Raw genomic sequence first — 49004 nt, forward strand, 5'->3', positions numbered from 1 at the left:
GTTGGCGCTGTTCAAGCAAGGCATGTTTCTGGTGGTGATTCTCACCGCGCCTCCTCTTGCCGTGGCGGTGTTGGTGGGGACGATCACCTCGCTGCTGCAAGCCCTGATGCAGGTTCAGGACCAGACACTGCCATTTGGCATCAAACTGGGCGCGGTCGGGCTGACGCTGGCCATGACCGGCCGCTGGATCGGTGTCGAGCTCATCCAGTTCATCAACATGGCCTTCGACCTGATTGCACGGTCCGGGGTCAGTCACTAGATGCCCTTCGACGCGCAGTACATTTATGAACTCTTGCAGGGCATGGCGCTGGCGATGGCACGTCTGTTGCCTTGCATGATGCTGGTACCGGCCTTCTGCTTCAAATACCTCAAAGGTCCCTTGCGCTACGCAGTACTGGCATCGATCTCGATGGTCCCTGCACCCGCCATCAGCCGTGCGCTGGCCTCTATGGACGGTAACTGGTTCGAGATCGGCGGCCTGATCATCAAGGAATCGGTGTTGGGGACCTTGATGGGGCTGCTGCTGTATGCCCCGTTCTGGATGTTCGCTTCGGTCGGCGCGCTGCTCGACAGCCAACGTGGCGCATTGAGCGGCGGGCAGATAAACCCCGGCCTGGGTCCGGATGCGACACCGCTGGGCGAGTTGTTCCAGGAAACCATGATCATGCTGGTGATCCTTACCGGTGGACTGTCGTTGATCACCCAGGTTATCTGGGACAGCTATACCATCTGGCCACCCACGGCCTGGCTCCCGGGCATGACAGCCGAAGGCCTGGATGTCTTCCTTGAGCAACTGAACCAGACGATGCAACACATGATGCTGTACGCCGCGCCCTTCATTGCGCTGCTACTGTTGATCGAGGCTGCGTTTGCCATCGTCGGTCTTTACGCGCAGCAGTTGAATGTGTCCATCCTGTCGATGCCGGCCAAGAGCATGGCTGGCCTTGCCTTTTTGCTGGTTTATCTACCGACGCTGCTGGAGTTGGGCAATGGTCAGTTGCTGAAACTGGCCGATCTGAAGTCTGTGTTCGGCCTGCTGGTGCAAGTGCCGTGAGTGAAAAAACGGAAAAGGCCACGCCCAAGCAACTACGTGATGCACGGGAAAAAGGCCAGGTCGGTCAGAGTCAGGACTTGGGCAAACTGATGATCCTGATGGCCGTGAGCGAAGTGACGCTCGGCCTGGCCGACGAAAGCGTCAATCGCCTGCAGGGCTTGCTGGTACTTTCGTTCAAGGGCATCGACCGCTCTTTCTTTTCGGCGGTCGAGCTTCTTGCCAGTGAAGGTCTGTCGGTGCTGATCAGCTTCGCCTTGTGCAGCGTCGGCCTGGCAATGCTCATGCGCCTGGTCAGCAGTTGGGTGCAGATCGGCTTTCTGTTTGCGCCCAAGGCATTGAAGATCGACATCAACAAAATCAATCCTTTCTCTCACGCCAAGCAGATGTTTTCGGGGCAGAACATTACTACGCTGCTGCTCAGTATTCTCAAGGCGGTTGCCATTGCGGCAACGCTGTACAGTCAGGTAAAGCCGGCGCTGGGTAGCTTGATCATAATGGCCAACAGCGATCTGGTGACTTACTGGCATGCACTGGTCGAGCTGTTCAGGCACATTCTTCGAGTGATTCTGGGCCTGCTGCTGGCAATCGCGCTGGTCGACTTCGCGATGCAGAAATACTTTCATGCCAAAAAACTGCGCATGAGCCACGAAGACATCAAGAAAGAATACAAACAGTCAGAGGGCGATCCACACGTCAAAGGCCATCGTCGGCAACTGGCCCATGAAATTCTCAACCAGGAACCCTCTGCGGCGCCCAATCCGGTGGAGGATGCCGACATGCTGCTGGTCAACCCCACTCATTACGCTGTAGCGCTGTACTATCGACCGGGTGAAACGCCTCTGCCGCTGATTCATTGCAAAGGTGAAGACGAAGAGGCACTGGCGCTGATCGCCAGAGCCAAGAAGGCCGGCATTCCCGTGGTGCAAAGCATCTGGCTGGCACGCACGCTGTACCGGGTCAAAGTAGGTAAATATATCCCCCGCCCTACCCTTCAGGCCGTGGGACACATCTACAAAGTGGTTCGTCAACTGGACGAAGTCACCGACGAAGTGATCCAGGTCGAAGTCGAGCTGTAGGTCAGCCCCCGTTCTCCTCAACCACACTCGCATCCCACAGCCTGTATATCCGATGCAACCCAGGATCTGCTGCGCAGCCCATCGCCACCTCCGAAAGCTCCCACGCCCTGCGGGCAGGCGTAGGCTCGAAACCGTGGGAGCTGACTTGTCCGCGAAAGGGCTGTCCATCCCCGCTTAATAGCGCTGTTGCGCCACGGCATTCGCGGACGCTCACATGGGTCGTCCCTCACGTCAGCGGAAGGACCGCCAACCGAAGCCATTGCAGCGAACGCCAAGGCAAAAAAAACCGCCTCCACATTGCGGAAGCGGTCATCTTTCAGTCTGGCAAAGCGTTGTGAAAGGACTAGGCCAGATGATCCAGTCCGGCCAGGATCAGCTCATGACGCCGGATCTCGTCCAGGTTGGTCACCGAGTCCGGTGCATCACTCACCGCGTGCCACACAACGAAATCCCGCTGGATATCCAGGAACAGAAAGTAGTTGTTGAACCGTTCTGCTTCGGAAAACCTCAGTTGCAATGCTTCACGCAGTTGCTCGGGACGCAGTGCCCGACCTTCGATGTGCAGCGCGATACCCCAATCGTGATACTCACGACGGCTGACGAACGCAACCCCGTTGGCCACGGGCCATACGGCAGGGTTTTGAGCGGCGACCTGTGTATAGAACGCCACTTTTTCCGTTACCTCTATCATTTCTAATCCTTTAACTGCACAACGGTATAGTCCTGTTCGTGATCACTATCATCCACACCTTGACGCATGTCTGGCGGCCACCAGATCACCAGCTCACGGTTGCTGGAGTCAGGTCGTTTGCAGGCATATCCCTTGCAGCCATTGGTCGTGCACCCTGCCAGGGTTGCGAGCAGAACGAGCAATATGACAATGCTACGGCTCTTCATGGTGCGGCTCTCCTAAGCAGCGAAGGTCTACTTTCCTTGGCCATTTTCGATATCTGAGGCTGGCGCACAGCGATGTACACCTCGCTCTCTTCGCCCGGCTGTACCCACGCGTGAGGCCAGGCTGTCACGCCGATCACCCAGCGACCGCCGCATCGGCTTTCATCGATACGTACCGGCTTGTCGGTGTTGTTGTGTGCTACGACCACTGCAACCCCCCAACCTTTCTGGACGAACCACTGCGAGCGCGTCTGATCTAGCGTCAGCCCCTCGCCAGGATCGCACAGGCTGTCGGTTTCGAACGGCATCGCTTCGCCCGTACGCATGCCGGCCGGCGCAACGCCGTCGACCATTTGAGTGAAGACATTCTGCACATCGTTACGGGTGGGCAGGTCGCCACCGTCACGACGCTCCTTAATGGTTTTCATCTGGGCATCGATATCGTGCGGATTTCCGTTTTGCACATAGCGCGCCGGGTTTACCTGATCGCCGATCAATCGCGGCGTAAGGATGAATAAACGCTCACGGTGATTGATTTCACGGCTGCGCGACTGGAAAAGCAGCTTGCCGATGTAGGGAATGTCGCCCAGCAGCGGGATCTTGTGAACCTTATCGTTGGCCTCAAGCCCATGAAATCCGCCGACGACCAATGAACCATGCTCGGCAATCACCGCTTGGGTACTGACGTTGCCTTTGCGAACGCTAGGCTGGTCGGCGTTGATGTCTGACACGTCGATCTGACCGTCCTCGATGTCGACAATCAGTTGCACCTGAGGTTTGCCGTCGTGATCCAGTGAACGCGGGATGACCTGCAGACTGGTCCCGGCCGTGATGGGCTCGATATTGGCCACACGCTCGGACGTCGCGGTAATGTATTCCGTACGACTGAAGTCGATCACGGCAGGCTGGTTCTCGAGCGTCAGAATCGAGGGGTTCCCGATCACCGAAGCCGAACCGTTACCTTCCAGGGCATGCAGTTCGGCAGAAAACTTGCCGGCATTCTGGATAAACAGTGTCGACGTCGTGCCTGCGTCAAACATATTGAAGCCGCCTGATTTGAAGTTCCAGCGGCTTGCCAGCTCCGCCAGCTCATTACGGTCGATATCCAGAATCACCGCATCGATTTCGATCAGGTTGCGTGGAACGTCCAGCTCTTTGATCAGCTTTTCATACATCGCCTTGCGATCGGGCAAGTCGTAGATCAAAACGGCGTTGTTACGAACGTCGGCACTGACACGAATGTTCGAACGGCCTCCAGACTTGCCTTTTCCAGGCTTCTTGCTGCCGTAGCTCAAGACCCGGTCCAGGCCTTGCTGCAGAGCGCCGGTGTCGATGCCGTTGGCATTCAGGTTGTAAGGCACACTCGGTTCACTCGAGCCGCCACCCTCTTCAAATCCGCCGTTCGAGCGACTGTGACCCAACAGGTTGATCCCGCTGAGGGAGTCGCCACGAGAGCGGGTATCCAGAAGCTCCTGAAGGATGCTGGCAACACCGGCGACTGACAGTTCCTGATCGCGATACCGAATCGTGCGATCCGCCGCGTTGGCGTACTTGAGGGGAAATACGACAACGTCCTGCTTTTCGCCTTTATCCGGTGAGTCGACTTTCTTGCTGTAGTCGCGAACAAAGTCGACATACTTCGCCGGACCGCGAACCAGCACGACGCCTTCGTTGGGCAACGCGCCCCATCCAAAGCGTTTGTCCAGAAGCCCCACATCGGTCAACGCTGTCTGCAAGTCGTCCACGGCATCGGAGGACACTTCGATGCGTGCCGAGGTGTGCTCACTGGCCGGGCTTACATACAGGGTGTCGTTATAGACGAACCACTGAAAGTGATACTCCTGAGCCAGTCGATCGAGAAACTCTTCGGGGTTCTGGGCACGGATACGGCCGTCGAGCTTTCCCGAGATGGGCGCCATGTCCAGTGCCATCCCGAACTCTTTGGCGAAATCGCTGAGCGCCGTACTCAGTTCAGTCTCCCGGGCATCATAGGCGTAGGCCGTGTGCTTCCAGGATTCAGGCGTGACCGCCCATGTCGCAGGAATCACCCCGATCAACAATAAAGGCAACCACATCAAAGCCTTGCGCATTTCACACTCCCGGTTGCCGGTAATTGAGGGTCGTGCGTCCGGAGAAACCGGGCGCGGTATCGACGATGGTGACGTGCATCAGGCTGAGCAAGGCCGCACGCTGATTGGCCAGACTTTCCAGACGTTCGAGCAGATCGTTGACGTTGCAGGGGTTGGGGATCCAGCTGACCAGGACCATGCAACGGGTCTGTGGATCAATGGCAAACGCGCCATCACAGGCGCACGCCAGACTCGCACCGCCGTGGCTGAGCAACGCCTCCATACGCTGGGGGTCGTTGGCATCGAATGGATCGAGCAACTCGATGCTGCAACGTACGCCGTCGCCAACCACTTCAAGACGTGCGTTGGCGTCGTCGACCCAGCAGTCCAGCGGCGTCACCGGCCGTTGGTCACACCATTGGCCAACGACCTGCGCGAAATCACTGAAATCCATCGATGACATTTTTGGTCAGCTTATAGCCGGCTTGCTGGCACTGGTCAGCGACGTTGGAAGCGACAGCGGCCTGTTGGCTCGCCTCACTGAAGGCGTCGATATCGTCTGCGGAAATAGGACCGTTACCGCTGCCCAGAGCGTCGTCCACGTCGGATAGTGCGTTCGTCAGCGTGTTGTCGAGGTTATTTTGCAGGGATTTGAAATTTATCATGTCCAGATGCTCCAGAAAGGTTCAGACCTTGAGTGGAGCAAACGACTGGAGCGGTTCCATCATTGCCGCAAGAGTGTCTTCAGGTAGACGCATTGCAGCCCGTCAGACCATTGCGCAACGTCACCCAGTCAATATCGAAGGCGCCATTGGCGTCACTCAGGCGCAGGCTTTCACGGGGCATCGAAGCATCACGCTTGAGCTGCCAGTGCTCGACGAAGCGGCTTTTTGTCAGCCATTCGGCGACGCTGTCGGCGATGTCCGGATGGACACTCAGCGTGGCGCCCACTTCGTTGAGCTGGCTTGCGGCCAGGTTGCGGCTAAGCGCCCGCGCACGCTCGGCGAGCGAAGTCTCGTCCAACAGCTGTTTCAGGGCGTCGGTCAACAGATGCTCCAGGCTTTCCATCACCTGTTGCTGCAATACTTGACGCTGCGCCTGCAGCTCGGCCAGAAAAGCGTTGGCGGACGTCCAGAATTCAGCCAGCGCCTGCTGCTGACGGCGATCCGCTTCTTCCTGCTGTTGAGACAGCATCTGACGGGCCTGTACGTGTGCGTTGGCCAGGATGTCCTGAGCCAACAGGCTGTCAGCAATCGCCTCACGGCGCATGATCGGTTCAGGCAGCAGCGCAGCGTTCGTCAGAGCAATACTGCGTTTGGCGAGCATGGGAAACTCCGGCGCGGATGATGTTTAGGGACGGGATGGTTTTCAAGTCGCCGTGACACGCCAAAGGATGGCTTGCCACAACGTCTGGAGCTTGTTGTCGGGCGCTTCGCAAGGCTGGTCATCGACCTCGCCTGGCGGCCATGCCAGACGCAACCGCGACCAATACTCACGGCCCAGCCAGGCGCCTAGCAGCAAACGCACATCCACCACCTCCGGCGCCAGCCAGACCCCAGGCCTCAGCGCTTTGGTCAACGCCCGACACCACTGCCCGTCGGGGCCTTCGGTTTCGGTTTGCGAAAAGCAGATCAATGTTGCCAGAACCAGCGCTTTGTCACGCTGCGAAGGCGTCAGTGCGATCCAGCTTGCCAATGGCTCGAACGGCTCAGGCGGCTGGCTGGGCTGGATGCCAAGGCTACGCACGAACATGTTGTGGCGGCTGTTCATGATCGAGTGACACGCCTGAATCGCCAGGCCGTGCTGCTCGGCGAACCTGAGCTGCCAGGCCGGATGCGCCCACTGCCAGGGATTGCACCACCAACGCGTCCAAACCTCTTCGATGGCAGAACCGGTCATGTGCGTGCCGGCAGGTTCGAACGGTTACGGCCGCCCCCAAGCCCGATGGCGTTCAACGCGGTGGCTCGCCAGTCGGCACGCAGCAGCAGGACCACGACCAAGAGCACCAGTGCAGCGACCAGGGGAACCAGCCAAAGCATCAGGTTCCAGAACGGCAGATTGACGCTGTCGAGCTTGAATGGACCGAAACTCACCCACTGCGTGGTTTCCTGAAATTCCGAGGCGGGTACGAAGACGATAGAGAATTTCTTCGATTCGGCAGACTGCGAGGACATCCCGGGGATGCTGCTGGCCACCATCTGTTGAATCCGCCCACGTACGCTGTCAGGGTCAAGCGCCGAGGAATGCTTGATGAATACCGCTGCTGACGCGGGCTGGACCGGTTCGCCAGGCGCAATGCGTTCGGGAAGAACCACATGGACTCTGGCAACGATCACCCCGTCGATCTGCGACAGCGTGGCTTCGAGTTCCTGAGAAAGCGCATAGATGTAACGTGCACGCTCCTCAAGCGGCGTCGAAATGACGCCCTCCTTTTTAAAAATTTCGCCCAGACTGGTACGCGACTGACGTGGCAGACCGGCGGCATTGAGCACCCGCACCGCTCGGTTCATGTCACGCGTCGCGACCGTTACGACAACACCGGCTTTCTCCAGACGTTTACGCGCATCGATGTGCTGATCGGCGAGGCGCGCAACCACCTCGTTGGAATCCTGCTCGGACAGGCCGGTGAACAGATCGGTGTCATCACTGCACCCTCCGAGCGCCAGCATGCACAACAGCAACAACCCTGCGCTGAGAAATCTCACGGAAAAACCTCTATTGCAGGTTGGTCAGCTTATCGACCGCCTGCGCGGTCTTGCTTACGACCTTGGTGGCGAACGCGGTCTGAAGTGAACACTGCGACAGCGTTCGGGTCATCGCCGCGATGTCCATGGCGTCGGCACTGTCTGCGGCCTTTTTCATAGAACGCATGGCGTGCTGCGACATCTTCTCGGTTTCACCCAGACTGCCGGAGATGGCGCTGGCAATATGCTCGGACAGCGGCGCACCCTTGGAAACTTTCTCCGGTTGCATGGCAGCGGTAAAGAGATCGACATCCGCCTGAGCAGGCTCCAATACGAGACCTTGTGGCGAATCCTGCCCGAATTCAGGCGAGATGTTTTTAACGTTACTGAGGTGGGAAATGGTCACGTGGACTCTCCTTCAGGCGGATGTTGTTCAGGCAACGGGCGAGTTCTGACGACTCTGCAACAGCGTCTGCACGATCATGTCTGCCACGCCTGAGGCACTGTTCTTCAAATCGCCGCTCGCATTGCCGTTAAGACCGCCCTGGAGCGAGACTTCCAGCCCTTTTTCGAACAGGCCACCCAACAGTTGCCCCAATTCGAAGTCGGTGATGCCGCCTGATGTGTTTCCGGGCTGCTGCAGTTTGTCGATGGACGTGCCCAGACCACCGCCGGACAACACCGACTCCAGGCCCAGATCGACCATTTCGCCGACCAGTTGCCCGAGGCTGCCGTTGCTGCCATTCAAGGTGCTGGTCGTCAGATCGCTGGCGGGATTTTCCGCAGGAACACTGCCCAATCCACCGTCACCGCCAAAACCGCTGGCTTCGCTTTGCTGATTGCCCAACTGCTGGCCGATGATGTCCAGAGCCGAACGAAACTGAGCGGTTTCCCGACCGTCAAGGAAGTTGTCTTCAGTGAGCTCCTTTGTCCAGGAGCCGGAGTCCGGAGGCGGGAAAAAAGCGGGATTGTCGTCCATGAATTGGGCGATCTTTTCTAGGATCGGCATGTCGTCCTGAGAGAAACTGGCCCCATTGCTCTGACCGGTCAAAAGGTCATTGAGGGCGGCCTTCGCCAGACCGTTCAGCACCTGCGCCATCAGGTCAGACTGTCCTTCACCCGAAGCCAGACTGTCGGCCGAGGCACCAAAGTTAGCGCCCAGCTTTTCATGGATCAGCTTGTCCAGCGCGGCCTTGACGTCTTCAAGCCCCCCACCGGAGAGACCATCCGCCGCCATCGCCTTGGCAAGCATTTTGCCCAGTGGCGAGCTTTGGTCCAACTGACCACTCTGCATCAGTTCTTCGGCCAGTTGCGCGATGACGTCCTGCAGCGCTTTGCTGGACGTACTCATGTTCGCTTCCGGACGTATCAGCACAAGCGCCATGCTCGGGCTCTGCAACGAACTGTTAAGACTGAGACTCTGCATCGCATTCCCCCTCAAGGTGGCAGCCCCTTCATCACGAAGGGGCACTCAAAAGTCAGAAGTTAACGAGGGCGTTTTTGATCTTGCTCCCGACGATCTGGTTTGAAAGGGCTTCTTTTTGTCCTTCAAAGCCTGCCTGGGCGCTCGTCTCACGCAACATGGCGTTTTCGCTGTCTGCGTATTTGTCCAGTTTGGCGCTCGTCGCATCACCGCTCGCGATACCCTCGCGAGTGGCATCGATGCTCTTGGTGCTGCCGGAGTTCTTTACCATGGAAACGCTGCTATCAATACGCGTTTTGCCGTTCTGGATGCCTTGCGCTGCGTCGCCGCCTGCACCGATCAATTTGTTAGCGATACCTGATACGTTCATAGCCTGACACCCCTTCGTTTAATGTGTACCAGCGTAATTGCTTGGTACAACTAGGTGGTGACAGCCAGCGAATCGGTTCCAGCGCCCACGCAAAAAAATCAGATTTGTAATTCCTTGAGGCGTCGGTACAGCGTACGGCGCGGCATATCCAGCTCCTGGCTCACCGCGTCAACGCAATTCTGGTGGCGCTTGAGGGCCTCCTGAATCAGTGCTTTTTCAATCGCACGCAGTTGCACCTTGAGCCCACACCCCTGGCGCTCCTGATCGGCGGGTCCGACGCCGAGCAACGGCAGCCCCAGCACGAAGCGTTTCGCCGCAGCCTTCAGCTCACGGACATTACCGGGCCATTCATGCTCCAGCAGCATTTGCTGTAATTGTGGACAAACCCTTGGAGCGACTACATCCAGCTCGTCTGCAAACGCCGCCACAAAACGCAAAAACAACGGGACAATGCGTTCGTGCTGGGCACGCAAGGGTGGCAGCTTCAGGGTCAGTACATTGAGACGAAAGTACAGATCGCGCCTAAAGTCGCCCTCTTCAACCGCATCGTCCAGCGATCGCTGGGCCGACGCCACCACGCAGACATCAAGCTTGATGGAGGCTGTCGAGCCCAATCGCTCGACAGCCCGGGTTTCAAGAACCCGCAGCAGCTTGGCCTGAAGACTGAGCGACATGCTATCGATCTCATCCAGATACAGCGTGCCGCCTTGGGCGGCTTCGATGTAACCGGCACGGGAACGATCAGCTCCGGTATAGGCACCGCTGACCACACCAAACAGCTCACTCTCCGCCAACGACTCGGGAATGGCTGCGCAGTTCATGGCTACGAACCGACCCTTGCGGCCGGACAGCTTGTGAATACGCCTGGCGACGGTGTCCTTGCCTGTCCCCGTCTCCCCGGAAAGCAGCACATCGATTCCCAACTGAGAAATGCTTTCAGCGACGATTCCCAGGTTTGGCACACGTTCGAAATCAAAATCATCATCGAGTCCATCTTGAACAATCATCCATAGCCTCTACACAGCAGTGATGCGCGAATACCAGAGAGCCGATCAAGGTGCTGCGGCGATTTGCGCCGGAACCCCTAGTTCTTTCATACGGTGATACAAGGTGCGCCGCGGCAGTTCGAGTTCCTGAAGCACGGCGTCGAGGTTGTGCCGATGCCGCTTGAAAGCGTCCTGAATGAGCCGTTTCTCGATCACGCGCAGTTGCATGCGCAGACCAGTGTCGGGATCGCGTGACTCGACCGGCTCGGCGCCGAGCAACGGAAATCCAAGGACAAATCGCTTGGCGGCGGACTTCAACTCGCGGATGTTGCCTGACCAGTTGTGGCTGAGCAGGATCTGAACGCGCCCGCTATCGAGTACGGGCACGGAGCGACCGAATTCGGCAGCGATGGTCTGGGTGAACTGGTCGAACAATGGCAATATCTGTTCGCGACGTGCGCGCAAGGCCGGCAAATGCAGCGTCAGCGCATTGAGCCTGAAAAACAGGTCGCGACGAAAAAGTCCTTGTTCCACCAGTTCATCCAGCGGCCGCTGGGCGGAAGCGATTACGCGCAAATCCACGGGAATGAATTCAGTCGAGCCAAGTCGCTCGACGCCCCGGTTCTCCAGCACATGTAGCAGCTTGGCCTGAAGGCTCAGCGGCATGCTGTCGATCTCATCCAGATACAGCGTTCCGCCGCTGGACGCTTCGATATAGCCCTCGCGAGAGCGACACACGCCAGTGAATGCTCCACTGGCAACGCCAAACAACTGGCTTTCGGCCAGCGACTCAGGTATCGCGGCGCAATTCATACCTACGAACGGGCCCGTGCGGCTGGACAGTGCGTGAATGCTGTTGGCCAAGGTGTCCTTGCCCGTACCAGTCTCCCCACACAGCAGCAGATCCATATCCAGAAAAGCGCTATTCATTGCAATTTGATGACCTGCGGACAACGCAGTAACGCCCCAACGCTCTTGAACCTCTGTAGTAGCTGTAGTGGTCATCGTTCACTCTCACTGTTGATGGCAAGCGGAATATTAATACCACGTCCTACAAGGCACACATATATTAATTTAGTTCCCCATCAAGTGAGAAAAAGATCACAAACTTGAGAATTAGCATCATAGTAGCATCATCATACTAAGCAGACGCCAACCATAGAAAATGACTATAGGAATGATTATCGTATCCAATAAGCCGCCTCATCTCCGCCGTCAAAACGGCCTGAAATCTAATAAAAATTTTTTATTATCAATGACTTATGATAAAAAAAACGCTGACAATCAGGACAATCTCCTGAATACGACTTTTTCCTAACGCCCCAAAAGCGAGCAACTTCTTTAACAGATTTACTTCCAGATAATTTAGTACACCTCTCCTGAAAGTTAAGCACCCTCCTAACAAACCTACTTCTGCCCTCTCCGGCATAATCATTAAATCCATTGATACACTGCTCACACTAAAAAACAACTAAGCGATTAGCGGACCACTGAAACCACAGACAGTAAAACCAATGGTAATTCTTTAGCCGTGACCACTAGCCCTTCGAATTTTTAATTAAAGGCTAACAACGTGACCCTATTCGGATTTCCGAACGGCTGAGGATCATTGGACGCATGCAAGCAGGTGCCCTGCACGATTTCCGGCGGTTTCCTTGTCATGCCTGGACGGGGTCGTCCATTCGGCAATCCGAACGCGGGTTCTATTGATGTCGAAATCGGTAAGAAAATGGGTGGTAAAAAATCAACGGAAATGATTCAGCGTCGGACAATCCGACCAGCCCGAGTGAAGGCAATATGATTTCTGGATCCATAAATACGGCTGATAGCCAGTCATCACCGAGAATGTTTCTAAATGTGTGTAACCGCTCACGTACACGTCGCTACAAAAGTTCAAAAAGTTAATGACCTGAATCAAAAATTTTTATGGCCTCCTGCCACCGATGCAGAATAAAAAACTGCTCATTTGAATGGAAATCTGTCGAATTGAAGTGAAAGGCGAGCGTCATGAAACGCGAAAAAGCACCAAAAAAGAGCATTTTTCAGGTCTTTTTCATTTTTTCCTGAGGCTATAGCAGAGGTTATTGACGTGGGTCACTCGCAAGCACTACCACCCTCGGCCCTGTGGGTAGCTCACGTGGGCCAGTGCGATATTCGCTATCGTCGCGCTTGCGAGGCGACGAATGGTCTTCGAATGTCTGAATGATTCGTGTCGGCTTTGTTACAGAAGGACGTGTAACCTCTGCCGCCGCAGTCAATACCTGCGCCTGAGCAGCAGTTTCTGTTGGCTGGCCTGCTTTGACTGGAGCAGGTGGCTGATCGACAGCAGCGTTGCTAGGCGAAGTTACTTGCTCTGCCATTTGTGGGGACGGAGCAGGTTCAGCTTCAGGCATCTTTTCAGCGATGGATGTGGGCTGAGCCACCTTGACCACAGGAGCCCGTTCGGCGACCTGAACAGGCAACTCAACCTTGTTTATTGGCGGGCGTTCCGCCACTTTGAGGTCCCTGCTGTCCTGCACAGCCGGAACGATTGGCGTCTCGCCGGTGATCCGGGTGATGCCCGCCGTCAGGACTTGCCTCTGCGCCTTGGGTATCAGCAACTGACCCGGGCCATCAGGCGTTTTCTTACGCACGAAAGCCGAGTTGAGTCGAAGCAGCTGCCCTTCACCCACCCCCGCCGTTGCCGCAAGCTGAGTAAGGTCGACTGAGCGCTTGAGCTCCACCACGTCAAAATAGGGTGTATTGGCGACCGGGGTCAGTTTCACGCCGTAGGCCTCCGGGTTGCGCACCAGCAACGACAGTGCCAACAGTCTCGGGACGTAATCCTGGGTTTCCCTGGGCAAGGACAGGTGCCAATAATCGGTAGGCAAACCGCGTCGGCGATTGGCCTCGATTGCGCGACCCACTGTCCCCTCCCCTGAGTTATAGGCCGCCAGTGCCAACAACCAGTCATTGTCGAACTGATCGTGCAGGCGCTTCAGGTAATCCATCGCCGCCCGGCTGGATGCGACCACATCCCTGCGCGCGTCGTAAAAAGCACTTTGATGAAGATTGAAGTCACGACCGGTGGACGGGATGAACTGCCACAACCCGGCCGCAGCCGCAGATGAATTGGCCATCGGGTTGTAAGCGCTTTCAATCATGGGCAGCAGCGCCAGCTCCATGGGCATCTGCCGCTCGTCCAGGCGCTCGACAATAAAATGCAGGTAAGGACTGGCTCGCTCGCTGGCCCCGCGCAGAAAACCACGATTGCTCAGCAACCAGTCACGTTGACGCGCAATACGCTCGTTGATCGCCTGGTTATTGAGCAACGTGCAGCGCTGCGCGACCCGCCGCCACACGTCGTCGCCCGTGTAAGGGGGCAGATCGCTGACCACCTCGCCATGTCGCGGCCTGGTTGTCGGCGCATCGGAATCGGATTCATAAGCCCATCCGGCGATCAGACGTGGCATGCGCTCGCCGCGAGGCTGCACGTAATTCACCGACTGACAGCCCGCACACACGACTCCCAACGCAAGGACAGCGATTTGAACCGAGCGAGCGAGCGAACAGCGTTTCGTGAGTGGATGAGGGGCTGGCATGAGCGGCGACGTCCTGATCGTGTTCCCCTACGTGGCGTGCAGGCGATTCCGGTTCCCTGAACCGTGGGAATAATCGCTGCCAAAGAACACCGCTGAATCCTTTCAGCGTTCAAAAGAGAGCATGGAACCCGTTACCTGTCACGGTCACTCAGATAGCTGACGACTATCAGGATTCGCCAACGCATGGGCGAGCCACCACATGGACAGGGAGATGTATATGCAGTCACCGTCGATCAACCGGACAACCGGAACTCAGGTGCAGTCACAGCCGACGGTTAACGCCGGCACCGCTACCGACCTGCGGCAGAAAACCGAAAAACCCAGCCAGCGCAGTTCCCATTCGCTGAGCAGCATCGGTAAGCGAATGGCCAAAAATGTCGGCAAGCTGTTTCAAAAGCAACAACCCTCCCCTCAAGCCTCTACAGGCGCTCCACTCAAATCCACTCTGAAGCGACCCACGGATGAACAGGTGGCCAAAAACGCGGCACGCGAATCACGCATGCCCGGCAGTCGTCTTCAGGGTTCGGATAGTCGGCGGCAGTCGACGTTGCGACCTGAGACCAACGAAGCTGGCAGCTCGGGCACCCAGGCGGCTGAATCCAGCGAACCGCCAGTAGAGTCGCCACATCGTCTGAGTCGAAGTAAAGCGGGGCATTTCGACATTCAGGACGATCAACTGGTGCGCACTACTCAATCGCAAAGCGCGATCAAGCTTGCTGCAGACGGTAAACCCGACTTCTCCTCGTTCACTACGCCTGGCATGGCATCGCTGCTGGGCGACATCCTCGCAAAACCGGAACAGACCTATCTGGCCGAAGACAGCCAGCCAGGCGCGCAGAATCACTTGCTGCTGGAGTCGAGCGGCCATCTGCTGCACATGACGCAGAATGACGTCTCACTGGCCGTGATCCGCAGCAGCCAACAGACGCTGCCCCTTCATGCAGGTGATCCGGTGGACATCGATCTGCAGCGCAATGACGGCCATGTACGTATCGGGATCGGGGACGAAATCACCACACAGGAACTGCCGGGCAAAGCCCATCTCGCTCATGTCACCGGCGTGCACCAGAACACCGATGGCGAGCAGCTGCGCGTGCATGAAGACCGGCTGTATCAGTTCGACACCACCAGCCTGCGCTGGAGAATCCCCGAAGGTAACGAGGACAACACCTTCAACAGCCTCACAACCGGCGGCAACGGTTTGATCTACGCGAAAAGCGATGACGTGGTCGTCGACCTCTCCAGCAAGGAAATGCCGCATGTGCAGGTCGACGACCTCGAATCATTTTCGGTCGCGCCAGACAACAACGTCGCTTTCCTGAGTGGCAAAGAAACCCAGACGATTCTACTGGCGGACATGAGCCCGGGCATTGGCGGCCCCCGCCATCAAAAGACGCTGAACCTCGATGATGGCAAGGCGCAGGCCGCAGCAATCGGTTTGGGCGCTGACCGGTTATTCATCGCCGACACCCAGGGCAGGCTCTATAGCGCACCACGCAATGCCCTGCAGGATGAGGCGCCGCAGATCAGCCTCCAGCCTGAACGGGAAAACTATCAACTGCAGAGTGAGCCGCTGGGTGGACATCACACCGTCACCGGTTTCATCAGTGGTGACGACGGCCGCGTTCACGCATTGATCAAGAATCGACAGGGCGATGTCCACTCCCATGGACTTGACCCGCGCCATTCGCAAATGGAAAGCGGCTGGAATCTGACCGAAGCACTGGCGCTGGAAAATACCAGCGGCTTGCCAACCGCGCCGGCACCTGCTCCGGCCAATCGACTCAACCTGGACCGCTCAGGGCTTGTGGGGGTCAGCGCCGGTCGAATCCTGCGTTGGGATGCAACACCTCAATGCTGGAAAGACGCAGGCATCAAGGATGTCGATCAGCTACAACGCGGCGCCGACAGCAACGCGTATGCCCTCAAAGGCGGAAAACTGCACAGGCTGAACGTCACACCCGAACATCCCAACGTGGTCTTTGGCGCACACACCTCGCTGGCCCAGACGGCACGCTCAACCAAGGTAGGAATGGGCAAGGAGATCGAAGGGCTCGAGGGTCGGGTCATCAAGGCGTTCGCCATGGTTAACGACAAACAGTTCGTCGCCCTGGACGATCAGAATCACCTGACCGCCCACCGCAAGGACGGCAAGCCCATTGATCTGGAATTCGACGGGCTGCAGGGCGATATCAAAACCTTGGCGCTGGACGAAAAGCACAACCTCTATGCGCTCACCAACACCGGCGGACTGTTCTGTCTGCCGAAACAAGCCTGGCAAACGACCAAAATGGCCGACCCTCTGCAAGTCGAATGGAGCGCGGTACCCGCTCCTGACGGTCAGCCGGTCAAAGCCTTGTTCAGCAACGATGACAATTCATTGAGCGTTCAGGTCGAAGACGCGCCACCCGACAAGAGCCTGAAGCGATTTTCAGAAGGGCAATGGAAGCCATTCACCCAGCGCCCCGTAGAAGAAAACGGACTCAACGATGTGCATGCCCGAATCAAGCGTTCACACAAGAACTGGCGCATTCCCGGCACCGGCCTGACTGCAAAGCTGGATGTGAACATAGGGGGGCGCGGCGGCATGGAGAAAAGTCATCGTGCCAGCAACCGCGAGTTCATACGTGCCAATCTCTGGAAGAGCACGCTGGAAGCGCCGCGCTGGATGAAGAACACCGGCAACCACCTCCAGCACCGTTACCACGGCCGCGAAGGGCTTAAAGAGCTGTATGGCAAAGAGTCGATCGTGTTCAAACAACTTGAGCTGATCCATGAGGTGGCAGGTACGGCTCCTGCGCAAGGCAGAGATCTGAAGACGCGCATTGATCAGCTGAAAAAACTTGGCCCCAACGGCGAGACACTGGTCAAGGAGCTGGAGGCGTTGCGCAAGGAACTGGAAGATCACGCCTGCACCTCGCTGACCGCCATCGGCCAGAACTACGGCAAGATGAAAAACCTGCGCCAACAGGATGGCGTACTCAATCAGCACGGCGAACTGGCGAAACCCTCCTATCGCACACAACTGGGCAAGAAGCTCGCAAGGCTGGGCGAACAACTCAACTTCAAGAGTTCCGGCCACGATATGGTCAAGGAACTCGAAAACGCCTTGGAGCGAACTGCACCCTCCCAGGAAAGCCCTGTCGCCAAACTGCTCGATAACCTAAAGAAAAACGGCGTAAAAATCTCCCATCAAAAGACCGAGATCCCCTTGGGGCAGCGTCGCGATGCCGGCGAAAAACAGGGATTGAGCAAGGCGCGTCTCGCGCTGGATATAGTCACGCTGAACGAGCTGGGAGGGCTGCTTGATCAGGCAGAGCTGCTGACGCCGCAAAGTGACCTTTCCGTTTTGCAAGCCCGACTGCAGACATTGCGCGACAAGACCTATGGCGAGAACCCGATCAAACTGGTGACTGACATGGGCTTCACTGACAACGGGTCGCTTGAGACCGCCTATGACTCGGTCAAATCATTCCTTAAGGCCTTCAACAAGCCCGATCACGCGGTCAGCGTCAACATGCGCGCAGCTACCGGCAGCAACGATCAGCGTGAACTGTCCGACAAATTCAAGTCCATGCTTAAACAGCTGGAACATGGCGACGATGAAATCGGGCTGACGCGCTCCTATGGCGGCAACCTCACCAGCCCGTTTGCCATTTTGGCGGACAAATCGATGGGCCCCTGGCCGACAGCGGGCACCACCGCCAACCGTAACTACATCCTCAATGCCGAGCGTACCGAAGGCGGCATCACTCTGTACCTGCTGAGCGACGCAGCGGCTAACCTCAGTGGAGGCGTTGGCGGCGGCAGAGACTATTGGCCTGTCTGGGTCGACGAAAACAATCCGGCACGCAGTGTCAATATCGGCAACGATCGTACGTTGACGCCCAACTTCCGTCTGGGCGGCGAGCTGACGGCTACAGCTGCAGGCAGTCAGCGCAACGGCGTGGTATTCAATGTTGCCGATGAAAACATAGACGAATTTGTCGATGACCTGTTCGAGGGCAAACTGAACCCGCTGCAAGTACTGAAGAAAGCGGTGGATCATGAAACCTACCAGGCCCGGCGGTTCAACTTCGATATCACGGCAGGCGGTACTGCCGATCTGCGCGCAGGTTTTGGCCTTTCCGAAGACGGCAGTACGCCACTGTCTGCCGTGGCGCGCCTCGGAGCGGCGGCCAACGTCACTGTTAACCTGCTGTCGTATACCGACTACTCCCTGAGCCAGAAGAATGACAAAACCGAACTGCGCGAAGGCGGGAAAAACCGTCCCCGCTGGTTTAACAGCCTGATGATTGCCTTCAACCCGCGGGCACAGATCAGCGGCACTCACGCCAACCCTTCATCAACGCCAGCCTCGGCACCAGGCCCGACACCGGCCACTCAATCCGCAGCCAACAACATGGGCGTCAACGTAGCACTGTCCGTCGAAGACCGAACCGTCAAACGGGTGAAATTCCGTTACAACGTGGCGACCCCAATGACCGCTGCAAGCCTGGACAAGCTGTCTACCGGCCTGGGCGCGGCGTTCAAAGACAACACCACCAAAGCCAGGTTGGCGGAACTGGACAAACTGACGGATCCAAATCCCGAAACCACTCCGGAAGCTGCAGTGCAGACGCGGCTCGACGGACTCAACGCGCTCTTTGCCGACATGCCTTCGCAGAACGACAAGCAATACAAGGCACTGCGCGACTTGAAGCGTGCAACGATCCAGCACGAGGCGTCGCTCAAAAAACACAGTGTGCTGGACAATGCCCGTTTCGAGACAAGCAAGACCAACCTGTCAGGGCTTGACTCGGAAAGCATGCTCACCAAAATCATGAGCAGCATCAGGGACGCAAGCGCACCCGGCAATGCGGCCAGAGTTGCTGAATTCATGCGCAAGGATCCGAAGCTCAGCGCAATGCTCAAGCAGATGCAGGGAAGCGACGGAACACTGGCCCGCGTTCGTCTGGAACCCAAGGACTCGCTGATCGACGAGATCGATGAGGGAAGCCGTAGCGGTACGATGACCCAGAAAGACCTGTCCGGATTGCTCGAGGACCGCACCAAAATGCGCATCAAACGTCTGGTGGTATTCCACACTGCAAGCCAGGCAGAGAATTTCACGCTGCCCTCGCCATTGGTCAGTTACAACAGTGGCTCCGCGCTGAACATCACTAAAACGCTAGGGCGTATCAATTTCATCTACGGCAAAGACCAGGACACGCCCATTGGCTATACGTTTGACGGAGAGCTATCGCGGCCATCGGAATCGCTTAAAGAAGCAGCCGATCTGTTGAAAAAGCAGGGCTTCGAGTTCAAGACCTGAAGCCCGTGTAAAAAAAAACGCCGCAGTGATGCGGCGCTTTTTTCACATCAGGCCCGCAGGAACGTACGGGCCTCACGTGCCTGTACGATGAAGCCACGCGCCATATCACAGAATTGCGGCTCATCCAGCGATGCCAGTTCACGCTGGGCGCACAGGCGCACATCGCCCTGATCCAGCGCAAACCAGCACCCGTGCAGCCGAGCGACATCGAAGTTCAGGCTGAGCAGTCTCTGAAGATCGGCAGACCGTTCCGGACAGCGGCCCACACGGCAGTGAAACACCACCACCTCACTGTGGTCAGGCAACTCGATCACCGCCGCCTCATTGTCTTGCGCGTCATACAACGCGCACACGCCATTTTGGGCACGCAGAGAAGTCCCCAGTTGCGCACCCAATGCGTTGATGAAGCGGGCGAAATCAGGTGTAGAGGTTTTCATCTTCATAGTCCTTTAATGGCAGACGCAGTCCTGAAACAAGGCAGGCGTCTGCACCATGTGGCTGGAAGCCGGTTACCGGCTCAACTGGGAATGCAGGATTGCTTTCAGGCTTTGGCCTTTCCTTCCTCCATCGCCCGCAGTGCATCGTCATCGACCGGTGGGACAGGAGCAGATTTGTGCCCGGTACTGACCTTAGCCTGCAACGATGCACGCTGAGTGACAGGCGTTGGTGAAGCGACCAGGAGGCCGTTCTCGAGCGCCTCGAGCGTATTATCGTCCGGCGGAGCGACAGATTCGGGCCGTCTGGTTCGCGACAGGTCTTGCGGCAACGGAGTAGGGTTACCTGGCGTGACGGGGTCGTTCACCCGGATGGTTTCGACAGGTTCTTCGCTCGACGGCCTTGGTGGCGTGGTCGGGCTCTGAGGTTGGGTCTTGAGTTTGTCACGCAACGAAGAAAGGCCACTCAATGCCCCATCTTCCACGGCACGCAGAAGATCGACAGCGACCTGGCTGGGTAGCTGCAACGCCCCCCTGGCCATGTGGTAGGCGTTTTCGGCTACGCGCGGCACACCGCCCATCTGACTTGAAGAAAACGTATGCGGAAGCGATTCCCTGTCAGGGTGACGAATGTTATTCAATGCGGTTTCCGTGCGTGCCACCATCGGGGTCGCGCCTCCCGCGCCCGAATCCTTGAGTGCCTTGGCCTCACCCGTGACAGACTGATTGGCGTACAAGGTAGACAGGTACGACACCGAGCCCAGTCCGGCCAACGCCATGTTACCCACGATTTTTCCTGCACTCAGCGCCCCGTTGACGCCCGCCTTCGCCGTTGCCGGCAGTTGAGCGGTCAAGGCAGCACTCTGGATACCCGATACAGCCTTGCTATAGAAAGACGTCCGCACACCTGCATCGCGAGGATCCAGACCCTTGGCAAGGTCCTTGACCAAGTCACTGCCAGCCTTGTCAGGGGTGAAGACCGGTATTTTACGTCCTTGCGGATCGGTATAGGTCGCATTCATCTGATAAAGGGTCTGAGCAGACGCGGACACCGCTCCCGCCATCCCGGAAGTCAGTGCCCGGGCGGTCAACGTCTGACCATTGATTTGATTGAAATCATGCAGTAACTGGCGAATTGCCTGACCTCCACCAAAACTCATGTAAGGGATCATCTCGCCAAGAGGATGAGTGGAGGAAACCTGAACCTTCTGTTGCTCCAGAATCGCACGCTGCTCTTTGACTTGTGCCTTCTGCGCGGTCATCTCGTCATCCGACTTTCTGACCATCCGGCCATCTTGAGTTTTGTATTCAAGCGGGTCCGGAATCACCGTAGCCGTATCGACGCCCTTGAGCGGCACCATGCCCAGGCGTTTATCAAGACCTGCCGCCTGAATGCCGGCTTGCACCATGGGCTTGACCACGTTAGTGACGCCCTCGTGGGCCACACCGGCGACCAGCCCGATGACGGTGGCTTTGAGCATGTCGGCGTCGCTGCTCGCACTGGGTACGGCGTCTGTCATTTTATCGCTCGTAGAGGTACGAATGAACCCCAGGTGCGTCATCGACGACAGAAACTGCGGAATCGCAGCGGCGGTTATTCTCCCGGCCGCTTGCAGAAAGCCCATAGAGGCGCGCTCTGCATTCAGTTCCTTCACTTGCTTGTCCAGTTGCGCATGAGCCGCAACGGACTTCAGACGCTTGGCTTGCGGGGTTTTGGAGAAGTCGTCCTGGATACTGGCCAGCATGGTCCGGGCTTCGACAATCGCTGTTTTATCCGCCATCAGCCTGGATTTTTCATCACCTTCACCCAACCCTTTGATCCGCTGATCCAATACCGAGACGCGCTCGTCCAGATCTTTGATTTTTTCGCTCAGTGCGCCTGAAACAGCGTTGCTGGCGCGGGCAGCGTATTCACCCAGCGCCATCTGACTGGTTTCGACAGTTTTCTGATCGCGCGCCGACCCTCCAACGCTTGACCTTGCAGCGATGTGCATGAGCTGAAAATGCTCAAGCTGATCGGCGATTGCAGTGGCGTGGCCTTCAAGCAACCGGCCAACTTCGGCCTTGTCCGGCACCTGATCCTTACTGACGAATCTGTTCAGCAACTGCCTGACTTCACTGGACTCGAATTGCCTGAGAGCAAAGCGCGGCGCACACAAGCGCTCGGCCATCACCTCAAAACCTGCCTTATCGGCTTCAGGCTTGTCTTTGTTGGCCAGTTCAAGCATTCCACCGATCAGCAGGGCCGCATGCTCACTGACTTTCGGCGCATTACTTGGGCCAACGCTCGCTTGTTCAACCTGGAACCGTGCCAACAGTTCGGTGTGACGCAGTGCTACGCCCATGGCCGCCGCATGTGACTCAAGGGTCGGCATCAGACGTGAACCGCGCTGATCAGGCATCAGCGGTGGATGGTTGCTGGGGGTCACGGCGTTCGGGTGGACCGAAGACGTTGAGGCATGCCCCTCGTCGTTGTGCAGTGACACCCGTTGTAGCTCGACAGAACCGCCTACTCGTGAGTTGATCATTGGAATCTCCCCCGCGCAGAGAGCACCTCACGTTGCCCGGAAGGCGCGACCGGCATGCTGCCCGGCGTCACGGAAGCCTTGTCGGCAAAACCGTGCTCGCGCCACTCTTTCGCCAGTTCGGCAAACGACTTCATTAGCAGCAGGACGCCTTCGGCATTGGCCATCTGCAACGCCACAGACCCCATCAGCAGTACTCGCCCGGTCTGCGCATTGAAGGAAAACGCAGGGCTGTGCGCTCCGGAAAACATATGGAAATTGATATCCATCAATGCCTGCAACGAACGGTCACGGTTGCGCTCGGGCAGTGGCCCCAAGTCACCGTAGATCAATACCGCCTGCCCCTGATCCCGGTCCTGGTGCAAAAGGGTGAAGTCAACGTCATCGATTTTAAAATTGGCAGACTCGTAAAAACGCTCAGGCGACGAAATCAGACTGAGCGTGCAGATTTCATTGATAAGTGCCTTGTATTGCTCAACGTAATTGTCCACTGGATGGCCTCTCATTCGGCGTAATGGCACGCCAACCAGATGTCGGCGTGTCCGCACTGAGTCGGAAATTCGCGATTTAGGTTCCCTGTCCTTTCCGCCCAGCCCCATCCCGCAAAGTATCGACCGACGGGCGGGAACCCCCTTTACGTCAGGGGCCACTCACCCCAGGCAAGGTCAACCCAACGTCCTCAAGCCACAATCGAACCAACGGCGATGCCGGCTCATTCCTGATGGATTCAGGAAGTCTGCCAGCGGATCCGTTATCCAGGAGGTAAGCAGCATGAGCATCGGTCTTTCGCCACAGCCCTATCAGAGCCCCGGCCCCAAACTGGATTTTTCGGCGCTGAACGGTAGCGGTCCCCAGCAGAGTCCACTAACCGAACAAGGCAGTGATCAATCCATAGATCCCGGCGCGCTGCTGTTCAACACGGGGAATCAGCGCAACGTCAGCTTCGGTAAACCCGAAACCAATCCATTGGACCCTTCGACGGAAAACACCACCAGCGATGACCTCATGAGCGTGCTGCAAAAGTTCATGGACACGATCACGTCCATGTTTCAGATGCTGGCGAAACTGATCAGCGGGCAAAACCAGGCAGAGGGTCAAGAGCAGGAACAGGACCCCTATGAGAATTTCGAGAATCAAGGTGGGTTGGGGACCGCGCCTACCGGCGGGGACGACGGCGGATATGCACCGGATGCGACAGAGGGTGAAGGTGGCGGCACACCTGAAGCCAGCGGTGGTGACAGCGGCTACGCGCCCCAGGCTTCAGGCGGCGAAGGAGGAGGTGAAACCACGACCAATACAGGCGGTGAAGATGGTGGCACTCCATGGGCTAGCGGCAATGGGGGCGGCGAATCTTCGTCAGTAACCCATCCATCGAGCGGGCCGACCACCGCCCCAGGCACTGAGGCAACCCCGGGAGGCAAGACCGTGAAAGGGCCAGGAACGTCTGGAGACACCGTAGTGGTGGACGAGACCATCAAGGTCGCCGCTGGCCAAACATACGACGGCGGCGGCGCGACCTTTACCGCCAGCAACAAACTGGGCACCGGGGACCAGAGCGAGAACCAGAAGCCTCTGTTCGAGCTGGCCGAAGGGGCAACGCTGAAAAACGTCAACCTGGGTGAAAACGAAGCCGACGGCGTTCACGTCGTTGCCAAGAACGAAACGCCGGTAACCATTGAGAATCTCCATTCAGCCAACGTAGGTGAAGACCTGATAACTGTTAAAGGAGAAGGCGGCGCCAAATTCACCGACCTGAATATCCTGGACAGCAGCGCCGAGAATGCCGACGACAAAATCATCCAGCTCAACGCCAACACTCATTTGAATGTTAATGGTTTTGATGCGCACGACTTTGGCAAACTGGTACGTACCAACGGCGAAACACAGTTCAGTGACATGGCAGTGAGCCTTAGTAACGTCAACGCGAGCCACGGCTCGAGCGCACTGGTACAGAGCGACAGCGATAATCTCAAGCTGACCACCAACAACGTCACCATGACGGATGTCAAACACGCGTACGATAAACTCAAACCATCGACACAGCACATCGAAGCCTGAAATACCGTGTTGGCAAAATGAAAGGGCGCGTTCTTTCGAACGCGCCCTTTTGCCACCAGTCTGACGTCATCGCAAACTACGAACGGTGCTCCGCAAATGGCCACTCACTCGGCGAACCCGCCGGGATGCCGCCCTCTTCGAGATCGGCTTCACGCACATTGCGATGGCGCAGGGTATCGAACGTATTGCGCAACGATGCACCTGTTGCACTGATGGCTTGTTCGCCCATGTGTGCACCTTTTTTTGCCAGTTCGACAGTCTGACTGGCCACCTGACTGGCTACCTGACTTGCAGCGCTTGAAGCCGATGATTTGACGGTGTCTTGAATAAAGCTTTCGGCTTTTTTGGTGGCCGGATCAACGACCACGTCAGCGGTAGTCCAGGCGGCGAAAACAGGAGCCGAGGCAGCCAGATTGGTTGCCTGACTGACGAAAGCCTTGGTCGCAGGGCTGGAGATGTTCTGGGTGGCCAACTCTTGAAGCTTGCCTACGCCGGCAAAACCGCCTGCCAGCACCAGACCGTTCTTAACCAGGCTGGTCGCTGTCATATAGCCCGCGACGGATTTTACGGCATCGGTCGCCACGTCCAGTGGCAGGCCGGCCAGACGCTTGCCAGCGTTGATCGTCGCACCGGAATAACTGGCGGACTTGATGCCATCATAGACTTTGAGCCAGTCGGTTTCCTCAGCCAGCGTGGCTTTGGGTTCCTTGTCCTTGATGCCGAGCACAAAGGCCGCACCGCGCTGATGATCTCGGGCCTGCACGCTGAGCATCCGGTTGCCCAGACCGGCATTGGCAACCAGCCCGCCTGCCGCCGATACGGAAATGTCCACGGCACCCTGAACCTTGGGATTGGAGGCCAGCGCAGGGGCCAGAACCGTACGCAGGGCATTGCGCGCCGTATAGGTCTGCACCGCAATACCCAGATCCACCGATTGCCTGGTGAGCCCCGGTGCCTGACGCCTGGCCGAGTCGGCGATGACGTCGTGAAGATCCTCAGGCGCGGTCTTGAGGTAATGAATGTCGCCCGTGGCCCTGTTCATCATGGAGGTGCCGATCTGATCCATCGCCCCCGACAACGCCCCGGAGATCAGCGGCGTCAAAGGTTTGAGCGAGGTGGGTAGCCAGTCGCCTTTGTTAATTGCCGGCTGCATGTACTGAAGCACCGAAGCCGCCGCGAACGGCACGGCGCGCAGTGAACTCGATGCTGTGGTCGCCAGCCTGTCCAGCTTCTGCGCCTTGGCAAAAGTGTCGGCAATCGAGCTGCGGGTCTCATTATGGCGTAACAGAGTTTTTGCCCGGCTGCTGATCAACTCATCGATCTTTTCGTTGTGCAGCCGGACGACATCCGCTTCTTCGCTATCGCGTACGGCAGTCGATGCCGGAACAGGCATTTTGTGAGCGTCGAAATAGTCTTTAAGTAGATCAGTGATGGCTGTCAGTTCGACCTGATTGACGACGTCTGTAGCTTGCACCGAACCGGCAGCTTCGGGCTCCGAGTGGGTACGGATTTCCAGGCTCGGCGAGCGCATGGATGACTGAATGGTTTGCATTGGATCTTCTTCCTCCGGATTGACATGAGTTTGCGCAGTGCCGTCGCCAGACAGGCGTGCGCAAAACCGTATGCCTGTCTGGGTGGCAGGATCGCAGCGTCGACCTGATAGCGATGGATGGTGCGCAGATTGAAGGGCTTGCCCCGTTTTACGGATCGACATCGCCTGGGTGGTCATGGACGAGCGGAAGGTTCCCCCAGACATCCAGCGCAGAGCGGTTCTGGGTCGCTTGATGAAAAATGGTCAAGGCAACCTGTTATGGAGGCGCAGATTAAGCGAGCGTTAAGCCACGTCCCGTAGGTTTGTGTCACGGCTTGTTACAACTGTGTGAGAAGTCATCCACGAACCTGGGCAGGAGTGTTGTCATGACCGGTCTCTTTGAAAAGAAATGGAAGTGCTTCAAAAGGACGCTCACCTATGTGGGTTGGTCGCTGTTGTGGCTGTTGCTGTGGGACGTTGGCGTTACCGTGGACTTCATGCTGATGGACGGCATCGGTATCGATTTCCCGTTGATGCCGCTGACGCTGTTGTGCTCGGCGCTGATCGTGCTGATCAGCTTTCGCAACTCCAGCGCTTACAACCGCTGGTGGGAGGCGCGCACGCTGTGGGGCGCCATGGTCAATACCTCTCGCAGCTACGGTCGGCAGGTGTTGACCTTGATCGATGGCGATGGCACACGCCGGGAAAACCCGGTGAAAGGCGTGCTGTTTCGTCGCCATGTGGCTTATCTGCGAGCATTGCGGGCGCATCTGAAAGGTGACGTCAGCACCGCTGATCTCGATGGGCTGCTGCCCGCGTTCGAGATCGAGCGTTCAGGTGACAGCAACAACTTCCCCAACGACATTCTGAGCGGTTCAGCGACGATCATCGCTGACGAATTCGCACAGGGCCGCCTCGACAGCATCCGGTTTTCCCGGCTGGAGACTACGCTGGTCGATCTGTCCAACTGCCAGGGCGGCATGGAGCGCATCGCCAACACGCCGCTGCCCTACCCCTACGTTTACTTTCCCAGATTATTCAGCGCGCTGTTCTGCGTGATCATGCCGCTGAGCATGGTGACAACGCTGGGCTGGTTCACGCCGGTCATCTCTACGGTGGTGGGCTGCATGCTGCTGGCGATGGAGCGCATCGGCACCGATCTGCAGGCGCCCTTCGGCAACAGCCAGCACCGCATCCGCATGGAGGACCTGTGCAGGAATATCGAAAAGAATCTGTGCTCGATGTACAACGAGCCGGAGCAAGGGCCGCTGCTGACCCGCCTGAATGCATTGATCGCGCCGATCAGCGGCCCCGTCAGACCGGCAACCGCGTGACGCAGCCCCCTGAAGCGTGAGGATGCGTCAGGAACTCAAGGCGCGCTCGACTGCCGCCTTGTCGATCACGGACCACACGCTGATGATCCTGCCGTCGCGAAAGGTGTAGAAGACGTTTTCAGAAAAAGTGATGCGTTTGCCGTAAGTGTCGAGCCCCAGAAAACGGCCGCGAGGCGAGCAATCGAACAGCAGCCGGCTCGCGACCCGGGGTGATTCGACCACCAGGAAATCGATGTCAAAGCGCAGGTCTGCAATGGTGCTGACATCGTTTTCCAGCATTGCGCGATAGCCGGTGAGACCGACCGGCTCACCGTTGTAATGCACGTTGTCAGCGACAAAGTCGCCCAGGTCATCCCAACGGCGTTCGTTGAGGCAGGCAATGTAGGCGCGGTAGCGCTCGGTCAGGTTCATGGGGCTCCCTCTTTTCAGACAAGCGTAGCGGCTGGACACGCGGGCGAGCCGTCTCATTTGCGACAGTTCATAAACGCCCCAGTGCCAGGAAAACAGCCTTCGTGAGCATGTCTATTGCTACAGGTGCGCTGCGTTAAAGACCTCAAGGTTCTTCCGTCAGCTCTCGAATGGAACGCCATTCAGCGCCCCGCCTCTAAAGGTTCGTCGATCACCGTTCCCGAGGAGAACCTCCATGACCCCTTCATTCAAGGTTGGCGATGCCGTGCGCTGGAACTCGGAGGCAGGCGAGATTCGAGGCAAAGTCACCCAGGTGCATACCAGGGACGTCGAGTTCATGGGCAAGCACCGGCCCGCCTCGAAAAACAGTCCACAGTATGAGGTCAAGAGCGACAAGACCGGGCATCTGGCGATGCATCATGAAGACGCCCTGCATAAAATCTGACGACCGTCTCAAAACACGAACCCGTGCCCCAGCTCGCTTTCCATCCACTCCAGAAAGCGTCTGACCCGCGGAAAGCTGGAATGAGCCTTGGGGAACACCAGGTGATGCGCCGCCACAGGGGCACTCAGCACCTGCGGCGCAACTTCCACCAGCGCGCCGCTTTCCAGGTATTTGCGCGCCAACAAGGTACTTTCCAGCGCGAAGCCCAGTCCATGGCTGGCCGCTTCGAGGGTCATGTAAGAGCGGTCGAAGCTCAGCGCATAAGGTTTTTGCGGACGCGCCAGACCGTGCTGAGCGAACAGCTCCGGCCACTTCAGCAAGGTTGCTTCAGACAGAATCAGCTCACTGCCCAACAAGTCCGCTGCGCCGTGCACCGGGCAGCGTGACAGCAGCTTCGGCGAAGCCAGCACGGCGAAGGTTTCGTGACGCACCGTGCGCACTTCGTAGCTGGGCCAGTTGGGCCTGCCGTGGCGGATATCGACGTCAATCTTGTCCCGGCTGAAGTGCAGCGACTCGTAGGAGCAGGACAGGTTGATCTGGATATCCGGATGACTGAGGCGAAACGCTTCCAGGCGCGGCATCAACCAGAGCAGACCGAAACTGGGCGACGAATGCAGACGCAGACAGTCGAGGCTTGTGTCGCTGCTGGCCCGCTCAGTGGCCACGGCCAGACTGTGCAACAACCCGGATACGTCCTTCAGGTATTGCTCGCCCACCGGCGTCAGCGTGACGCCGCGTGCCGCACGCACGAACAACTGACGACCGATCATCGCCTCCAGCCGGGTCAGTTGATGACTGACCGCCGACGGTGTCAGGTCCAGCACCTCGGCGGCGCGCGCCAGGTTGCCGAAGCGTGCGGTCTGCTCGAAGGCCTGAATGGCTTTCAGGGGTGGCAGGTTCTGGGGGGCATCGTCATCGGCACGCATGAAGGCTCCGAGGCATCGTTCATAGTGAATTCGCGACATTCAAGCACTGGTAGAGCGCATTGACGAGAGGTGAATTTTTTTCATCAACCAGTGATTTTTGCGTTATTGCTCACTGCCGGTCCGGGGAACACTCTGAGCCCATCGATCACTTGAATCGAACCCATAAAAACAATCAGAGGACTCCCCTCATGCTGCTTCAAGGCAAAATCGCACTCATCACCGGCGCTGCCTCGGAACGTGGAATCGGTCGTGCAACGGCCATCACCTTCGCCCGGCACGGCGCCCGCGTAGTCATTCTGGACCTCGACGAAGCCGCGGCACGCGACGCCGCCGCCGCGCTGGGCGAAGGCCACATGGGCCTGGCAGCCAACGTCGCTGACGAAGCCCAGGTCAAGCAGGCCGTCGCCAGGGTCATCGAGCATTTCGGTCGCATCGACGTGCTGGTCAACAACGCTGGCATCACCCAACCGATAAAAACCCTGGACATCCGCCCGAGCGATTACGACAAGGTGCTGGACGTCAGCCTGCGCGGCACGTTGCTCATGTCGCAGGCGGTCATTCCCGGCATGCGCAGTCAGGGCGGTGGCAGCATCGTGTGCATGTCGTCGGTATCGGCTCAGCGTGGCGGCGGCATTTTTGGCGGCCCTCACTACAGCGCGGCGAAAGCCGGCGTGCTGGGGCTGGGCAAGGCGATGGCACGTGAGTTCGGCCCGGACCAGGTGCGCGTCAACTCCATCGCCCCCGGTCTGATTCACACCGATATCACCGGCGGCCTGATGCAGGATGAGCGGCGCCACGCGATCATCGAAGGCATTCCGCTCGGCCGGTTGGGCGCGGCTCAGGACGTGGCGAACGCCGCGCTGTTTCTGGCCAGCGACCTGTCTTCGTACCTCACCGGCGTCACGCTGGATGTGAACGGCGGCATGCTGATTCACTGATTGCTCATCGGCGGGCCGTGCGCGGCCCCATCTGTTCTGTATCGATGACACGCCAGGGCGGTTTGCCTGGCGGTCTATAAAAACAAGAGATCAGACCATCATGATAACCACCATGACTCTCGACGCGGTCTCGACTGCCCGTGCCAATGCCTACCGCAAGACGGCCTGGCGACTGATGCCGTTCCTGATGTTGTGCTACCTGTGTGCCTACCTGGATCGGGTCAATGTCGGTTTCGCCAAGCTGACCATGATGAATGACCTGGCCTTCAGCGAAGCCGTCTATGGCCTGGGCGCCGGCATGTTCTTCATCGGCTATTTTCTCTGCGAAGTGCCCAGCAACCTGATCCTGCATCGCGTCGGCGCGCGCCGCTGGATCGCCCGCATCATGATTTCCTGGGGCATCATTTCCGCCCTCTTCGCCTTCGTCGAAACCGCCTGGCAGTTCTACGCCCTGCGCTTTCTGCTCGGGGTCGCCGAAGCCGGTCTGGCGCCGGGCCTGCTGCTTTACCTGACTTACTGGTTTCCGTCCTATCGCCGTGCGCGCATGACCGTGCTGTGGTTCATCGCCATTCCATTGTCCGGGATGATCGGCGGTCCGCTGTCGGGCTTCATCATGGCCAGGTTCGCAGGCTTTCACGGCTGGGCGGGCTGGCAGTGGATGTTCGTGATCGAAGCCATTCCTACGGTGATCGTCGGCCTGATGGTGCTGGCTTACCTGAAAGACGGCGTGCATCAGGCGACCTGGCTCACCGATGACGAGAAAGAACTGATCAACAAGGAGCTGGCTGAAGATAACAGCCAGAAGGTCGTACACGCCTCGGTCGGTGCGTTCATTCGTGACCGTCGTTTATGGCTGCTGGCCTGCATCTACTTCTGCGTCGTGATGGGCCAGTACGCCATTACCTTCTGGCTGCCGACCCTGATCCGCAACGCCGGGCTTGCCGATCCGCTGCACATCGGCCTGATGACCAGCGTGCCTTACCTGTGCGCCATCGTCGCCATGCTGTTGATGGGCCGCAGCGGCGACAAGCACCGCGAGCGCCGCTGGCACCTCGTCGCCCCGATGATTGCCGGTGCACTGGGCCTTAGCCTGGCGGCGGCTTTCGGCGGCAGTCTGCTGCTTTCGGTGCTGAGCCTGTGTCTGGCGGCCGCGGGCGTGCTCTCGGCGTCTTCGCTGTTCTGGATGCTGCCCACCACGCTGCTCGGCGGCGTGTCCGCAGCCGCCGGTATCGCCGGCATCAACAGCTTCGCCAACCTGGCGGGTTTCTGCTCGCCCTACCTGATCGGCTGGATCACGACCAGCACCGGCTCCAGCGCCATCGGCATGTACCTGATCACCGGTGTGCTGCTCATGGGCGCGTGCCTGGTCCTGCGTATTCCTGCCGCTTCGGTCAATCGTTGAGTTCTCGGAGTCATCACCATGACAACCCAAACGTTATCTGCCTCATCCACGTCACTGGCACAACGTGCCCATAACATTCGCCGCCATGCGTTGCGCATGGGCCAGGTTCAGGGCCAAGGCTACGTTGGTCAGGCGCTGGGCGCGGCCGATCTGCTGGCGGTGTCCTATTTCCACGCCATGAGCTACCAGCCGGACACCCCGGAATGGGAACAGCGCGACCGCTTCTACCTGTCGATCGGCCACTACGCTATCGCCCTGTATGCGGCCTTGATCGAAGCTGAAATCATCCCGCTGGACGAGCTGGAAACCTACGGTTCGGATGACAGTCGCCTGCCTATGTCGGGGATGGCGGCCTACACGCCAGGCATGGAAATCACCGGCGGCTCGCTCGGCCATGGCCTGGGCATCGCGGTGGGCGCCTGCCTGGGGCTCAAGCGCAAAGGCTCGGAGTCGTTCGTCTACAACCTGCTCTCGGACGGCGAACTGAACGAAGGTTCGACATGGGAGGCGGCGATGTCGGCTTCGCACTGGAAGCTGGACAACCTGATCGCGATCATCGACGTGAACAACCAGCAAGCCGACGGCCATTCCAGCGAAGTGCTGGCCTTTGAGCCCATCGTCGATCGCTGGCAGGCGTTCGGCTGGTTCACCCAACGGGTCGATGGCAACGACCTCACCGCACTGGTCGCCGCTTTCGACGCGGCGCGTCAGCATCGAGGTGCGCAGCCCCGGGTGATCATCTGCGACACGAAAATGGGTAAAGGCGTGCCCTTTCTGGAAACCCGCGAAAAGACCCATTTCATCCGCGTCGACGAACACGAATGGGACCTTGCACTGAACAACCTCGACGAGGAAAAAACCCTATGAGCGCTGCCAACCAAAACCCGGCACCGGCCGTGAAGAAAAAACTCACCACCTCGGCGATGATTGCCTCGATTGCCGCCGAAGGTCAGGCGACTCGCCCTGCCCCGTTCGGCCATGCGCTCGCGGCACTGGCGGATCAACGGCCAGACATTGTCGGGCTGTCGGCGGACTTGTCCAAATACACCGACCTGCACATCTTCGCCAAAACCCATCCCGATCGCTTCTACCAGATGGGCATGGCCGAGCAATTGCTGATGAGTGCCGCTGCCGGTATGGCTCGTGAAGGCTGCGTGCCGTTTGCGACGACCTACGCGGTGTTCGCGTCGCGTCGGGCCTACGACTTCATCTGCATGGCGATTGCCGAGGAAAACCTCAACGTCAAGATCGTCTGCGGCTTGCCAGGCCTGACCACCGGTTATGGCCCCAGCCATCAGGCCACGGACGACCTGGCGATCTTTCGCGCCATGCCCAACCTCATGATCGTTGACCCGTGTGATGCGCTGGAAATCGAACAGGCCGTACCGGCCATCGCGGCGCATCAGGGGCCGGTGTATATGCGCCTGTTGCGTGGCAACGTTCCATTGGTGCTCGACGAATACGGCTATCAATTCGAGATCGGCAAGGCCAAGACCCTGCGCACCGGCAACGATGTGCTGATCATCGCCACCGGCCTGATGACCATGCGTGCACTTGAAGCGGCCAAGGCATTGCAGGCCGATGGCGTCGATGTGGCGGTGCTGCATGTGCCGACCATCAAGCCGCTCGACGAACAGACCATTCTGGCCGAAGCGAGAAAGCCGGGGCGGCTGGTGGTGACGGCGGAAAACCATTCGGTCATCGGCGGATTGGGCGAAGCGGTGGCGACCGTGCTGCTGCGCAATGGCGTCACGCCGACCTTCAGACAGATCGCACTGCCAGACGCATTTCTGGATGCGGGTACCCTGCCGACACTGCACGATCGCTATGGCATTTCCACGCCAGCCGTCTGTGCGCAAATAAAGGCGTGGCTGTAGCGGTCGGATACTGGACTGTGCTGGACTGTGAGGGACAGCGCCCTCTCACAGCAGCCCCTTGTCAAAAACACATAACCCACTGAAGAAACCTGACGGGTGGGAGCCAACTTATCCGCGAATACTGTATTTCAGTCGGTGAATATTCGTCGGATGTACAGGCCTTTTCGCGGACAGGTCCGCTCCTGCCAGCTTTGCTGCAAGACAGCGCCGTGTCAAAGACATAGGGGCATCTTCCACACCCCGATGTCTGCTGCGCTTTTTGAAGAGACTGAGCGATGAATACCCACCACCTGCTCGACCCCGCCTACAACGCTTTTCTCGATGAGCCTTCAAGTGTCTGGACGCTCGATAACCTGCCAGCGATCAGACGCCGTATCGAGGCCGCCTGGAAACAACCTGACGAGGCCCGGCACGAGCAGCACTGGACGCAGAACGACCGGATCAGGCTGTGCATCTATCGCCCGGCGCACAGCCTCGACCCTGCACAAAAACGTGCAACGCTGCTGTACATCCACGGCGGCGGTTTCGTGCTGGGCCGTCCTGAGATGGCTGACGATTATCTGGCCGATCTGGCCAGTGAGCTGAACGTCCTGATCGTGGCCGTCGATTATCGCCTCGCCCCCGAACACCCTTTCCCCCTACCTCTGGAAGATTGCTACGCGGCGTTGGCCTGGATATTCAACGAAGGGCTGGCACTCGGCGTTGATACGCGACAGGTAATGGTCATGGGCCACAGCGCAGGCGGCGGCCTGGCTGCTGCCGTGTCGATCATGGCGCGGGACAGAAACCAGTATCGGCTGGCCGGGCTGTTGATGGTTTATCCGATGCTGGACCACCGCACCGGCACGGCCGCTTCGTCAGATAGCAACCCGACCACCGGAACCCTGAGCTGGACCCGTGAAGCGAACCGGTTCTGCTGGGAATGCCTGCAAGGTGCGTACGCACTGAACGATGATCGAACAGCGCTGTTTTCACCCGCATTGGCCAATGACCTGACAGGTCTGCCGCCAAGCTTCATCAGCGTCGGCGCGCTCGATCTGTTTCTGGAAGAAAACGTCGCCTTCGCACTCAAGCTTTCCAGATCCGGCGTGCCGGTGGAGTTGCACATGTACCCCGGCGTGCCGCACATGTTCGATCAGTATCCGGGCCGCCAGACCAGGCAGCTAAAACAGGACATCACCCGCGCCCTCGCCTGCCTGTGCGCAGACAAGGGCACGTTGTAGCCACTAAATCAGCGCTTCAGCCGGGCCGAAGAATTCGTAATGACTCTGCTCGTCCGGGATACCCAGATCGTGCAGCGCCCGCTTGATGAACGCCATGAACGGTTTGGGGCCGAGGAAGTAAGCTTCGACGTCCCGGTCCGCAGGAAGCCACTGTTGCAGATGCTCGACGGCAGGCAGGCCAACAGCAGTGGGCTGGGCAGGATCAGCAACCGTATCGTTGTAGACAACATGGGCGCGGAACTGCCGATAGCGTGCCTGCCAATCCTTGAGCACGGCCTGAAATGCATGCGCCCCGGCATTGCGCGCGTAGTGGATGAACACCACATCCCGACCGCCAGCCTCCAAAGCCGCTTCGGCCATCGCCAGGGTGGGCGTGATGCCGACACCGCCACTGATCAACACCAGCGGCTTGCTGCCTTCGATCAGCGTGAACTCGCCGGACGGCGGAAACAGCTCCAGTTCATCACCCGCTTTAACCTGCTCATGCAGGTAATTCGAAGCCACCCCGCCCACTTCTTTCTTGACGCTGATGCGATAGCCAGTGCCTGTCGATGCGGCCGACAGCGAGTAATTACGACGGACTTCCTGACCATTCACGATCAGACGCAGGCCGATGTACTGACCGGCCTTATGCGCAATGACAGGCTGACCGTCCACGGGCTCGAGATAGAACGAGGTGATCTCGTCGCTTTCCGGGGTTTTCGCTTTCACTTTGAACGCCCGCCCGCCACGCCAGCCGCCTGGAGCGGCGGCGATGCTTTCGTACACTTCGTGCTCGGCGCCGATAAGGATGTCAGCGAGTTGCTGATACGCCGCGCCCCATGCAGCGATCACTTCGTCAGTAGCCGTTTCGGCACCCAACACTTCGCGTATCGCCTGCAACAGGCACGTTCCGACGATAGGGTAATGTTCGGGCAAGATCTGCAATGCGACGTGTTTGTTAATGATCTGGCTGGCGAGCGGACCGAGGTTTTCCAGACGGTCGATGTTGCGTGCGTACATCAACACCGCGTTGGCCAGTGCGCGGGGTTGAGCGCCGTTGGCCTGGTTGGCCTGATTGAACAACGGACGCACTTCGGGATAGTTGCGCAACATGAGCTGGTAGAAGTGCGTGGTAAGCGCCTCGCCGCCGGTTTCCAGGATCGGAACGGTTGCTTTGACGATGTCGCGTTGAGCAGTGCCAAGCATGGGGTCACTCCAGTATGTGCAATGAGATTGAACGGACTTACGCAACCCGCGTGCCACCTTAAAAACCCTTTTAAATCAGAATGCTAATAAAACTAAAAGTCAAAATGACTCAGTCAAAATGACTCAATCCGTTTAAAACGAAGTCAATACGACCAATCCCATCGAATGAGTGGTAGAACCCCAGCCAATGAGCCAGAATATTCCTATTCATTGCGCATCTATTTTGTGGAGTCGCCCTCACCCATGAATTCCCCTGTCGACCCCAAAGGCCCTGCAGCCTTTCTTGTAGGGGACGGAGAGATGGCCACTCTGATTCGCAACAAGGACTGGTCCCTCACGCCACTCGGGCCAATCGAACACTGGCCGCAGAGCCTGAAGACCACTGTCAGCCTGTGCCTGGCGTCGAACTTCCCGATCAACATCATTTGGGGACCCGAACACGTCCAGATCTACAACGACGGGTATCTGCTGCTCTGCGGCGCCTCGCACCCTCAGGCGCTGGGCGAGCCGTATACGGTAACCTGGGCATCCGCATGGCCGGCCATCGGCGAGCCTTTCGCCAATGCGCTGGCGGGCAATACCTCGTTTCTGGAAAACCAGCGCATGTTCCTGTCGCGCAATGGCTATCTGGAGGAAACCTTCTTTACCTTTTCCACCAGCCCGATCCGCGACGAAAGCGGCGGCATCGGCGGCCTGTTTCATCCAGTGACCGAAACCACGGCAACGATCCTCAGCGAACGCCGCACCAGGGCGCTGCGTGATCTAAACGCTGACATGGCGGAAGTGAAATCCACGGCCGACATCGCCGCCGTCGCGCTGGCGTCACTGCAAGCCTATGACCTGGACCTGCCGTTTCTGGTGTTTTATCAACTGAATCCGGAAGACGACAGCTACACATGCGCGGCCCAGCGCGGAATCGCCGACACGCAGGTCATGCCGACCCGGATCAGCGCTCAGACGCGAGCGCCGCTGCCCTTTCAGCAGGCCATGGAAGCCTCGGAAGCACTCGGCGTCAGCGATTTGAGCAGGTTGTTCAAAGGCGTGACCTGTGGTCCGTATGACGAAGCACCTGACCAGGCCTTCCTGCTGCCGGTGCGTGTTCCAGGTGTTGAACGGCCCATCGCGATGGTGGTGGCAGGCGCAAGCGCCAGACTGCCGATGAACGATGCGTATCGCGTGTTCTACAGCCTGTTGATGGCGACGCTGGCAGCGGGTTACGCCAACGCGAAAACCTATCAGGAGGAGCGCGATCGTGTCGAAGCGCTGGCAGCCCTCGACAAGGCCAAAATCAACTTCTTCTCCAATGTCAGCCATGAGTTCAGAACCCCACTGACGTTGATGCTCGGCCCGCTCGAAGACGCGCTGATGCAGCCTGACGGGTTATCCGACACCCAGCAGGAACGCCTGACCGTCGCCCACCGCAACGCGCTGCGACTGCTCAAGCTGGTCAACTCGCTGCTCGACTTCGCCCGGCTGGAGTCGGGCCGCACCGAAGCCAGCTTTCAGCCCGTCGATCTGGGCAGCCTGACCGCGGAGCTGGCCAGTAACTTCCGCTCGGCCTGCGAGCGCGCCGGGCTGACATTTGAAATCGACTGCAGCCCCTTGTCCGAACCGGTGTATGTGGATCGGGAAATGTGGGAAAAGATCGTCCTCAACCTGGTGTCCAATGCCTTCAAATACACGCTCAGCGGCCGTATTCGAATCGGCATGGACCGGGGCACCAACGCGGCGGTGCTGAAGGTCAGCGACACCGGCGTGGGGATCGCGCAGGATCAGCAGGCGCTGGTGTTCCAGCGTTTCCACCGCATCGAAAATCAGGAAGGCCGCACCTTCGAAGGCACCGGCATCGGCCTGTCGCTGGTGGACGAACTGGTCAGGCTGCACGGCGGGACGATTACCCTGGACAGCGAGTCCGGCGTCGGCACGACCTTCACGGTGACAATTCCTCTGGGCTGCGAACATTTACCCAAAGACCGCATCGACGCCGAGCACACGTTACTGTCGACCGGCATCAGAACCCAGGCCTATGTCGAGGAAGCCCTGCGCTGGCTAGCCGATGGGTTCGACATCGACCAACACACAGCGCTCACGCCCGGCGAGATCGGCGAACGCACTCCGGCGAAAATTCTGCTGGCCGATGACAACGCCGACATGCGCGGCTACATCAAACGCATTCTGGAAGATGGCGGCTATGAAGTCATCGCGGTCGATAACGGGCTCAAGGCGCTGGAAGCGGCCAGAGCGATCAGGCCGGACCTGTTCCTGAGCGATGTCATGATGCCGGGGCTGGACGGTTTCGCCCTCCTCGACGCAGTGCGCAACGATCCCGTCCTGAGCAATTCGGTCTTCATTCTGCTGTCTGCGCGGGCGGGTGAAGAAGCGCGCGTGGAGGGTCTCAAGGCTGGCGCAGACGACTATCTGGTCAAGCCCTTCAACGCACGTGAACTGCGCGCCCGAATCGATGGCGCGGTGAGGCTGGCAAGACAGCGTCAGGACGCCGAACAGCGCGAGCGCGACCTGCTGGAAAAAGCCAGCCGCGAACGCGAAGCGCTGATCGTGCAGTTCCACCAGATGCAGAAAATGGAAACCATCGGCCAGTTGACTGGCGGCGTGGCGCATGATTTCAACAACCTGCTGACCCCGATCTTCACCAGCCTGGATATTCTCAGGCGTCGGGTCGAAGGCGATCCGCGTGCGGTTCGTATGGCCAATGCGGGTCTGCAGTCCGCCGAGCGCGCCAAGGTATTGGTCAGCCGTCTGCTGGCCTTTGCCCGCAAGCAGACGCTGACACCGCGTCCGACCGATTTGAGCCAGCTTGTGCTGAACATGCAGGACCTGCTCAAGCAGTCGATCGAGCCGCATGTCGAGCTGTTTCTGGAACTGGAGCCGGTCCGGCAACTGGCGTTGATCGACGGCAATCAAGTGGAACTGGCCCTGCTCAATCTCTGCCTCAACGCTCGCGATGCCATGCCCGAAGGTGGCGTGCTGCACGTCAAGCTGTCCGAATCGCGGGCACAGGGCGATATTCCGACAGGTAACTACCTGAAGATCAGCGTGATCGACGAGGGCATTGGCATGGATGAAGAGACACGGACTCGCGCCATCGAGCCGTTCTTCTCCACCAAGGGCAGCAAGGGAACGGGCCTTGGCTTGTCGATGGTCCATGGCGTCGTGGCGCAAATGGGCGGCTACCTGCAGATCGACAGCGAACCGGGTGTCGGCACCCAGGTTCATATGTTCCTGCAAGCCAGCGACGCAGTGACGGGCGATGAGCACCCGCCCCTATCCGGCCCGCAGTCCGCCTCCAGGGCCGCCTCGATTCTGGTCGTCGACGATGAAGACCTGGTGCGTATGACCATCATGGAGATGCTCGTGGACGAAGGCTACACGCTGACCGAAGCGTCTTCCGGCGAGCAGGCACTCGAACTGATGCGGCAGGGCTTGCGCCCCGACCTGTTGCTGACCGACTTCAAGATGCCCGGCATCGACGGTTCGGAACTGGCGACACGTGCCATGACTCTGGTCAAGGACATGCCCGTGCTGGTCATCACTGGTTACGCGACGCTGGAAATCGACTGGCCGTCGCTGGCCAAACCGTTCACCTACTCGGACTTGCTTGGCAGCGTGCGCGAACAGCTCGACCGGACCTTTCACGCCTGAAAAAAGGAGGCGTCTGACGTTATAGCCGGACGCATCCGTCTTTCAGCGCAAATATGCGGCCCAGGCCGACACCAGCAGCAAGACCGCCATCCCTCTGTTCAGCCACTGCATGGCCTGCCCCGCCCCCAGCAGCCGTGCCGACCCCACGCCGAGCAGCGCCCAGCACGCCATACATGGCAGCGACACCAGAAGGAACGCCAGCGCCAGATGGGGTACCGTGCCCTGACTGAACACACTGACCACGGCCAGCGCCATCATCCACGTCTTGGGGTTGACCACCTGCAGGCCCGCCGCACCGACGAATCCCAGACGCGGTCGGCTGTCGTCTTGCTTGATCGGCCCGACAGGACTGCTGAAGATCTTCCAGGCCAGCCAGGTCAACCAGCCGACCCCGACGGCCGACATCACGGGCTGCACAGCGGGCAACTGCATCAGCGATCGGCCGACGCCGGTGCCCACCAGCAACACCAGCAACACCAGCGCTGCGGCGCCCATGCAGGCACCGAGAATGATCGGCAGACTGGCTTTCAAGCCATAACGGGCGCTGTTGCTCAGCACCAGCAAGTTGGTAGGACCGGGTGTGATCGATGCCACGAACGCGAACAGCAGAAAGGACAGCATGACTCAAGACCTCCAGAATGACAGGTCCTCATGCTCGCGCACTGTGCCGTATCAGTCTGGAAGGTCTGTGCACCGCGTGCGATACGCCGCCGGGGTCAGGCCGTAGGCGCGCAGAAACCAGCGTCCAAGATGGCTCTGATCGGCAAACCCCAGATCGCTGGCCACCGTAACGGGCTGAGCGCCGCGTGCCAGCAGCCTTCGCGCCATCGACAGCCGCAGTTGCACCAGATACGCGTGCGGCGGCAGGCCAAAGGCGGCCTTGAATGCGCGGGTCAGCCGAAAGCGGTCCACGCCACAGGCCACTGCCAACTCATCCAGCCCCAGATCACGTCGAAAATGCGCGTGCAGGTAATCGCGGGCGCGCAAGGCGATCTGCGGCAGGCGCGGGTCATGCTCGTGCCTGACGCGCCAGTGCACCTGAGCGGTCAACCGTTCCAGCAACCCATCGAGTGCACTCTGCCGAACGATACGCGGCTCATGGCTGTGCAGCGCCGAAAATGCGAACAAAGTAGCCTGCGCCAGTTGGGGATCGCGTACCAGTGTGCGGGCAAAGCCGGGCTGATAATTGGCAGGCGCATCCTCGAACATCGAGCTCAACTCAAGGGCGATCCAGTGCGGATCGAGATACAGCATGCGATAGGTGAAGCCCTCGGCATCGGGCGCATCGCCGTCATGCACTTCGCCGGGTTCGAGCATGAACACCTGGCCTGACGTACTGGCGTGCCGCTTGCGCCGACAATGAAACTGCTGCACGCCCTGTTCGGTTACACCCACCAGATAGCTGTCATGCCAGTGAGGGTCGTAGGCATGACCGCGAAAATGCGCACGCAACGTCTCGATGCCGGTGTCGTGGTCTTGAGCGAGATCGATCCAGTTGGCTGACTTCATGGGTGACCTGAGCGGGCCGCTTGATTGACATGATGAATGACGTTGCCTGTCGTTATCGCGCCATGGCGCCACAAAGTCTAGAAGGTTTGTGCGCAGAACGGCGTTCGTCTATATTTCCGCTCGGCGCCTCCACGCCTCCATCCGCGGAAAGGGCTGCGCCCAGGACACTGATTCACCCTCTTGTCACTACGACTCCCAACCTTCAGGCGGACAAGGTATGCAAGGAGATCGTATGTCCAGCAATACCACGTCTTCGTCCCACGACGGCCGTATCAACCTCGAACAGCAACGCAAGCGCGCCAAAGAGCTGTTGCGGCGCATGAAGCAAGGCACCGCTGACGAGCAACTCGCGCTGTTCGCTGTACCAGGCCGCCCGCCCGCGTCGACGTTGTCAGACGCTCAATGGCTGATCGCTCGGGAACTGGGCTTCAGCAGTTGGCCCAGGCTCAAAGCCCATGTCGATGCCATCGCCTTTGCCGCGCAACATCCGGATTTCGACGCCAGCGATGAAGCCCGGACCCTGCACTGGCGGTGCGGCAACGACATTGCCCACAGCCTGCAACTGGCCGGTTTCAAAGGATCGCTTCAGATGCTCAGCGATCCGCTGTGCATGGGGCCGGTGCAGAACCTGCCTGACGCAGATTATCGGGCATTGCGCAGTAGCTTCATCCATCAAGCGTTTGGCCTGGAGCCTGCTGAGGCGGCACGCCGAATGGATGATGAGTACAACCGCCTGCAACGACTGAGCAGTGATCATCACAACGTGTTGTGGTGCGAAGCGGATGCCTACGATCAACTGTTCCTGGTGCGGGCGCTGGCCGGTATCGACCGGTTACCGCCGCGCCTGGAACTGATCGAGGTGGCTGAGGTGCCAGGCGTCGAACGGTTCATCGGCATTGGACAGCTTGCGCCTGACGTACTGGCCTGGCTGTGGCCGCAGCGCAAACCGGTGACCCAAGCCATGCTGACCTGCGCACGCCAGGTATGGCTGGCTTACTGCGATGCCTCACCGGTTGAACTGGCCGCGCTGGCCCACAATACGCACATGCCGTTGTCGTTACTGGCGCCAGCGCTGTTGCGTCAACTTCAGGAATTACCAGGGTGTGACGACGGCCTGTCGCTTACCGAGCGGCTTTCATTGCAGTACCTCAGCGAAACCGGTCAGGCAACGTTTGGGCGGGTGTTTGCAGAACTGACCGGCAAGCGCGAGCCATTACCGTTTCTCGGCGACTTGATGTTTCACGCTCTGTTGCGCCCATTGATCGATTCGCCAAACCCGCTGCTGAAAGAAATAGAAACACATCTGCAATGGCCGCACCGCTCGTTAACGCTCACCGCTCTGGGCCAGCGTGTGCTGGAAGCCAAAGATTACTGGCCGGATCACGCCGTACACACGCGCTGGATCGGCGGTGTGTGTATCCGTCCGGGCCAGCCCCACTGGGCGATTGACGCCCATAACCAGCCCGTGTGGCACCGCTAGGCAGCGATTGTTGCAAACCGCTCTGTCGGCGCATGGCGCTGGCAGAGCTGGCCAGTGCGAATCATTTGTATCGGAAAAACATAAATACAATTGGAAAATAAATTCCATTAACTGTATGAAGTGAACGGATTCTGTACCCGGATTTCGAGCATCTCAGGTACAGGATTCTCACCTCCTATCGACAGTTATCAAGCCCGAGGCTTTATATGAATTCGTCCTTGTCCCGCCGCAAGATTCTTCAAGGTGCCTGCTGCCTTCCGGTAGCTGCCGCCCTGATGGAAATGCCGTCCATCGCCAACGCCGCATCCCCTGCTTCACCGCGTACCAACCTGACCGCCGACCAGGCGTTGAAAGCTTTGCGCGACGGTAACGACGCGTTCATGACAGACAAGACCATTGACGTTGAACGTAACCGCGACCGTCGTCTGGAAATCGCCAAAGGGCAGACGCCGTTCTGCATCCTGATCTCCTGCTCGGATTCGCGCGTTCCGCCAGAGCTGCTGTTCGGCCGCGGTCTGGGCGAGCTGTTCATCGTGCGTAACGCCGGCAACACCGTCGATACCGCGGCCTTGGGTTCGATCGAATACGGCGTCAGCCAGTTGGGCGTGCCGTTAGTGGTCGTTATGGGCCACGAAAAATGCGGTGCTGTCGCTGCGGCCGTTTCGGTGGTCGAGGACAACACGATTTACCAGGGCGCGATTGGCCAGATGATCGAGCCGATTATCCCGGCAGTACTGACCGCCAAGTCGAAAAAGAGCAAGAGCCTGCTCGAGGATTCGGTCAAGAGCAACATCCAGCGTACCGTAGCGCGCCTGCGCTCCGCCTCCGAACCCGCCCTGATGAACCCGATCAAGGAAGGCAAGGTCAAGGTCGTCGGCGCTTACTACACCCTGGAAAACGGTAAGGTCGATTTCTTCGACGTCTGATGTTTGCTCGCGTCAACGATTGAGTCCGGACAGATCCAAGCGCAAGGATTGCGCCTCCCTTGAACAGGAAGGCAGCATGAGGACCCGATCACACGCCAACAGGAGCGTTGCGTGAGCAAGGATTATCTGGCGTTTTTCAGTGCTCTGTTTCTGTCACGGCTGGCAGACCAGATTCTTCTTTTTATCGTTCCACTGGTCGTGTTTCAAACCACCAACAGCGTGTCATGGGCGGGACTGGCCTTTTTCGCCGAGTCGCTGCCACGTTTTCTGGCGTTTCCGATCTGCGGGGCGCTGTGCGACAGATTTTCTCCCGTCAGACTTCTACATATCAGTCAGGCATATCGGGCGCTGCTGTGCGTGATCGCGATGGCCCTGTATGGACTGTTCGGCGGTCTTGTCTGGCTGATCCTGCTTTCGGCCCTCTGCGGCGTGCTGACCACTCAAGGGGTCATGGCCCGCGAAGTGTTGATGCCGCACATTTTCCGGCGTTACACCTACACGCGTACTCTGTCGTATTCGCAGATAGCGGACCAGACCGGGCTGGTCGTGGGTCCACTGGTAGCGGTCTTGCTGCTCGACGTCTGGGCATGGCATTGGGTGGTGATCGCCTGCGCCGGTCTGTTTGTGCTGGCTGATGCAGCCACGCGAATCTGGCATCGCACCCGAGAATCCTTGGCTGAAGGGTTCCAGCCCTCACACGCCAGCGCGCTGCAATCGCTGAAAACCGCCGTCGGGCATCTGCTCAGGCTGACGGAGCTGAAAAAAGTCGTCACGCTGGCAGTGGGCGTGAACCTGATCGTCGGCGTGACCCTGGCCACCTCGGCGGTCATGATGATCGGCGAACACCATGCCGACAAGAATGGCTACGCAACCCTACAGATGGCCGCTGCCGGTGCAACGATCCTGATCCTGTTTTTTCTCGCGCGTGTGGCGCTGCCAATGCGCGTAATGGGCCTGATGTCATACGCGATGATCGCCGCCGGGGCTCTGATCTGCGCACTGAGCCCGTCTCTTGGTGGTTACGCGGCAGGCTTTCTGCTGATTGCGGGCTTCGACAAAATGTTCAACGTCTACCTGCGCAGCATCCGCCAGCGGGTAATCCCTCGACAGGATTTTGGCAAGACAGTAGGCGTCATGACCCTGCTCAATAATCTGTCGCAACCCTTCGCGGGTCTGATGGTGGCCCTGCTCGCCGGGCCGTTTGGAACGCGCTGGGTGATTCTGGCGCTGGGGCTGCTGAGCGTCCTTATCGGCGGCTCTGCGCTCTGGTTTTTTACGGGCCGTACGGCGTCAGAAGCCGCCGCCGGCCCGACCGTCGATTGATCGTCAGTCTGAAGACTGCAACCTTAAATCACGCCACAGGCCGCACGATCACCGCCACCGCCCAGAGGTTTCGGATGATCGGAATGGTTATCGCCGCCGGCATGCACCATCAGCGCATGGCCTTTGATTTGCGAAAGCTTCTTCAAACGGGGCGCCAGCACCGGATAATCCGCCGTGCCGTCGGCCATCACGTACAGCGCAGGCAGGTCGCCCAAATGTCCATTGGCATAAGGCCCCAAGTGCTTGCCGGTCTTGGCCGGATCGAAATGACCGCCTGCCGCCAGCGCAGCGACCTTCACGCCATCTTTAGTGCCCGCCTCGCAACTGCCGTTTTCATGCACATGGAAACCATGAATACCCGCAGGCAAACCGCTGAGTTTAGGGGTGAACAGCAGACCGTACTCGGTCTCGCTGACCGTTACGGTGCCGATGGGTTTTGGCGCGCCGTCTGCGCTGACCAGATTAATGGGAACGTCCAGCGATGCTGCCTGAACACTGACAGAAAACATGCCCAGCAGGCCTAGCCAAAGATAGGGTTTCATAGGATTCAATGCGTCCTTGATCTGGAAATCGAAAGTGAACGCTGTCCAGGTCGAAAGAGTGACCGTTTATCGCCCGCGTCTGCGCGCTACCTGACAACGCCATGGATACGACAAAGGGTGTGACCACAGCCAGGCGGGTTTTGATGCAAATAAATCGACCGCCTTGCGTGCTCCGCCCGGCAGTCCTGCAAACACGCCCGGCCTCGGCTAACCTGAAACACATCGTGTCCCTGCATCACCCTCTTCGATGAGGCTGAAACGACAAATGAAAGACCCCTACGCGTTCGGGTTCTACAGTGCCTGTTTTGCGCTGGTGGTCGTTGTAGCCGCAGTTTTTTACAGCGCCGCCGTCAGCACATCGCCGGGCAGTGCGGCCAATGCCTATTACATCGTCGAAGCGGCGTCGTCACTGAGTGAAGCGCTGGCGGTGATCGGCATCGCCGGCGTGGTATTCAAGGCCTATGGCTCATGGAAGCGCGAAACCCGTCAGCAAAAAGCCCTGAGTATCATCTGGGACGCAAATGTGGCGTTTCGGGAAATCGAGATTGGCTTCAACGAATGGTTTTTCGGCCCCGCGGCCAATCAGACATCCGGCCACGATCCCGCCAGGATCGACTCACTGCTGGCAGCAAGCCCGCTGGGAACGGCGCTCAAAGCCTTCAAGAAGCAATGCATCCTGCTCGACAAAGTGGTGATCAAGGATCACTGGCACTGGCTGAACCATGCCGCTCAGCTCGACATGCTTGCCCGCGCGCTGAGCGCCGAAGCCTTCGGGGCCGTTGGCAAAGGCAAGGTCACCCACACCATCGTCGACTTTCTCTATGCCCACGAAGGTGAAACCTGGAAAAGAACCCAGGCTGACTGGGAATCGCAGATGACGCTCATCGAAGAGCAATTGGCGTCGCTCGAAGAGCTGTATACATGATCCGCTGAACGTCGATGCGGCCCCCTGGATCAGGCGACCGGGAGCCTGATCCAGGGGGCTTGCAACGAGCGGTGCGCCTCAGATATCCAGGCAGATCTTGCCAAAATGCTGGTTGGTTTCCTGATAGCGGAACGCTTCGACGATATCGGTCATCGGGAACGAACGGTCCATGACCGGACGCATGCCGTTGGCGTCGATGGCGCGAATCATGTCCTGCTGCTGGGCACGGCTGCCGACCAGCACGCCCTGCATGCGCAACTGCTTGACCAGCGCCGGCACGAATTCCATTTGGCCGGCCACACCGCTGAGGATGCCGATGACCGAGATATGACCAGCCACTCGTGCGGCGGTCATCGAATGCTGCAGCGTCGAAGGACCGCCGACGTCAATGATGTGGTCCACACCGCGTCCACCGGTCAGTTTGCGGGCGGTCTCGCCCCAGTTGCTGTCCTTGCGGTAGTTGATCAGGTGATCGGCGCCCATGGCCTGCAGACGTTCCAGTTTTTCGTCGCTGGACGAGGTCGCGATCACTGTTGCACCTGCCATCTTGGCAAACTGCAAGGCGAAGATCGACACGCCACCAGTGCCTTGAACCAGCACGGTGTCGCCAGGCTTCAGATTGTCATCGGCCATCAGTGCACGCCAGGCGGTCAGACCGGCAGTCGTCAGGGTCGAGGCTTCTGCGTGGGTATAACCCAGCGGCGCCAGGGTGAATGAGGTGGCACGGGCCGTGACCTGCTCGCGTGCATAGCCATCGACGCCATCACCCGGAACAGTGACAAACCCCTCGACCAGCGGCTCACCGCTCAGCCACTCGGGGAAGAAGGTGCTGACCACGCTGTCGCCGACCTTGAACTCGCTGACGCCCTCGCCTACCGCCGTCACCACACCCGCGCCGTCGGCCATGGGAATGCGCGATTCGGAAGGCCCCCACATGCCGCTGACCACAGCGAAATCATGGTAGTTGAGCGAGTTGGCGTGCAAACGTACGGTGATTTCTCCGGCCTTGGGTGCCAGCACCTCACTGTCACCCACCATCACGCGGTCGTAACCGCCACCGGCTTGCACATAAATGGTCGTGTTGCTCATGGTAAATCTCCTATCAATTCAACATTACGCAAAATGACGAAATGTATGGGTAAAACTCACAGCTCTTTCTTGAGCCGATCGGCGAACCGGTCAATGGCCTGTTCATCACGCCGAAAGTACGTCCATTTGCCGATGCGGGTCGCCTGGACCAGCCCGGCGCGTTGCAGGATCGCCAGATGAGCGGATGCGGTGGACGCCGACAGGCTGGCCTTCGCCTGAATATGCGAGACGCACACCCCTATCGCAGGATCACCGTGGTCCTGGGGCGGGAAATGCGCTTGCGGGTCTTTCAGCCACTGCATGATCGTCATGCGTGTGTAATTACCGACCGCTTTGATCTGCTCAAGTATCATGGGGCACAACGTTACGCTTTTTTACGAAATGTTCAACCCTTCATTTTTCATGATCAATGCCGATCTGCGACATGGCGTCGTTCCTGCTTCACATCACGTCGGCAAATGAAGCACTCTAGCGCTTCCAACAAGACCAACGACCTCACGAGCACCCACCCTCATGATGAAACCGAACTACAGCGTCACGGCCGCCCTTCTGTTGAGTCTGGCCACAATGGCACAGGCTCAGGAGTCGCCCTCGCATCTGGACAAGGTGATCCAGGCCGGTCATTTGTCGGTGTGCACCACGGGCGATTACAAGCCTTACACGTCTCTGCGCGAAGACGGTGAGTACGAAGGCATCGACATCACCATGGCTCGCTCGCTGGCCAAAAGCCTGGGCGTGAACGTGCAGTGGGTGCCTACCACCTGGAAAACGTTGATGCCGGACATGATCGCGGGCAAGTGTGACATCGGCATGGGCGGCATTTCGGTCACGCTTGAACGTCAGAAGAAAGCCTTCTTCAGCAGCACGCTGGATGTCGACGGCAAAATTCCGCTGGTGCGATGTGAAGATCAGGCGCTGTATCAGACCGTCGAGCAGATCAATCAGCCGTCGGTTCGCCTGATCGAACCTGCCGGTGGCACCAACGAAGCGTTCGCACGCGCCTATCTGCCCAAGGCGCCCATCGCCTTCCACGACAACAAGACCATCTTTCAGGAACTGCTCGACAAGAAAGCCGACGTGATGATCACCGACGCCTCCGAAGCGCTGTATCAGCAAAAGCGCATGCCCGGATTGTGTGCAGTGAACCCTGCGCGTTATATGCAGTACGGCGAAAAAGCCTACCTGTTGCCGCGCGACGACGTGGCCTGGAAAGCTTACGTGGATCAATGGCTGCACCTGAGCAAAGCCACGGGCATTTATCAGCAGGCCCTCAGTGAGTGGCTGGCCGTCCCTGCGCAATAAGCCTTCATCGGCCGATTCCCGTCAGGCAACAGTTGCATGGCGGGGTCGGCTGAAATAGCGTGTTGCAGAATACCCTTTCAGGAAGGCTACGCTGAGCATGAAGCCCAACAGACCCATCACCCGCGCGTTCTGCGTCGAGCTGCAGCAGGAACTGTCCATCGCGGCCGCCCGTCGCGAATACTTTTCCCAGGAGCCGCCGCGCAAGCGCTTCGAGTTTCTGTGCTCGAACGAAGCCTGTCGGGCCTTGGGGGCGAAGGTAACCGGGGTTCGCTATGACGTGAAGCCGCAGGACAACCCGACTTTCGTCGCTGCGCACTTTCGCGCCAACTCGCATTACGACCATCACCCGGACTGCGAATGGGTGGATGCGGACGCAGATTTCCCGGCAGATGACGCGGTCGACGCCCAGGACCCGCAGGCGGCGCTGCGCAAGGCCAAACGCAAGCTGGACGACTACATCGACGTTTTCGATCCGACGATAAAAGAGCCGGGCAAGGAAACGTCTGGA

At 58.7% G+C, this 49004-nt stretch carries 44 protein-coding genes and 1 pseudogene (1 of these 45 cut by a window edge); 19 read left to right on the plus strand and 26 right to left on the minus strand.

Annotation, left to right across the window (positions count from 1 at the left end):
- The 3 genes in view from sctS to sctU are tightly spaced (each overlapping or abutting the next) and all read left to right on the plus strand, a layout consistent with a single transcriptional unit that may run on beyond the window.
- Window positions 1–259: the 3' portion of a type III secretion system export apparatus subunit SctS gene (sctS, locus tag BZK31_RS12075; protein ID WP_083182958.1), read on the plus strand. It extends 8 nt beyond the left edge of the window; 259 of the gene's 267 nt are visible here — the last part of the coding sequence; its start codon lies beyond the left edge, outside the window; the stop codon is at window positions 257–259.
- On the plus strand, window positions 260–1054 hold the full coding sequence (sctT, locus tag BZK31_RS12080) for a type III secretion system export apparatus subunit SctT (RefSeq protein ID WP_083182960.1): 795 nt from the start codon (window positions 260–262) through the stop codon (window positions 1052–1054). It abuts the gene before it with no gap.
- Entirely contained in the window at window positions 1051–2130 is a 1080-nt protein-coding gene (sctU, locus tag BZK31_RS12085) for a type III secretion system export apparatus subunit SctU (RefSeq protein WP_083182962.1), read from the plus strand. The genes sctT and sctU overlap by 4 nt, the downstream gene beginning before the upstream one ends.
- Window positions 2131–2473: 343 nt before the next feature.
- Here sctU and BZK31_RS12090 read toward each other — a convergent pair whose 3' ends face one another.
- The 14 genes from BZK31_RS12090 to BZK31_RS12155 form a co-directional block, all read right to left on the minus strand.
- Window positions 2474–2821, minus strand: coding sequence for a type III secretion protein HrpV (locus BZK31_RS12090; protein WP_083182965.1), 348 nt, complete (start codon window positions 2819–2821; stop codon window positions 2474–2476).
- A 2-nt stretch (window positions 2822–2823) separates the two neighbouring features.
- Window positions 2824–3027, minus strand: coding sequence for an HrpT family type III secretion system protein (gene hrpT / locus BZK31_RS29715; RefSeq protein ID WP_083182967.1), 204 nt, complete (start codon window positions 3025–3027; stop codon window positions 2824–2826).
- Window positions 3024–5114 carry a type III secretion system outer membrane ring subunit SctC gene (gene sctC / locus BZK31_RS12100; RefSeq protein WP_083182969.1) on the minus strand — a complete coding sequence of 697 codons (2091 nt, stop codon included), beginning with the start codon at window positions 5112–5114 and terminating at the stop codon, window positions 3024–3026. The genes hrpT and sctC overlap by 4 nt, the downstream gene beginning before the upstream one ends.
- Window position 5115: 1 nt before the next feature.
- Window positions 5116–5547 carry a type III secretion protein gene (hrpG, locus tag BZK31_RS12105; protein ID WP_167377936.1) on the minus strand — a complete coding sequence of 144 codons (432 nt, stop codon included), beginning with the start codon at window positions 5545–5547 and terminating at the stop codon, window positions 5116–5118.
- Window positions 5534–5758, minus strand: a complete 225-nt coding sequence (locus tag BZK31_RS12110; RefSeq protein WP_083182975.1) for a type III secretion protein — start codon at window positions 5756–5758, stop codon at window positions 5534–5536. The genes hrpG and BZK31_RS12110 overlap by 14 nt, the downstream gene beginning before the upstream one ends.
- A gap of 79 nt (window positions 5759–5837) precedes the next feature.
- Window positions 5838–6419 (minus strand): type III secretion system stator protein SctL, encoded by a 582-nt coding sequence (sctL, locus tag BZK31_RS12115; protein WP_083182977.1) that lies wholly within the window; start codon window positions 6417–6419, stop codon window positions 5838–5840.
- A gap of 42 nt (window positions 6420–6461) precedes the next feature.
- Window positions 6462–6992: a type III secretion protein gene (locus BZK31_RS12120; RefSeq protein ID WP_083182979.1), complete on the minus strand. Its 531-nt coding sequence runs from the start codon at window positions 6990–6992 to the stop codon at window positions 6462–6464.
- A complete protein-coding gene (gene sctJ, locus BZK31_RS12125) occupies window positions 6989–7798 on the minus strand; it encodes a type III secretion system inner membrane ring lipoprotein SctJ (RefSeq protein ID WP_083182982.1) in 810 nt (269 codons plus the stop codon). The genes BZK31_RS12120 and sctJ overlap by 4 nt, the downstream gene beginning before the upstream one ends.
- Window positions 7799–7808: 10 nt before the next feature.
- On the minus strand, window positions 7809–8183 hold the full coding sequence (gene sctI, locus BZK31_RS12130) for a type III secretion system inner rod subunit SctI (RefSeq protein WP_083182985.1): 375 nt from the start codon (window positions 8181–8183) through the stop codon (window positions 7809–7811).
- 27 nt (window positions 8184–8210) lie between these two features.
- Entirely contained in the window at window positions 8211–9203 is a 993-nt protein-coding gene (hrpZ, locus tag BZK31_RS12135; protein ID WP_083182987.1) for a type III secretion system effector HrpZ, read from the minus strand.
- A 52-nt stretch (window positions 9204–9255) separates the two neighbouring features.
- Window positions 9256–9570, minus strand: a complete 315-nt coding sequence (locus BZK31_RS12140) for a type III secretion system major pilin HrpA (RefSeq protein WP_083182989.1) — start codon at window positions 9568–9570, stop codon at window positions 9256–9258.
- A 98-nt stretch (window positions 9571–9668) separates the two neighbouring features.
- Window positions 9669–10577: a sigma 54-interacting transcriptional regulator gene (locus tag BZK31_RS12145; RefSeq protein WP_083182991.1), complete on the minus strand. Its 909-nt coding sequence runs from the start codon at window positions 10575–10577 to the stop codon at window positions 9669–9671.
- Between the two features lie 45 nt (window positions 10578–10622).
- Complete coding sequence (locus tag BZK31_RS12150) at window positions 10623–11561, minus strand: sigma 54-interacting transcriptional regulator (protein ID WP_083182993.1); 939 nt, start codon at window positions 11559–11561, stop codon at window positions 10623–10625.
- A gap of 1076 nt (window positions 11562–12637) precedes the next feature.
- Window positions 12638–14137, minus strand: coding sequence for a transglycosylase SLT domain-containing protein (locus BZK31_RS12155; protein WP_083182995.1), 1500 nt, complete (start codon window positions 14135–14137; stop codon window positions 12638–12640).
- A 217-nt stretch (window positions 14138–14354) separates the two neighbouring features.
- Between BZK31_RS12155 and BZK31_RS12160 the strand changes: the two genes are divergently transcribed.
- Window positions 14355–19451, plus strand: a complete 5097-nt coding sequence (locus BZK31_RS12160; protein WP_083182997.1) for an AvrE-family type 3 secretion system effector — start codon at window positions 14355–14357, stop codon at window positions 19449–19451.
- A 47-nt stretch (window positions 19452–19498) separates the two neighbouring features.
- On the opposite strand, the gene BZK31_RS12165 is transcribed toward BZK31_RS12160, so the two are convergent.
- From BZK31_RS12165 to BZK31_RS12175, 3 genes are all read right to left on the minus strand, one after another.
- Window positions 19499–19888 carry a type III secretion system chaperone gene (locus BZK31_RS12165; RefSeq protein ID WP_083182999.1) on the minus strand — a complete coding sequence of 130 codons (390 nt, stop codon included), beginning with the start codon at window positions 19886–19888 and terminating at the stop codon, window positions 19499–19501.
- A 104-nt stretch (window positions 19889–19992) separates the two neighbouring features.
- Window positions 19993–22413: a restriction endonuclease gene (locus BZK31_RS12170; protein ID WP_279628796.1), complete on the minus strand. Its 2421-nt coding sequence runs from the start codon at window positions 22411–22413 to the stop codon at window positions 19993–19995.
- The gene (locus BZK31_RS12175; RefSeq protein ID WP_087881660.1) at window positions 22410–22916 is read right to left on the minus strand and encodes a CesT family type III secretion system chaperone; all 507 of its coding nucleotides are present in this window, start codon (window positions 22914–22916) and stop codon (window positions 22410–22412) included. Before BZK31_RS12175 ends, BZK31_RS12170 begins: the two co-directional genes overlap by 4 nt.
- A 265-nt stretch (window positions 22917–23181) precedes the next feature.
- Between BZK31_RS12175 and BZK31_RS12180 the strand changes: the two genes are divergently transcribed.
- A complete protein-coding gene (locus tag BZK31_RS12180) occupies window positions 23182–24468 on the plus strand; it encodes a pectate lyase (protein WP_083183013.1) in 1287 nt (428 codons plus the stop codon).
- 76 nt (window positions 24469–24544) lie between these two features.
- Here BZK31_RS12180 and BZK31_RS12185 read toward each other — a convergent pair whose 3' ends face one another.
- Window positions 24545–25942 carry a type III effector gene (locus tag BZK31_RS12185; protein WP_167377937.1) on the minus strand — a complete coding sequence of 466 codons (1398 nt, stop codon included), beginning with the start codon at window positions 25940–25942 and terminating at the stop codon, window positions 24545–24547.
- Window positions 25943–26385: 443 nt separating this feature from the next.
- Between BZK31_RS12185 and BZK31_RS12190 the strand changes: the two genes are divergently transcribed.
- On the plus strand, window positions 26386–27333 hold the full coding sequence (locus BZK31_RS12190; protein WP_083183018.1) for a bestrophin family protein: 948 nt from the start codon (window positions 26386–26388) through the stop codon (window positions 27331–27333).
- A gap of 27 nt (window positions 27334–27360) precedes the next feature.
- On the opposite strand, the gene BZK31_RS12195 is transcribed toward BZK31_RS12190, so the two are convergent.
- The gene (locus BZK31_RS12195; protein ID WP_083183020.1) at window positions 27361–27744 is read right to left on the minus strand and encodes an ester cyclase; all 384 of its coding nucleotides are present in this window, start codon (window positions 27742–27744) and stop codon (window positions 27361–27363) included.
- 232 nt (window positions 27745–27976) lie between these two features.
- On the opposite strand from BZK31_RS12195, the gene BZK31_RS12200 reads away from it, so the two are divergent.
- Entirely contained in the window at window positions 27977–28186 is a 210-nt protein-coding gene (locus tag BZK31_RS12200) for a hypervirulence associated TUDOR domain-containing protein (protein ID WP_083183022.1), read from the plus strand.
- 8 nt (window positions 28187–28194) lie between these two features.
- Here BZK31_RS12200 and BZK31_RS12205 read toward each other — a convergent pair whose 3' ends face one another.
- Window positions 28195–29112 carry a LysR substrate-binding domain-containing protein gene (locus BZK31_RS12205; protein WP_083183024.1) on the minus strand — a complete coding sequence of 306 codons (918 nt, stop codon included), beginning with the start codon at window positions 29110–29112 and terminating at the stop codon, window positions 28195–28197.
- A 188-nt stretch (window positions 29113–29300) separates the two neighbouring features.
- On the opposite strand from BZK31_RS12205, the gene BZK31_RS12210 reads away from it, so the two are divergent.
- The 5 genes from BZK31_RS12210 (at window position 29301) to BZK31_RS12230 (ending at window position 34552) form a co-directional block, all read left to right on the plus strand.
- Window positions 29301–30050: an SDR family NAD(P)-dependent oxidoreductase gene (locus tag BZK31_RS12210; RefSeq protein ID WP_083183027.1), complete on the plus strand. Its 750-nt coding sequence runs from the start codon at window positions 29301–29303 to the stop codon at window positions 30048–30050.
- A gap of 100 nt (window positions 30051–30150) precedes the next feature.
- On the plus strand, window positions 30151–31452 hold the full coding sequence (locus tag BZK31_RS12215) for an MFS transporter (protein WP_083183029.1): 1302 nt from the start codon (window positions 30151–30153) through the stop codon (window positions 31450–31452).
- Window positions 31453–31470: 18 nt separating this feature from the next.
- Entirely contained in the window at window positions 31471–32319 is an 849-nt protein-coding gene (locus BZK31_RS12220) for a transketolase (RefSeq protein ID WP_083183031.1), read from the plus strand.
- Window positions 32316–33329 (plus strand): transketolase family protein, encoded by a 1014-nt coding sequence (locus BZK31_RS12225; RefSeq protein ID WP_083183033.1) that lies wholly within the window; start codon window positions 32316–32318, stop codon window positions 33327–33329. Before BZK31_RS12220 ends, BZK31_RS12225 begins: the two co-directional genes overlap by 4 nt.
- Window positions 33330–33604: 275 nt before the next feature.
- Entirely contained in the window at window positions 33605–34552 is a 948-nt protein-coding gene (locus tag BZK31_RS12230) for an alpha/beta hydrolase (RefSeq protein WP_083183035.1), read from the plus strand.
- Between the two features lie 3 nt (window positions 34553–34555).
- Here the strand turns inward: BZK31_RS12230 and hmpA are convergent, their stop codons facing one another.
- Window positions 34556–35740 (minus strand): NO-inducible flavohemoprotein, encoded by a 1185-nt coding sequence (gene hmpA / locus BZK31_RS12235; protein WP_083183037.1) that lies wholly within the window; start codon window positions 35738–35740, stop codon window positions 34556–34558.
- Window positions 35741–36040: 300 nt separating this feature from the next.
- Between hmpA and BZK31_RS12240 the strand changes: the two genes are divergently transcribed.
- Window positions 36041–39400: an ATP-binding response regulator gene (locus BZK31_RS12240; RefSeq protein WP_244182672.1), complete on the plus strand. Its 3360-nt coding sequence runs from the start codon at window positions 36041–36043 to the stop codon at window positions 39398–39400.
- Between the two features lie 42 nt (window positions 39401–39442).
- Here BZK31_RS12240 and BZK31_RS12245 read toward each other — a convergent pair whose 3' ends face one another.
- Together BZK31_RS12245 and BZK31_RS12250 are read right to left on the minus strand one after the other, a co-directional pair.
- Window positions 39443–40021: a LysE family translocator gene (locus BZK31_RS12245; protein WP_083183041.1), complete on the minus strand. Its 579-nt coding sequence runs from the start codon at window positions 40019–40021 to the stop codon at window positions 39443–39445.
- Between the two features lie 51 nt (window positions 40022–40072).
- Entirely contained in the window at window positions 40073–40909 is an 837-nt protein-coding gene (locus BZK31_RS12250; protein WP_083183043.1) for an AraC family transcriptional regulator, read from the minus strand.
- A 232-nt stretch (window positions 40910–41141) separates the two neighbouring features.
- On the opposite strand from BZK31_RS12250, the gene BZK31_RS12255 reads away from it, so the two are divergent.
- From BZK31_RS12255 to BZK31_RS12265, 3 genes are all read left to right on the plus strand, one after another.
- Window positions 41142–42389, plus strand: coding sequence for a DUF1835 domain-containing protein (locus BZK31_RS12255; RefSeq protein ID WP_083183046.1), 1248 nt, complete (start codon window positions 41142–41144; stop codon window positions 42387–42389).
- 206 nt (window positions 42390–42595) lie between these two features.
- Entirely contained in the window at window positions 42596–43315 is a 720-nt protein-coding gene (locus BZK31_RS12260) for a carbonic anhydrase (RefSeq protein ID WP_083183048.1), read from the plus strand.
- Window positions 43316–43426: 111 nt separating this feature from the next.
- Window positions 43427–44638 (plus strand): MFS transporter, encoded by a 1212-nt coding sequence (locus BZK31_RS12265; protein WP_083183050.1) that lies wholly within the window; start codon window positions 43427–43429, stop codon window positions 44636–44638.
- A 23-nt stretch (window positions 44639–44661) separates the two neighbouring features.
- On the opposite strand, the gene sodC is transcribed toward BZK31_RS12265, so the two are convergent.
- Entirely contained in the window at window positions 44662–45180 is a 519-nt protein-coding gene (gene sodC, locus BZK31_RS12270) for a superoxide dismutase family protein (protein ID WP_083183052.1), read from the minus strand.
- 265 nt (window positions 45181–45445) lie between these two features.
- Here sodC and BZK31_RS12275 point away from each other — a divergent pair, with 265 nt between their 5' ends.
- Window positions 45446–46105 carry a hypothetical protein gene (locus tag BZK31_RS12275; RefSeq protein WP_083183053.1) on the plus strand — a complete coding sequence of 220 codons (660 nt, stop codon included), beginning with the start codon at window positions 45446–45448 and terminating at the stop codon, window positions 46103–46105.
- Window positions 46106–46183: 78 nt separating this feature from the next.
- Here the strand turns inward: BZK31_RS12275 and BZK31_RS12280 are convergent, their stop codons facing one another.
- Together BZK31_RS12280 and BZK31_RS12285 are read right to left on the minus strand one after the other, a co-directional pair.
- On the minus strand, window positions 46184–47194 hold the full coding sequence (locus tag BZK31_RS12280) for a zinc-dependent alcohol dehydrogenase family protein (RefSeq protein WP_083183055.1): 1011 nt from the start codon (window positions 47192–47194) through the stop codon (window positions 46184–46186).
- 56 nt (window positions 47195–47250) lie between these two features.
- Window positions 47251–47547 (minus strand): ArsR/SmtB family transcription factor, encoded by a 297-nt coding sequence (locus BZK31_RS12285; RefSeq protein WP_083183057.1) that lies wholly within the window; start codon window positions 47545–47547, stop codon window positions 47251–47253.
- Between the two features lie 160 nt (window positions 47548–47707).
- Here BZK31_RS12285 and BZK31_RS12290 point away from each other — a divergent pair, with 160 nt between their 5' ends.
- Window positions 47708–48496 carry a transporter substrate-binding domain-containing protein gene (locus tag BZK31_RS12290; protein ID WP_083183059.1) on the plus strand — a complete coding sequence of 263 codons (789 nt, stop codon included), beginning with the start codon at window positions 47708–47710 and terminating at the stop codon, window positions 48494–48496.
- Window positions 48497–48593: 97 nt separating this feature from the next.
- Window positions 48594–49004, plus strand: a pseudogene (locus BZK31_RS12295) (ATPase); the annotation flags it as partial.

Origin of the sequence: Pseudomonas floridensis (assembly GCF_002087235.1) — a bacterium.
Lineage (GTDB): Bacteria > Pseudomonadota > Gammaproteobacteria > Pseudomonadales > Pseudomonadaceae > Aquipseudomonas > Aquipseudomonas floridensis.

Bases quoted from the DNA above. Each gene is read 5' to 3' on its own strand.
- sctT (WP_083182960.1), top strand. From the start codon at position 260: ATGCCCTTCGACGCGCAGTACATTTATGAACTCTTGCAGGGCATGGCG.
- BZK31_RS12090 (WP_083182965.1), bottom strand. From the start codon at position 2,821: ATGATAGAGGTAACGGAAAAAGTGGCGTTCTATACACAGGTCGCCGCT.
- hrpT (WP_083182967.1), bottom strand. From the start codon at position 3,027: ATGAAGAGCCGTAGCATTGTCATATTGCTCGTTCTGCTCGCAACCCTG.
- sctC (WP_083182969.1), bottom strand. From the start codon at position 5,114: ATGCGCAAGGCTTTGATGTGGTTGCCTTTATTGTTGATCGGGGTGATT.
- hrpG (WP_167377936.1), bottom strand. From the start codon at position 5,547: ATGGATTTCAGTGATTTCGCGCAGGTCGTTGGCCAATGGTGTGACCAA.
- BZK31_RS12110 (WP_083182975.1), bottom strand. From the start codon at position 5,758: ATGATAAATTTCAAATCCCTGCAAAATAACCTCGACAACACGCTGACG.
- sctL (WP_083182977.1), bottom strand. From the start codon at position 6,419: ATGCTCGCCAAACGCAGTATTGCTCTGACGAACGCTGCGCTGCTGCCT.
- BZK31_RS12120 (WP_083182979.1), bottom strand. From the start codon at position 6,992: ATGACCGGTTCTGCCATCGAAGAGGTTTGGACGCGTTGGTGGTGCAAT.
- hrpZ (WP_083182987.1), bottom strand. From the start codon at position 9,203: ATGCAGAGTCTCAGTCTTAACAGTTCGTTGCAGAGCCCGAGCATGGCG.
- BZK31_RS12140 (WP_083182989.1), bottom strand. From the start codon at position 9,570: ATGAACGTATCAGGTATCGCTAACAAATTGATCGGTGCAGGCGGCGAC.
- BZK31_RS12145 (WP_083182991.1), bottom strand. From the start codon at position 10,577: ATGATTGTTCAAGATGGACTCGATGATGATTTTGATTTCGAACGTGTG.
- BZK31_RS12150 (WP_083182993.1), bottom strand. From the start codon at position 11,561: ATGACCACTACAGCTACTACAGAGGTTCAAGAGCGTTGGGGCGTTACT.
- BZK31_RS12155 (WP_083182995.1), bottom strand. From the start codon at position 14,137: ATGCCAGCCCCTCATCCACTCACGAAACGCTGTTCGCTCGCTCGCTCG.
- BZK31_RS12160 (WP_083182997.1), top strand. From the start codon at position 14,355: ATGCAGTCACCGTCGATCAACCGGACAACCGGAACTCAGGTGCAGTCA.
- BZK31_RS12165 (WP_083182999.1), bottom strand. From the start codon at position 19,888: ATGAAAACCTCTACACCTGATTTCGCCCGCTTCATCAACGCATTGGGT.
- BZK31_RS12170 (WP_279628796.1), bottom strand. From the start codon at position 22,413: ATGATCAACTCACGAGTAGGCGGTTCTGTCGAGCTACAACGGGTGTCA.
- BZK31_RS12175 (WP_087881660.1), bottom strand. From the start codon at position 22,916: ATGAGAGGCCATCCAGTGGACAATTACGTTGAGCAATACAAGGCACTT.
- BZK31_RS12180 (WP_083183013.1), top strand. From the start codon at position 23,182: ATGAGCATCGGTCTTTCGCCACAGCCCTATCAGAGCCCCGGCCCCAAA.
- BZK31_RS12190 (WP_083183018.1), top strand. From the start codon at position 26,386: ATGACCGGTCTCTTTGAAAAGAAATGGAAGTGCTTCAAAAGGACGCTC.
- BZK31_RS12195 (WP_083183020.1), bottom strand. From the start codon at position 27,744: ATGAACCTGACCGAGCGCTACCGCGCCTACATTGCCTGCCTCAACGAA.
- BZK31_RS12200 (WP_083183022.1), top strand. From the start codon at position 27,977: ATGACCCCTTCATTCAAGGTTGGCGATGCCGTGCGCTGGAACTCGGAG.
- BZK31_RS12205 (WP_083183024.1), bottom strand. From the start codon at position 29,112: ATGCGTGCCGATGACGATGCCCCCCAGAACCTGCCACCCCTGAAAGCC.
- BZK31_RS12210 (WP_083183027.1), top strand. From the start codon at position 29,301: ATGCTGCTTCAAGGCAAAATCGCACTCATCACCGGCGCTGCCTCGGAA.
- BZK31_RS12215 (WP_083183029.1), top strand. From the start codon at position 30,151: ATGATAACCACCATGACTCTCGACGCGGTCTCGACTGCCCGTGCCAAT.
- BZK31_RS12220 (WP_083183031.1), top strand. From the start codon at position 31,471: ATGACAACCCAAACGTTATCTGCCTCATCCACGTCACTGGCACAACGT.
- BZK31_RS12225 (WP_083183033.1), top strand. From the start codon at position 32,316: ATGAGCGCTGCCAACCAAAACCCGGCACCGGCCGTGAAGAAAAAACTC.
- BZK31_RS12230 (WP_083183035.1), top strand. From the start codon at position 33,605: ATGAATACCCACCACCTGCTCGACCCCGCCTACAACGCTTTTCTCGAT.
- hmpA (WP_083183037.1), bottom strand. From the start codon at position 35,740: ATGCTTGGCACTGCTCAACGCGACATCGTCAAAGCAACCGTTCCGATC.
- BZK31_RS12240 (WP_244182672.1), top strand. From the start codon at position 36,041: ATGGCCACTCTGATTCGCAACAAGGACTGGTCCCTCACGCCACTCGGG.
- BZK31_RS12245 (WP_083183041.1), bottom strand. From the start codon at position 40,021: ATGCTGTCCTTTCTGCTGTTCGCGTTCGTGGCATCGATCACACCCGGT.
- BZK31_RS12250 (WP_083183043.1), bottom strand. From the start codon at position 40,909: ATGAAGTCAGCCAACTGGATCGATCTCGCTCAAGACCACGACACCGGC.
- BZK31_RS12255 (WP_083183046.1), top strand. From the start codon at position 41,142: ATGTCCAGCAATACCACGTCTTCGTCCCACGACGGCCGTATCAACCTC.
- BZK31_RS12260 (WP_083183048.1), top strand. From the start codon at position 42,596: ATGAATTCGTCCTTGTCCCGCCGCAAGATTCTTCAAGGTGCCTGCTGC.
- sodC (WP_083183052.1), bottom strand. From the start codon at position 45,180: ATGAAACCCTATCTTTGGCTAGGCCTGCTGGGCATGTTTTCTGTCAGT.
- BZK31_RS12275 (WP_083183053.1), top strand. From the start codon at position 45,446: ATGAAAGACCCCTACGCGTTCGGGTTCTACAGTGCCTGTTTTGCGCTG.
- BZK31_RS12280 (WP_083183055.1), bottom strand. From the start codon at position 47,194: ATGAGCAACACGACCATTTATGTGCAAGCCGGTGGCGGTTACGACCGC.
- BZK31_RS12285 (WP_083183057.1), bottom strand. From the start codon at position 47,547: ATGATACTTGAGCAGATCAAAGCGGTCGGTAATTACACACGCATGACG.
- BZK31_RS12290 (WP_083183059.1), top strand. From the start codon at position 47,708: ATGATGAAACCGAACTACAGCGTCACGGCCGCCCTTCTGTTGAGTCTG.